The organism is Soehngenia longivitae (assembly GCF_004684055.1).
Taxonomy (GTDB): domain Bacteria; phylum Bacillota; class Clostridia; order Tissierellales; family Tissierellaceae; genus Soehngenia; species Soehngenia longivitae.
On the sequence record NZ_SRIB01000011.1, the window covers coordinates 1 to 57671 of the forward strand.

Here is a 57671-nt window from a genome sequence, read left to right on the forward strand (position 1 = left end):
ATGCGGGAGTGGCTCAGTGGTAGAGCATCGCCTTGCCAAGGCGAGGGTCGCGAGTTCGAATCTCGTCTTCCGCTCCATTTTTTGTTATTAGAAGAATTTTAATTCTTCTTTTTTTTAAATGTACCCTTAGCTCAGTTGGATAGAGTACTTGACTACGAATCAAGGGGTCGGGGGTTCGAATCCCTCAGGGTACACCATTAACAAGGAGTTGTTATAATATGAAAATACAGAATATTGAAATAATTATAAAAATTGGAGATATAACTGATGAAAATGTTGACGTAATTGTCAATGCAGCTAATAATTCATTACTAGGCGGGGGTGGAGTTGACGGAGCTATACATAAAAGAGCTGGGGCATCTGTGCTAGAACAATGTAAAAAACATGGAGGTTGTGCCACTGGTGATGCTAAAATTACAACAGCTGGTAATTTATTATGTAAATATATTATTCATACTGTAGGACCAATATACGGTAGACATGGCGGATTAGAGTCTTTATTATTGTATAATTGCTATATAAATTCATTAAAATTAGCAGATGAATATTCACTAAAAACTATATCTTTTTCGGCAATTTCTACTGGAGTATATGGATACCCGGTTGAAGAAACTTTACCAATAATATACAAAGCAATAAAAGATTTTTCAGCAAAAAATAATAATATTCAAGAAATTAGATTTGTCTTATTTGATAAAGAAAAATACAAATTATATAATTCTTATTTTAATGCTATATTAGATAAAAATTTATAGTTTTATGGTTGACATATTATCTTTTTTATATTATTATTAACACATTGAATAAAAAGAAGGTGTTAATATTTTAGCTGAAACACATAAGGTAATAGCAAATAAAATTTATAATGAAGTTTTTGATGAATACGGCATACAGTTAGATAATAATAAATTATTATGGGGAAGCATAGCTCCTGATTATCTTCCAAAATATAAATTCATAAGACATTACAAAGATGAAAGCATAAATTATGTTGTTAACGAGATTCTGAAGATAATACTATTTACTAAATATGTTGATATATCTATCGTTCCTCAAAGCATTGTAGTGGCATCTTTAAGTAAAAAAATAGGCATAATTTCTCATTATTTATCGGACTATGTTTGTTATCCACATGCTCAAAGATGGACTTTTTCAGATTCGATGATAAAACATATAAAATATGAAAACAATCTTAACGATTTTGCAAAATCATATAAATTTGATCAACCACAAAGTAAGATTTATGTGCCAGATATAGATTTAGATTCTTTAAATTTACATAATACAAAGAAAACAATAAAGAAATTTATTGATCAAGTTGTGGAAGAATATAATAAAACAGCAAGTAAAACAGCAAGTTTTAGCAACGATTTAGATTTTGCTAATTTTATAAATAGAAAAATGATATTCTTTATAATTGACACAATGAGAGAATCGGTTCTCGAAGGGCAAGAGACTTTAGCTTTTCAAATTTAAATAGTTTAAATATTCGATGACGGGAAGAGTAGTATTGAAATTTTAGTTTAAAGAGAGTTAGGAATGGTGAAATCCTGATACTAAAATCAATATGAAGAACGCCCCTAAGATTCTTTTCCGAACTAATGTTAATTACACTAGGTTAAGACGGTTTAGCCCGTTAAAAGCTAGACATATCGAGTTATCTGTATGTTTATGAGGTGAGCTTATGCTAAATAAGGTGGTACCGCGATTTTTTCGTCCTTTGATATTAAAGGACGTTTTTTTTATACTTTTTTAAGGAGTGATTTAAATGTTAATTAATGGATTTACACCAAGGGAACTTCAAATTGCAATTAAGTTGATCAAAGATTATTTTGAAAAAGATTTAGCTGATGTATTAAATTTGACAAGAGTATCTGCACCGCTGTTTGTAAAAACAGATACAGGTCTTAACGACAATTTATCAGGTAAGGAAAAAGCTGTTGAGTTTTCAATGAGAAAATATAATGAAAAGTTAGAGATAGTACAATCTTTAGCTAAATGGAAACGTATGGCTTTAAAATGGTATGGATTTGAGACTTATGAAGGTCTATATACTGACATGAATGCAATTAGACCAGATGAATATGTCGATAAAACTCATTCTATCTACGTAGACCAATGGGATTGGGAAAAAATTATAAGATACGAAGATCGCAATTCAGATTACTTATTTGAGACGGTAAGACTGATATACAAGGTCTTTAAAGATACTGAGACTTATATAAATGAAATATTCCCAAATAATACAAAAATAATTTTACCAGAGGAAATATTTTTTATAGATAGTCAAACATTAGAAGATCTATATCCTAACTATTCACCAAAAGATAGAGAAAATATAATAGCAAAAGAAAAGAAAGCCGTATTTATCCATAAAATAGGGGATAAACTTAAATCTGGTAAGCCACATGATCTTAGATCGCCAGATTATGATGATTGGAATTTGAATGGAGATATTATATTTTACAGTCCAACAATAGGAGAAGCTATAGAATTGTCAAGCATGGGTATTAGAGTTGATAGTGATAGTTTGAAAAGGCAGCTAGCTATTGCAGATTGCACCTACAGAGAAAAGTATGAGTATCATCAGCTCATACTAAAAGGTGAATTACCGTTCACTATTGGGGGAGGAATAGGGCAATCAAGAATTTGTATGTTTTTTTTACAAACTAAGCATATTGGACAAGTACAAGCTTCAGTTTGGCCAGAAAATGAGTTAAAGAAATGTAAAGAAGAAAATATATTTTTACTATAAATGTTAAAAGAATGTAATAAATATAGTTAAAAAGTATCACCTTTATTGTTATTTTTGTAGTATAATAAACTTACTCTATAATCATATGAAGGGTGAGTGCTTTATAATGACATTAAATGAAAAAACTTATGCAAATATTTATGAAGGATTAAAAAGAAATTTCTTATATGAAAATGATTTAAACAGCATTCACATTTTAATAAATTTATACGACATTGAAGACAACATTAGGAATATATATCCAAAATATGTTACCATTCAATATATTAAGAATAATATTTCTAGATTTTTAAAAGGAAGAGAAGGGAATTCTTTAATAGCATCTAATTTAGGTGAACTTATACACGAGGATATAAATAGACTAGAGTTGCTATTGTATTTAGATGGGTATAAGAAAGGGTATGCTGACATAAAAAATGCCAATTTACTCGAAAAAGAGGCGGTTGAAATCTATGATATAAACACTTTATATCATAGGAAATATTTGTTTCAATTTGATTTTAGTAATCAAAATATTAATGATTTTAAAGAAGAATTATTTAAAAACTTAAAAGAAACAGATGATTATTATAAGTATTTAGATGATTTAATTATCTATTATTGCAATAAGATAATTGAAAATAAAATTATGAATTTGAATAATTATTTAGACAGTCAACTTACAATAAAATGTAATACTAAATCTCTGGTGATTAATGATAATCCAGACCTTTTATCTGACAATGATTTGAAATCAATTTACCAAGAAGTCGTATCCATAATCATAAAAAATTCTAATCGTCTATTTAAAGATGCTTATTGGAATGGTTTAAACGACAGAGTCTTGAAACGCTATAAATGAAAAATAAAGGAGGATTTATATGTACGTTCGAAATCATATGATTAAATTAAAGGATTTAGTTAGCTTAAATCCGGAAGAGAATGTTAAAGATGCTCTTAAGAAAATTAATAGCAAAGATTTCTTATCATTGCCAGTAATAAGTGAGAACAAGATTTTAGGTATACTTATGAAAGAAGCAATTTACAGGAAATATTTTGAAGAAGATTTTACTAGTAAGGAAGACTTCCTGACAAATTGTAAGGTTAAGGACATTTACAATAAAGATTTAAAAATTATTAATGAAAGTGAGCCCATAGAGGAAGCTTCATATTTGCTAAATAATAGAAGAACTCCATTTTTAGCAGTTATAGATGATAAAGGTAATTTTGTAGGAATCTTAACTCATGCTGCCATTTTTAAAGCTTTCTCTGAAATATTTGGATTAGAAATTGGTCAAAGGCTTGTAATTCATATGTTTGATATCCCTGGTCAACTTGCTAGATTAACTGATATCTTAAAAAAAGAGAATATCAATATAATGAATTTGACATTATTAGATACTAAAGTCATGGGAATTATAAAAGTTGTGTTGAGAGTTGATACAGCTAATATTGAAGAATTAGTTTTAAAATTAGAAAAAGAAGGATTCAAAATTGGAGAATTTGGCGAATAATGTGCCCCTCAAATTATGAGGGGTTTTTTCTTAGTAATTTATATCAAATTATGATAAAATAGATGATAGATTATATTTTAAGGAGCATTATATGATAATTATTGGTATAGATCCAGGGATTGCAACTGTTGGATATGGTATAATAGAATGCATTACGAATAAATGTAGAGCTATTGATTATGGTCCTATATTAACACCTGCGAATTTATCAATGCCTTATAGGTTGGATATGATATTTGAAGAATTAAATAAAATAATTAAGTATTATAAACCTCATGATATGGCTTTGGAAGAACTATTTTTTAACAAAAATGTAAAAACTGCAATTACTGTGGGGCATGCTAGAGGAGTAGAAATATTAAGTGCAGTTAGAAATGGTTTAGACATATACGAATACACACCATTGCAAATAAAACAAGCTGTGGTAGGATATGGTAGGGCAGATAAAAAACAAGTACAATACATGGTCAAAACTTTACTCAACCTAGGAGATATTCCTAAGCCAGATGATGTTGCAGATGCTCTAGCAGTCGCAATATGTCACAGCAGCAGCTTAAAGTTCAAAGATCTATTTTTGATGAAATGAAGAGGTGAAAGCATTTGCTTGAATACATAAAAGGGAAAATAATACATTTAGGAGATGAATATGTTATTATTGAGAATAACGGGATTGGTTATAGAATAATGACATCAATGAATACAATATCAAATATAAACCCAGAGGCTACAGATATACTTTTATATACGCATATTATTATGCGAGAAGAAGATATTTTATTATATGGATTTGATTCAGTTGATGAAATGAACACTTTTAAATTATTAATAACAGTTTCCAAAGTTGGACCCAAATTAGCTTGTGCAATACTGTCTTGTCTTAATACTTCTAGACTTAAAATGGCAATTTTATCAAATGATATAGCATTGCTATGCAAATGTTCTGGAGTAGGCAAAAAAACTGCAGAAAGAATTATATTAGAACTTAAAGATAAAATCGATGAAAATTCTATAAATTATGGTGATATAAAACTTAATAATATAAATTCAGTTTTAGAAGAAGTAACAGAAGCATGTATATCCTTGGGCTATAACAGATACGAAATAAGAAATGCTTTGGAACAATTAGACTTAGAAAATTTAGAAATTGAAGAAATAATAAAGCTTGTTTTAAGAAAGCTAGCTAATTAGGTGATAATATGGATGAAAATATAAACAGAATAATTGCACGTAACAGTTTATTTGAAGACTTTGATTCTGATATTACATTAAGACCAAAATGGCTCAATGAATATATAGGACAAGACAAAGTTAAAAATAAACTAGACATATTCATACAAGCGGCTAAAGGCAGGAATGAAGCCTTAGATCATGTTCTCCTTGTGGGTCCACCTGGATTAGGAAAAACTACATTAGCAAATATTATCGCAAATGAAATGGGTGTAAACATAAGGGTTACCTCGGGGCCAGCGATAGAAAGAGCAGGCGATTTAGCGAGTATTCTAACAAATCTATCAGATGATGATGTATTATTCATTGATGAAATACATAGAATAAATCGTACGGTAGAAGAAATCCTATATCCTGCTATGGAGGATTATGCACTTGATATAATCATTGGTAAAGGTCCATCGGCAAGATCTGTAAGATTGGATTTATCAAGATTTACTCTCATAGGAGCTACTACAAGATCAGGGCTACTGACATCTCCGCTAAGAGATAGGTTTGGAGTTCTGCTAAATTTAGAATTATATGATATCAATAGCTTGACTGACATAATTAATAGATCAGCTAAAATCCTAAATATAGAGATAGAAATAGAAGGAGCATTAGAAATTGCTAGACGTTCTAGAGGGACTCCTAGAATTGCCAATAGATTATTGAAGAGAGTAAGAGATTATGCTCAGGTGGTAGAAAATGGTATTATAACGCTTGAGGTTGCAAAAAAAGGTTTAGACTTATTAGAGATAGATGAGCTTGGTTTAGACAATGTAGATCGTAAAATATTACTTTCTATAATTCACAATTTTGATGGAGGACCTGTTGGCATTGACACTTTATCTGCAGCAACAGGAGAAGAAAAAGTTACAATTGAAGATGTATATGAACCATATTTAATTCAAATTGGTTTTATCAATAGGACACCTAGAGGACGAGTGGCAAGTAAAAAAGCTTACGAACATTTTAATATTAGTTATAAATAATTAAGGTGGTTGAAATGAGATTAAAATTTAATAAGTTAATTACAATCTGCATCTTTATGATTATTTTTTTTCTGAATTCTGAAACTTTAGCAGAAAATGTACAATATATTGACGTAAAAATTGGAAATAACGTTTCTATGAGTAGTAAAATAGGCATTAGTTCAACTAGTGGCTTTATAATAAGAAATACGATTAATGATTATTCAACAAATGAAACCGCGATTTATATATCATTAAGTTCACCTGAATTTTATACAATTCTAGACGAGAATGGTAATAAGATAGCAGAGATTAATTATGCCGATAATTACGAAATTGTACCAATGTTTGAAAATAATGATTATGTCAATTTAAACGGAAAATATTATAGAGGGAGTATAAAGCTAATAAAAAACAACAACAATTGTTATATAATAAATCACGTATCTTTAGAGGAATACCTGTATGGAGTTGTTCCAAAAGAAATTCCATCATCTGCTCCATTAGAAGCATTAAAGGCTCAGGCTATTGTTTCTAGAAGCTATTCTTTAAGTAACTTAAATAAACATATTAAAGATGGTTACAACTTATGCGATTCTACTCATTGCCAAGTATATGGTGGATATAGTGCAGAGAAAGATAGTACAAATACAGCAGTAGATGAGACTAAAGGTATGATTTTAGAATATAACGACAGAGCCGTTGACGCTGTATTTCATTCTTCATCAGGGGGACACACTGAAAGTAGTGAAAATGTATGGGGTACTAAGATACCATATTTAGTGGCGGTTAAAGATCCATTTTCATTAAACGCCCCTAACAGCAATTGGAACATAACATTTACTAACTCTGTTATTGTGAATAATTTAAGGAATAACAACATAGAAATTCAAGACCTGATAGATATAGAAGTTTTAGATAGAACAGAATCAGGTCGAGCAAAAACCATAAAAGTAGTAGCTTCAGATAAGACAGTATTACTTAGTGGCGATAAATTTAGATCGATCATGGGCAATTCTAATTTTAAGAGTACATTGTTTTCTATTGAGAAAAATTATGATACTGATAGAGTCGTAAAATCAACTTTATCGAAAAACGGTATAGAAGAAATAGATTTTACATCAAATACTATAATGATAATGACGAATAATGGAATAAAAAATCTTGACAAATCTTCAATTGACGTATTAAATAGCTTAGGCCAAACTAATATAAAAATAGATACTCATGTCTCATCTTTTTCTTTTGTTGGTAAAGGGTATGGGCATGGAGTAGGAATGAGCCAATACGGAGCTATTGAAATGGCAAAAGAAGGATACAATTACGAGCAAATATTACAATATTATTATAAAAATATTAAGATTACGCAATAGATTGGAGACCGGATAAATTGAAAACAGAAGATTTTAATTATAAATTACCTAAAGAATTAATAGCTCAAGTTCCTTTAGAAAATAGGACTAGTTCTAGGTTGATGATAGTTAATAGAGAAACAGAGGAAATAAGCAACAATAAATTTACTGATATTGTGGATGAATTGAATTCTGGTGATTGCTTAGTATTAAATGATACTAAAGTTATGCCTGCTCGATTATTTGGCCACAGACCTAGCAGAGAAGAAAAAATCGAAGTGTTACTATTAAAACGTATATCTGAGAACATATGGGAATGTTTGGTAAAACCAGGTAAAAAAATGAGAGAAGATACCTTAATAGAATTTGGTGATATTTTAAAAGCAAAAGTCTTGCATATAACCGAGGGAGGAATTCGAGTAATTGAGTTTTTTTACAGCGGAGTTTTTGAGGAAGTACTAGATGAGCTTGGTGAAATGCCACTTCCTCCATATATAACACAAAAGTTAGAAGAAAAAGAAAGGTATCAAACCGTATACTCTAAAAATTTAGGGTCAGCTGCAGCGCCAACTGCAGGATTACATTTTGACAATGTAATACTAAATGAGATTGAGAATAAGGGTGTAAATATAGCATACTTAACTCTTCATGTAGGACTTGGAACTTTTAGACCCGTTAAAGTTGAAAGAATAGAAGAACATAAAATGCATTCCGAGTATTATGAGATCAATGAAGATTGTGCTAATAAAATAAATGAATCTAAAGCAAAAGGTGGTAAGATTGTATCAGTGGGGACGACTTCTTTAAGGACATTGGAAACAGTTGCAGATGAAAATGGAATTGTTAAAGCACAATCAGGATGGACTGATATATTTATTTATCCTGGTTATAGATTTAAGATTGTTGATGAATTGATTACCAATTTTCATTTGCCTGAATCCACATTATTAATGTTAATTTGTGCATTTGCAAATAAAGATTTAATCATGAAAGCATATAAGATAGCAATAGAAGAGAAATATAGATTTTTTAGTTTTGGCGATGCAATGCTTATCAAATAGGAGGAGAAAATGGCTATAAGGTTTGAACTACTAAAAGAATCTAATGAATGCATGGCTAGGCTTGGTAAAATAGAAACACCTCATGGGACTATTGAAACTCCAATATTTATGCCAGTAGGAACTAGAGCAACTGTAAAAGCAATGACACCAGATGAATTAAAATATTTAGGTGCACAGATAATATTATCTAACACATATCACTTGTATTTAAAACCAGGTCATGATTTAATTGAAAAAGCAGGAGGTTTGCATAAATTCATGAATTGGGATAGACCAATTTTAACTGATAGTGGTGGGTTTCAAGTTTTTAGTTTGACAGATCTGAGGAAAATTCATGAAGAAGGAGTAGAATTCAGATCTCATATAGATGGGTCAAAGCATTTTATAAGTCCTGAGATATCAATAGATATACAAAATTCATTAGGTTCTGACATAATGATGTGCTTTGATGAATGTGTGGCATATCCTTCTGAATATGAATATACTAAAGAATCCATGGAGAGAACAACCAGATGGGCTGCACGTTGTAGAGATCATCATCATAAATGGGATACACAGGGTCTTTTTGGGATAGTCCAAGGAGGATTTTTTAAAGATTTAAGGAAAGAAAGCGCAAAAAGTCTAGTCGATATGGATTTTAGTGGATATGCTGTGGGAGGATTAAGTGTTGGAGAGCCTAAAGATTTAATGTGCGATATCCTTGAATACACAACTCCATTTTTGCCTAAAGACAAACCAAGGTATCTAATGGGTGTAGGAAGTCCTGATTTTCTTTTTGAAGCTGTAGAAAGAGGAATTGATATGGCAGATTGTGTATTACCTACTAGAATTGCCAGAAATGGAACTGCTATGACTAGTAACGGAAAAGTCATTATTAAAAATGCTAAATATGCAGATGATTTCAATCCATTAGATTCAGAATGTGATTGCTATACATGTAAAAATTATTCCAGAGCATATATAAGACATCTTTTCAATGTGAATGAGATATTGGGCTTAAGGTTGACTACAATCCACAATTTATATTTTCTCTTAAAATTAATGGAAAATATAAGGCAATCCATAAGAGAAGACAATTTTTATAAATATAAAGAATCATTTTATAAAAAATATGGTTATATTAAAGAATAGTAGAGCTTTTTGGAGTTTTATTGTATAATATATATTAAAAGGAGTGATAAAGTGGAAGCATTGCAAGCATTGATATTACCAATAGCGTTTTTGGCAATTTTTTATTTTTTAGCTATTAGACCTCAAAAGAAAAAAGAAAAACAAGTAAAAGAGATGAGAGATAGCTTAAAAATAGGTGATGAGATCATAACTATTGGAGGTTTATATGGAAAAGTAGTTAAAGTAAAAGATGACTATGTAACATTAGAAGTAGGACCTTCAAAGGCGAAAATGGATTTCGCAAAATGGGCAGTAGGATCCGTTGTAAAATCAAGAGTTGCAAATGATTCTTCTTCTAAACAAGCTGAACTTAAAGACGAAGAAGATAATTAAACAAAACAAGAAAAACAATGAAAAAGAAAACTTCCACAGAAGTTTTCTTTTTCAAGGATTTCTCTTTAAGTGAGTAATAAAATATGATATAATCATTTTACTTAAAATACTGGAGGAGGAAATTTAAATGCAATACATAAAGACATTAACTAATAAAAAATTAAAGGACAGTTTAGCATATGGTGGTTGTGGGGAATGCCAAACTTCTTGTCAATCTGCATGCAAAACATCATGTACTGTTGGAAATCAAAAATGCGAAAATAAGAAGGTAAATAAAAAGTAGTGGTTTTCCACTACTTTTTATTTACTAAAAGAGGTGTTAGAATGAGTAAAGGTAATATTCATAAATTTTATTTAAATGAAAAATATATTGTAGTAGATGTAAATAGTGGGGCTGTTCATGTAGTAGAACAGATTGTTTATGATATACTCGATTATTATTTGGATTACGAAATTAACGAAATTATTGACAAACTAAATAATAAATATTCAAGAGAAATGATATTAGATGCATATGAGGAAATAAAATCATTAGAAGAGGAAGAATTAATTTATTCAAGTGACTTTGACACAAACTTTGAATATAACAAAGATAATGTTATTAAGGCAATGTGCTTACATGTTGCTCACGACTGCAATTTAAAATGTAGATATTGTTTTGCTTCACAAGGTAATTTTAAAGGGCAAAGAAAACTCATGGATTTAGAAACCGGTATGAAAGCATTAGATTTTTTAGTTGAAAATTCTGGGAATAGAAGAAATTTAGAAGTAGATTTTTTTGGCGGAGAGCCCTTAATGAACTTTGAAGTTGTGAAAGATTTAGTAATGTATGGGAGAAAATTAGAAAAAAACAAAAACAAACATTTCAGATTTACAATAACAACAAATGCATTGTTGCTTAATGATGAGAATATGAATTTTATTAATGAGAACATGGATAATGTAGTACTTAGCTTAGATGGAAGAAAAGCTGTTAATGATTATATGCGAATGACATTAAATGATGGAGGAAGCTACGATATAATTGTACCTAAAATTAAAGAAATGATAGGGCGAAGGAAAGATAAAGACTACTATGTGAGAGGCACATTTACATCTAAAAACCTTGATTTTTCACAAGATTTTTTAGAATACTATAACAATGGATTTAAGAATATATCAATTGAGCCAGTTGTAACAGACCCTAATGAAGATTATGCAATAAGAGAAGAGCATATTGAAACTATTCTAAAAGAATATGAAGAACTTTCTAAAAAATATATTGAGTTAAAAAAGAAAGATCCTGAATTTTTATTCTTTCATTTTATGATTGACTTAAATCAAGGGCCATGTGCTGTTAAAAAAGCAGTAGGATGTGGTGCGGGAAGTGAGTATATAGCAGTAACTCCAGAAGGCGATATTTATCCTTGCCATCAATTTGTTGGAGAAGAAGAATTTAAGATGGGTACTTTAGAAACGGGTATTATTAATAAAGACTTGCGAGAAAAATTTAAAAGAGCAAATGTAAATACTAAGGATAAATGCAAAACATGTTGGGCAAAATACTATTGCAGTGGTGGATGTCATGCTAATGCGTATTATTCAAATAATGATATTTTAGAACCTCACGAATTAAGTTGTAGGATGGAAAAGAAAAGACTAGAATGCGCACTGTCAATTTTAGCTAACGAGTAGGTGTGGAGGGGAAAATGAAAAAGAGCCTTATCATCTTAATATTCATCGTATTATTTATCATTTTACTCTCATTTATTGCAGTGTTTGGAGTTGAATTAGGGAATTTTTCTATAAATAATGTGAAGGATTCTTTAGATTTAGGATTAGATTTAAACGGTGGTATATATGTAGTACTTGAAGCTAAAACTGATAAAAAAGGTGAAGAACTTAATAAACTAATGGAGCAAACAAAGTCAATAATAATGCAAAGAGTAGATGGACTTGGTGTATCTGAACCGAACATTGTTATTGAAGGTAATAATCGTATAAGAATAGAACTAGCAGGAATAAAAGATCCTCAGCAAGCCATAGATTTAATAGGGAAAACAGCCCAACTTGAATTTTTAAATCCAAATAAAATGGTTGTATTGACTGGCAAAAATATAGTTGACGCAAAAGTAGTTTATAAGAAAGATCAATTAGAGGGAGACAAACCTGTAGTATCTATAGAGATGGATAAAGAAGGGGCAGAGATATTTTATGAATTAACTAAGCAATTATCTGCTTTATCTACTCAAATTGACAAAACAGTTTATATAGTTCTCGATGGAAATGTAATATCTGCTCCTACAGTTGCTGAACCTATTGAGAATGGGAAGCCAATTATCGATGGGGATTTTACATTTGAAGAGGCAAATAATTTGGCAACTTTAATTAGAGCTGGTGCACTCCCAGTGCCAATGGAGGAACTTCAAACTTCTATAATAGGACCTTCACTTGGGCTTGAAGCTTTTGATAAAAGCATTTTTGCAGCAGGTATAGCAATGCTAATAATTTTTTTATTCATGGTAATAATATATAGGCTACCTGGGATTGTAGCATCTCTAGGATTAGTATTATATACACTTATTGTTTTGTATTTTATGGTCTTCATTCATGCTAAACTAACTTTACCAGGGATTGCTGGGCTTGTTTTATCAATAGGCATGGCAGTAGATGCGAATGTTATTATTTTTGAGAGAATAAAAGAAGAAATTAAATCTGGAAAGACAATAAGAGTAGCAGTTAATTTAGGGTTTAACCGTGCTTTAAGGTCGATTTTAGATTCAAATATGACAACTTTAATTGCAGGAATTATACTATATGTTTTTGGGATAGGACCTATCAAGGGGTTTGGTGTTACATTGACTATAGGTATTATTGCATCAATGCTAACTGCAGTTATATTTACTAAATACGTATTAAAACTTATTGTAGATATTACAGGCAATAATAATTCTTGGTTATATGGCGTGAAAGAGGTGTAATTAGCATGGATGTATTAAAATATAAAAAAATAACATATTCAATATCAATTGCAATAATACTTACCGGTATTGTGCTATTTTTCATAAGAGGCTTTAATCTAGGTATAGATTTTACAGGGGGTACTATAATCACCCTCAATTTAAGTGGATATACTTCAATTGAGGAAGTAAAAGAAATCACTAATAAATATGATGAAAATGCATCAATAATTCACGAAGGAGAAAATAAAGAAACGGTTATAATTAAGAGCAACAAAGATTTAAGTAATAAAGACATTAATTCTTTGATAGATGATTTTAGGAACCAATATGGATTGAGCGATAATAGTTATCAAACAGAAAAATTCGGTCCTAGCATGGGAAGTGAAATATTTAAAAGAGCTATTATTTCAATAATAATAGCCTTGGCATGTATGCTTATTTATATATCTATTAGATTTCAGCTTAATTTTGGTGTTGCAGCAATTGTAACTTTAATACATGATTGTTTAATTATGACTTCACTCTATTTAATTCTATACATTCCAGTAACTAGTGCATTTATCGCTGCAATTTTAACAATATTAGGTTATTCAATTAATGACACAATAGTAGTATTTGATAGAATAAGAGAAGAACTCCACATGAATAAAAAAACAAAATTAAATTTACTAATAAACAATAGCATAAAAATGACCCTCAGAAGAACTTTATATACAACAATGACAACTTTAATTGCAGTATTTTGCCTTTATATTTTTGGAGTAGATGACATTAAAGAGTTAGCTTTACCACTGATTTTTGGTATGATAGCAGGAACATATTCAACTTTATTTATAGCAAGTCCAATATGGTATAAGATGGAAATGAAATCGAAATCTAATTAATAAGGAGGGATAACATGCAAAAAAGTTTAATAATTACATTAATTTTATCAATCATAGTAATAATTTTTGCAATAAACAATAACGCAATAGTAACTATTGATTTGATATTTACGCAGATTGAGATATCTGAAGCAATAGTAATATTTGTTTGTGTATTATTAGGTGCAGCGATTGCTTCTATTTTTAGTTGGATTAGAGAAATGAAATTAAAAAAGAATATTAAACAACTGAATTTAAAAATAGATGAATTGAATAAAAACATAATTAATCTTGAGAAAGTTGTTGGAGAAAAAGAAGAGCAAATAAAATTACTTTATTCTAAAGACGAGAATTAATTTTGACTTTCATGATTGGTTTTTATACGGAAAAATGCTAGAATTTAGATAATATTATCTAAATTCTTTTTTTGGAGTGGAAATAATGGAAAAGTGGTATATAAGGAACAAAAAAGGAAATATTGAGAAGATATCTAATGAATTCAAGATATCAAAAATTCTAGCTAAACTTTTAATAAATCGCGATATAACTGATAACGATAATATTTACAAATTTTTATATCCCAAAATAGAGTCACAATATGATGGAGAATTGATGAATGACTTCAGCACGGCTATAAATTTGATTAAATCAAAAATATCCCAAAGGAAAAAAATAAGAATTATCGGGGACTATGATGTTGATGGGATTACTTCTGTGTATATTTTATATGATTGCTTAAAAAAAATTGGTGCAGATATTGATTATTATATTCCTCATAGAATAAATGATGGATATGGGATAAATAAGACCATTGTACTTGAAGCTAAAGCACAAGGTATCGATACAATAATTACATGTGATAATGGAATTTCTCAACTTGAACCATTAGAGATTGCTAAAAATATGGGAATGACTTATATAATTACAGATCATCACGATATCGCAATTGACAATAACAATATAGACAACCCAATATTTAAACTAGCTGATGCAGTAATCAATCCTCATAAATACTCGTGTAAATACCCAAATAAAAATATTTGTGGCGCTGGTATCGCTTATAAAATAGCAAGAAATTTACAAAAAACTTATAGTATAGCAAATTATAATACCAATTATTTGGAATTTGTAGCACTCGCAACTGTTTGTGACGTTGTTGATCTTAGAGATGAAAATAGAATTTTTGTTGTTGAGGGATTAAATAAAATAAAGACTACAGAAAATGTGGGATTAAAAACTTTATTGAGGAAAACTGGACTTATGGATAAAAACATAACCACCTACCATATCGGATTTATTATTGGTCCAATACTGAACGCATCAGGTAGACTTGAGAGTGCATTATTAGCTCTTGAGTTATTTGTAACTAATGAAATTGATAGAATAGATGAAATATCTGATAAATTAATTGTATTAAATCAAGAAAGAAAAGATATGACTGAAATAGGGGTTAATAGTGTTATAAAGATAATTGAAGAAAATTTCCTTAATGACAATGTACTAGTAGTTTATGAACCAACTATACATGAAAGTATTGCAGGCATCATAGCAGGAAGAGTTAAAGAAAAGTATAATAAGCCCACTATAGTTCTCACTAAATCAAAAAATAATATAAAGGGGTCTGCTCGATCGATAGATGAATATCATATGTATAATGAATTATATAAATGTAAAGAAATTCTTTTAAATTTTGGTGGCCATCCAATGGCCGCTGGACTTTCACTAGAGAAATCTAATATAGATAATCTAAGACATAAACTTAACAACTTATCTAAGTTAACCAAAGAAAATATTGCCAATAAAATTTACATTGATATGCCATTACCGTTGAGTAGTGTTGATGAAAAGCTAATCCAGGAGATAAATATATTAAATCCATTTGGTACAGGTAATCCAAAGCCTCTTTTTGGTGCTAAAAACATTAATATACTAAAACTCAATGTTTTAGGTAAAAATGATAATGTATTAAAATTTGTCGTTGAACATAAGGGTAAAATATATAATAATATTATTCTGTTTCAGAGCTTAAATGAATTTTCAAATTCACTTAAATTATTTTATGGTGATAATAATTTGGAAGAATTATTGTTAGGAAAAGAAAATAGTAGTAAAATAGATATAATATACTATCCTGAATTAAATGTATATAATGGAATAACACAGGTACAGTTTATTATTAAAAATTATAGATTTATTTGAAACCTATGAAAAGGTGATATTATGTTAGAAAATTTGTTATTAAAAATTGAACAATACAATCCACAAGCTGATTTAGAGCTAATTATAAGAGTATATAATTTTGCTGAAGCAGCTCATCAAGGTCAAGTAAGAAATTCTGGAGAGAAGTATTTTATTCATCCATTTCAGGTAGCAATGATACTGGCAGATTTGAATATGGATACTGCAACTATTGCGGCAGGACTCTTACATGATGTTATAGAAGATACAGAATACACTTATGAGGACATAAAAAAGGAGTTTGGGGAAGAAATTGCAGATTTAGTTGAAGGAGTAACAAAATTAAAAAAACTTGAATATAAAACAAAACAAGAAAATCAAGCTGAAAATTTAAGAAAAATGGTCATAGCTATGGCTAAAGATATTAGAGTAATTATCATAAAATTAGCCGATAGACTTCACAACATGCGGACTTTAGAATATATGACTGAAAAAAAGAAAAAAGAAAAAGCTCTTGAAACACTTGAAATTTACGCCCCAATAGCTCATAGATTAGGTATGTCTAAATTAAAGTGGGAATTAGAAGACCTTTCATTGAGATATCTTGATCCAGATAATTATTATGATCTTGTTGATAAAGTATCCAAAAAAAGGAGAGAAAGAGAAGCTTATATTGAAGAAGTAATTAAAGTTTTGTATGAAAAACTAGGTGAGGTAAATATAAAATGTGAGATAAATGGTCGTCCAAAGAATTTTTATAGTATTTATAAGAAAATGATGTATCAAGGAAAAGCATTTGAAGAAATATACGACTTAACGGCTATAAGAATATTAGTTGATACAGTAAAAGATTGTTATGGTGCATTAGGAGTAGTTCATACGCTATGGAAACCATTACCAGGCAGATTTAAGGATTATATTGCAATGCCAAAGCCTAATATGTACCAATCACTTCATACAACTGTAATAGGATATAAAGGTGAAATATTTGAAGTTCAAATAAGAACTTACGAAATGCATAAAACTGCAGAATATGGGATTGCAGCTCATTGGAAATACAAAGAAGGCTATAGTAAAAGCACAAATTTTGATGAGAAATTGACATGGTTAAGACAACTATTAGAATGGCAAACAGATTTGAGTGATCCAAAAGACTTCATGGATACTTTAAAAATTGATTTTTTTACTGACGAAGTATTTGTATTTACCCCTAAAGGTGACGTAATAAATCTGCCCGAAGGGTCAACTCCCATTGATTTTGCTTATAGGGTTCATACAGACGTTGGGAACAAGTGTGTAGGCGCAAAAGTTGATAATAGAATAGTACCGCTTAACTATAAGTTGCAAAATGGAAATATTGTTGAAATAATTACAAGCCCTAATAGTGCTGGGCCAAGTAGAGATTGGCTAAATATAGTTAAAAGTACGCAGGCTAAAAATAAAATAAAGCAATATTTCAAGTATAAAGAAAGAGACGCCAATATAGAAAAAGGTAAAGATATTTTAGAAAAAGAAATTAAAAGGCTTGGATATAAACCGCAAGATGTATTGAAAGAAGATTGGCTGAAAACTGTTGCTAATAAGATGAGCATAGTTTCAGTTGAAGATCTTTATGCATCTATTGGATATGGAAACATTTCCGTAAATCAAGTTATCAATAAATTAAAAGATCAGCATGGTGATATTTTTAAACCTAATGAAGCAGATTTGATTGAACAAAAAATACAGAAATCTGAAAATAAATCAAGGAAAAAATCTAATCAAGGTGTGAGACTTGAAGGAGTAGATAATATAAAAATCAAATTTGCAAAATGCTGTAATCCATTGCCTGGTGATGATATAATAGGATTTATTACCAAAGGGAGAGGGGTATCTATTCATAGAACTGATTGCCCAAATTTGAAATCAATAATGAGCGAAAGAGAACGGCTAATAAATGTATATTGGGATACAGAAAAGTCGACATCTTATCAAGCGGAAATCAAAGTAAAAGCTCAGGATAGAGAAGGATTATTAGCAGACATAACATCTAAGTTAAATGAATTAGATGCAGGCTTATTATCTTTAAATGCAAAAAAGGCAAAAGACAAGACAGTTGCTATAAGAATTGTGCTTGAAATAAAAAACAAAGATGAATTGAATGAATTGATTAAAAAACTTAAGAGAATCAAAAATATTCAAGAAGTGTATAGAGTAACTGCATAGGAGGTTTAATTTTGAGAGCAGTAGTACAAAAAGTTAAAGATGCGAACGTTATTGTCGATAATTTAGTAGTAGGAGAAATAAATTATGGTATATTAACATATATTGCGATCACTCATGATGATTCTAATAAAGACATAGATTATATGATTGATAAAATTACAGGATTGAGAATATTTGATGATAATGATGGAAAAATGAATTTATCTGTAGAAGATGTTTCTGGAGAAATTCTAGTTGTCTCACAATTTACTTTATATGGAGATGTGAGAAAAGGGAAAAGACCTAGTTTTATTCAGTCCGCTCCTTTTGATTTTGGAAAAACAATGTATGATGAATTTATTAAAAAACTCAAGCAAAAAAGTATCAATGTTCAAACTGGCATTTATGGAGCAGATATGATAGTAGAATATAAGAACATAGGTCCAGTAACAATTTTAATAGATAGTAAGAAATTATTTTAAGAGGTGGTTAAATGGATGTAATAGCATTACAAACTGGAATATACGGAGTCAACACATATATTGTCTATGATGACAATAGCAAAGAATGTTTAATAGTAGATCCAAGTGGAGACAGTGATATTATCATTAGCAAAATTAACACTATGAAGTTACTACCTAAATATATAGTTTTAACACACGCACATGGTGATCATATTGGTGTAGTAAAAGAACTAAAAGAAAAATTAAATATAACTGTTTTAGTGCATAAAGATGATTACGAAATGTTAATGGATCCAGCCTTGAATTTATCTAAATCTATGTCTTATGGTCCAATCTCTATAAAAGCTGATGAAGTATTAAAAGATAATGATTGTTTATTTCTAGGTGATGAATATTTGAGAGTCATTCACACTCCAGGACATACTAGAGGTGGAATATGTTTGTTTTTTGACAATTGCTTAATTTCAGGAGATACTTTATTTAAAGGTTCCATTGGAAGAACAGATTTATATGGAGGAAGTTTTAATGATATAATAGACAGTTTAATCAATAAAATATCAATTTTGCCTGATGATACAGTTGTTTTACCAGGTCATGGACCGTCTACGACTATTAAAGAAGAAAAATTAACAAATCCATATATTAAAAAATATTTAATTAAATAAGAAACAGGAGAAAAAATGATAAGTATTTTTTGTAATGATAATGATATTAATTATATAGATTTATATGAATTAGTTAAATCATTTTACCCTTTTGAAGAAATACAGTGTATCAATAGTGTAAATAAAATAGATGACGATAACTATTTGATTGAAATCAGGTTGAATGATAACTACTGTATTGTGAATGCTTATATAAATTATCAACTAAAAGAAAAAGTTTGTATGGATTTTAAAAACACACTCATATATAGAGATGTTAAAACTACTAAAAAAATAACAGTAAAAAAAGCATTGTATAGATTGCTAAACAAATTAACTCAAATTGATTTACCATGGGGTATATTAACAGGTATAAAGCCAGTAAAAATTCCATCATCTTTACTAAAATCTGGGCTAAGCAAAGAGTCTATCGAAGACATTTTAGTTAATCAATACTATTTATCTAACTCAAAAGCCAAAATGGCACTTGAAATAGCTTTTTCACAACATAATATTATTAAAAACATAAAAGATAATAATTATAGTCTCTACATCAATATTCCATTTTGTCCTTCAAGATGCAGTTATTGCTCTTTTCCTTCTTTGCCGATTGTTAAATACAAAAATATAGTTGATGATTATACAGATAAATTAATAGAAGAGATTAAAGCAGTGACTAATTTTATGAGTGGCTTTGAAATAAATACAATATACATTGGAGGAGGCACACCAACAAGTCTTCCAGTAGAATTAATCGAAAAAATTTTATTTAATATAAAAGTGATATATCCAAATGTAAAAGAACTAACTGTAGAAGCTGGAAGACCAGATACAATCGATTTTGAGAAATTATCAATAATGAATAAGTACGGAGTAGACAGAATTAGCATTAATCCCCAAACAATGAATGATAGCACTTTAAAAGTTATTGGGAGAAAACACTCATCAGAAGATATTATTAAATCTTATAAAATGGCTAAGGAAGTAGGTATAAAAACTGTAAATATGGATTTAATAATTGGATTACCTGGAGAATGCCTTGAAGATGTAAAAGCCACTTTGAAAAAGATAGAGCCTTTAGAACCTGATAACCTTACAGTTCATACTTTAGCTTATAAAAAAGGGTCTGTGTTAACTAATAATGGTGAATACAAATTATCAACTTCAAATATGATCGAAGATATGCAAAATGAATGTATAAAATTTGCATATTCTAATTCATTAGCACCGTATTATTTGTATAGACAAAAAAATATGGTTGGAAATCTCGAAAACATAGGGTTCTCAAGAGAGGATAACCCATGTATTTATAATATATCTATGATGGAGGAGAAAGAAACAATAATCGGTTGTGGGATGGGTGCAACATCCAAAATTTATAATAAAAATAACGACAGTTTTAAGAGAATCGCAAATCCGAAAGATATCACTCTTTATTTTGAGAGATTTTATGAATCTATATCTAATAAAATAGAGACATTAAAATTAAATAATTAATATTTTCGGTTATAGTTGACAGCGCTTCAAAGATAAATTATAATAATTTTAATTAAATATTATTCGTAGAATAGGAATAGTAATTTGAATAAGGTTTCAGAGAGCCGATGGTAGATGAAAATCGGTACCTACATCTTATGAAGACACCTATGAGAAAGTAGTCGACTACTCGCATATTGCGTTATTAGTTTAAGTGAGGTAACCTAATTAGGGTGGCACCGCGAGAAAATCTCTCGTCCCTGAATATTCAGAGATGAGAGTTTTTATTTTGTAAAGGGGGATAATTATGGAATCTATGGGTAATTTGAGAAGAACAGTGATGTGTGGCAAATTATCTTCATCAAATATAGATGAAGAAGTAACTTTGATGGGTTGGGTTCAAAGAGAAAGAAATCTAGGTGGTATACACTTTGTAGATTTAAGAGATATAACCGGTATAGTTCAGATTGTATTTGATGAATTTGCACCAGCCGAATTAATAGAAAAAGCTGATTTACTACGTCCAGAATTTGTAATAGCTGTTAAAGGAAAAGTCAGGAGAAGAGAATCAGTTAATCCGAATATTCCTACAGGTGAAATCGAAGTGTTAGCTAAAGATTTGAGAATTCTTGATACAGCATCAACTCCACCAATTTATATAAAGGACGAAGATAATGTTAGTGAAACGATGAGATTAAAATACAGATATCTTGATTTGAGAAAACCTTTTATGCAAAACAATTTGATATTGAGAGCTAAATTAGCAAAAGTAGTCCGAGATTTTTTACATGAAAACAATTTTATTGAGATTGAGACTCCTATGCTAACTAAGCCAACACCTGAGGGGGCAAGGGATTATCTAGTTCCAAGTAGAGTAAATCCTGGTAAATTTTATGCACTTCCTCAATCTCCACAACTCATGAAACAACTACTCATGGTTTCTGGATTTGACAGATATTATCAAATAGTTAGATGTTTTAGAGATGAAGATTTAAGAGCGAACAGGCAACCCGAATTTACTCAAATAGACATGGAAATGAGTTTTGTTGATATTGATGATGTTATAGAAATAAATGAATTGTTGTTAAAAAGAATTTTTAAAGAATTTAAAAATATAGACATTGAACTACCTATTAAGAGGATGACATACAAAGAATCCATGGAAAGATTTGGAGTTGATAAACCTGATTTGAGATTTGGATTTGAAATTGTAGATATTACAGAAAAAGTGATAGATAGCAACTTTAAAGTATTTTCAGACACAATAAAGAATGGAGGGAAGGTAAAAGGTATCAATGTAAATGGTTATTCAGATAAATTTACTAGAAAAGATATCCAAAATTTAGAAGAATTTTGCAAAACTTATAATGCTAAAGGTTTAGCTTGGATAAAAGTCACTGAAGAGGGAGTTACTTCACCAATTTCAAAATTCTTCACTAGCGAAGAATTGAATGAGATATTAATGAGCTTTAATGCTAAAACGGGGGATTTAATATTAATAGTTGCTGATAAAGAATCAATAGTATATGATAGTCTTGGGAACTTAAGGAATGAAGTTGCTAAGAAACTAAATATAATAAATGAAAATGATTACGTTCTAGTGTGGATAGTAGAATTTCCTTTATTTGAGTACAGCGAAGAAGAAAAACGATATGTTGCAAAACACCATCCATTTACTCATCCTATGGATGAGGATATAAATTTGCTAGAAACTGAGCCGCAGAAGGTTCGTGCAAAGGCATATGATATAGTAATAAATGGTGATGAAATAGGTGGAGGGAGCATACGAATAAATAATTCTGAGTTACAAAAGCGAATGTTTAGAGCATTAGGATTTACTGAAGAAGAAGCATATGATAAATTTGGATTTTTAATAGATGCATTTAAATATGGTACACCACCACATGGAGGTATAGCATATGGTTTTGATAGATTAACTATGCTTCTGACTAATAGTGAAAATATAAGGGATGTAATTGCATTTCCTAAAACTCAATCAGCTACTTGTCTTCTTACTAATGCTCCTTCAACAGTATCAAATGAACAATTAGAAGAAGTGCACATAAAAGTTGATGTCAAAAATGAGTAGTCCATTTGAAAGAACAATTAGCTTGATAGGAGATTTTAATTATAAGAAAATTCAAGACAGCAGTGTGATTGTATTTGGGATTGGAGGTGTTGGTTCTTATTCAGCAGAATCTTTGGTCAGAGCAGGATTAGGAAGCATAACACTTGTTGATTATGATATAATAGATATAACAAATATAAATAGACAAGTACATGCCACTACTAAAACCATTGGGTTACCAAAAGTGAAGGTTATGAAAGACAGACTATTAGAAATAAATCCTAATTTAAATATTAGAATTTATGAAGAGAAGGTTAGTCTTGATAATATTGATATTTTCCAAATAGACAAATATAATTACATCATTGATGCAATAGACATGGTATCCTCTAAAATATGTTTAATAGAAAAAGCTAAAATGCTTGGTGTAAATATAATTAGTTCTATGGGTGCTGGTAATAAACTAGATCCTACTAGATTTAGAGTTGACGATATTTTCAATACTAAAGTGTGCCCATTAGCAAAAATAATTAGGCATGAACTCAAAAAGAGAAATATTGATAACTTAAAAGTCGTTTATTCTGATGAGATACCATTAAAAGTAAATCTTGGTGATAATGATAAAAGAAAAGCAATACCTGGGAGTATATCTTATGTTCCACCGGTAGTAGGCATGATTATAACAGCTGAAGTAATAAAGGATATAATAAATAGCTAATTCTTATATAGGAGGTAATTAGATGGAAGAAATAGCTGTAGTAACTAAAAAACTAGATAATGGAATGATAGAATTAGAAATTCAGAGGAATGCCGCATGTGGTGATTGTAAAGCATGTGCGAATTCGTCAGAATCAAAAAAACATATTATTGTAGTAAAGAATACTATCAATGCACAACCTGGGGATGAGGTATTGTTAAACACTGAAAGTAAAAATATATTAAAATACACATTGATTGTATATGCAATACCTTTTGCTTTCCTCATAATAGGAATGATTTTGGGTTATTATTTTTCGTCAACATATAATTTGTATGATGCTGATGTATTTAGTTTTACGTTGGGAATGTTCTTTTTAGCTTTCTCTTATGTGATATTAAGACTTATAGATAACAAATACTTTAAGAATAATGACAACATATTAAAAATAAGTAAAAAATTTTAGGGGGTAGTCCTTTGTCTGATAAAGATGCAGTAATTCTTCGTTTAAGAAAAGTAGAAGGACAAATTAAGGGAATTCAAAAAATGGTCGAAGAGGGCAAATACTGTGGAGATATACTAATTCAAATATCAGCTGCAAGAAGTGCTTTAAATAATGTAAGCGGTATAATACTTGAAAATTATTTAAAAAATTGTATGAGTCAAGGGCAATCAACTTCACCTGAGGAAATTGAAAAATTAATCGATGTTATGCTCAAATTTACAAAGCAAAATTGATTTTAAACCATATGGCTAATAAATATAATTTTGTGAAAGGAGAATAAAATGAATTTAGAAAGTTTAAAAAAAACTGATCCAGAAGTTATGAGTATTATCGAGGAGGAAATTGAAAGGCAAAACAAACATATTGAGTTGATTGCTTCTGAAAATTTTGTGTCCAAAGCTGTACTAGAAGCGATGGGAAGCCAATTGACGAATAAATATGCAGAAGGTTATCCAAGTAAGAGATATTATGGTGGATGCGAGGTTGTTGACAAAGTAGAAGAATTAGCTATAGAAAGAATGAAAAAACTATTTAATGCCGAGCATGCTAATGTTCAACCACATTCTGGTTCTAATGCAAATTTAGGTGTGTATTTCGCTCTATTGAAACCTGGTGATAAAGTATTAGGTATGAATTTATCACAAGGTGGACATTTAACGCATGGAAGTCCTGTAAACATATCAGGTGCTTATTTTAACTTTGCTGCTTATGGAGTAGACAAAGAGACAGAAAGAATTAATTACGAGGAAGTAAGAGAAATAGCCCAAAAAGAAAAACCAAAATTAATTGTTGCTGGAGCCAGTGCATATCCTAGAGAAATTGATTTTAAAAAATTTAAAGAAATTGCCGATGAAGTAGGAGCATATTTAATGGTTGACATGGCTCATATAGCAGGATTAGTTGCAGCAGAGTTACATCAAAGCCCAGTTCCATATGCTGACTTTGTTACTACAACAACACATAAAACTTTGAGAGGGCCAAGAGCAGGAGCTATTTTGTGTAAAGCTGAATATGCAAAATTAATCGATAAAGCTATTTTCCCTGGTATTCAAGGAGGACCGCTAATGCATGTGATAGCTGCTAAAGCTGTTGCGTTTGGAGAAGCTCTTCAAGATAGTTTTAAAGACTACCAGGCTCAGGTGGTTAAAAATGCCAAAGCATTAGCACAAGGACTTATTGAAAAGAACTATAGATTAGTTTCTGGTGGTACTGACAACCATTTGATTTTAATTGATGTTAGAAATAAAAATTTAAATGGCAAAACAGCAGAAAAAATGCTAAATGATATCGGTATTGCAACAAATAAAAATACTATACCGTTTGATCCTGAAAGCCCATTTATAACTAGCGGAATTAGGATTGGCACAGCTGCAATGACAACTAGAGGAATGAAGGAATCAGAAATGTTTGAGATTGCAGAATTGATTAGCGACACACTTGAGAATAAATCTGATTTAGATAGTATCAAAAAAAGAGTTTATGAACTCTGCGATAAATTCCCATTGTATAAATAAAAATTGCCTACATTTTATGTAGGCTTACATATTTAAATAAACTATGAGTGGTGTATATGGAAATAATTAATAATAAACTTAATAATATAATAATTGAAGTGAAAACAGGTAGTTTAGCCGATGAGTTGGGTATAGAACCTGGAGATTTATTGAAAAAAATCAATAAAAAACCTATAAAGGACATCATCGATTATAAATATTTAATATCAGATGAAAATATCACATTAGAGATAATAAAGCAAAACGGAGATATATGGGAATTTGAAGTTGAAAAAGATTTTAGTGAAGATCTTGGAATAGTTTTTAGCAATTCATTGATTGATAAAGCTAAGTCATGTCAGAACAAATGTATTTTCTGCTTTATAGATCAACTTCCTTTAAACCTTAGAGAAACTCTATATTTTAAAGATGATGATTCGAGATTATCATTCTTGCAAGGTAACTACATAACCTTGACAAATATGAATGAAGATGAAATCGATAGGATCATAAGATATCGTTTAAGTCCTATAAATATATCTGTTCATACAACGAATCCTGACTTAAGAGTAAAAATGCTTAAGAACAAACGAGCAGGAGATATAATGAACATACTAAAAAAATTATCAGATGCTAAAATAGAGTTAAACTGTCAGATAGTATTAGTACCTGGCATCAATGATGCTACAGAACTGGAAAGAACTCTCAATGATTTAGGAAAACTCTATCCTAGTGTGAATTCAATTGCATGTGTTCCAGTGGGGCTGACTAAATACAGAGACCATCTAGAAAAAATAAGTCCATATGATTACCAAAGTGCACGAGATGTATTAGATATCATAAATAAATATCAAAGCATTTTTGAAGATAAATATGGAACAAGATTAGTTTTTGCTTCAGACGAATTCTACTGTTTGTCTGGGGTTGATTTGCCAAGCTATGAATCATATGAGGATTTTCCACAATATGAGAATGGAGTTGGCATGCTTAGATCTTTTTTAACTGAAGTAATTGAAAACATCAATGAATTGGATTTCATAAATTATCCGGAGGTTAAACATGTAGCAATAGCCACTGGAGTTTCTGCATATCCTTATATAAAATCAATTTCTGAGATGATATTAAAAAAAATTGATAACCTAGAAATAGAAGTTGTTAGAATTATCAATGAATTTTTTGGGGAAAATATTACAGTGTCTGGGCTCATAACAGGAAAAGATTTAATTAATAATTTGTTAAAAAAAGAATATGAAAATATTGATTGTTTATTAATTCCAGAAAACATGCTACGAAAGAACGATGATATTTTTTTAGATGATTATAGAATTAACGATGTAAAAAATATTCTCGGGTTTGATGTAGTACCAATAGAAATTACTGGAAGAAAATTGATAGATTTTTTTAGAAAGGAGTGTTCGAATGAGTAGACCTGTAGTATGTATTGTAGGAAGACCAAATGTTGGTAAATCAACATTGTTTAATAAATTAGCTGGCCGGAGAATTTCAATAACTGAAGATACCCCAGGTATAACACGAGATAGGATTTATGCAGAAGGAGAATGGTTAAATAATTACTATACAATTATTGATACTGGCGGATTAGATCCGAGAAGTGACGATATTTTTATGAGCAATATAAGAAAGCAGGTACAAGTTGCGATAGATACTGCAGATATAATACTATTTGTAGTGGATGGATTAGAAGGCATTACACAAACAGATATAGAAATAGCCAATCTACTTAGAAAATCTGGCAAACCTATATTATTAGTTGTTAATAAAATCGATACTAAAAAAGAACTAATTCATTTCTATGATTTTTTCGAATTGGGGTTTGAAAACATAAATTATATATCTGCAGAGGCTTCATTAGGAATAGGCGATTTACTAGATGAAATTATTAAGAATTTTCCTAAAGACAGTGATCCAATAACATATAAGGACGCGATAAGAGTTGCTTTCATTGGGCGTCCAAATTCCGGGAAATCGTCTCTGGTAAATTATATACTTGGTGAAGAAAGAAATATAGTTACAGATATTCCTGGAACAACTCGCGACGCAATCGACTCTTATTTTGAATATAAGGACGATAAATTCATATTAGTAGACACTGCGGGGCTGAGGAAGAAAAAATATATAGATGAAAAAATAGAAAGATATTCTGTTATCAGGACTTTGACAACGATTGATAGGTCAGATGTGTGTGTGTTAGTTATTGACGGAACGATTGGAATCACTGAGCAAGATTCAAAAATTGCTGGATATGCACACGATAATGGAAAAGCTATGATCATAGCAGTTAACAAATGGGACATAGTTCAAAAAGATGATAAAAGTTACAAAGAATATGAAAAGTCGATAAGAGAAACGCTTGGTTTTATCCAATATGCACCTATATTATTCATTTCTGCAAAAACCGGAAAACGAGTTGATAAATTGTTAGATACAATCAATTTAGTTTATTTAAATTATATTAAAAGGATCAGTACTGGCAAATTAAATGATATTATTAATGAAGCGGTTTTGATGAATCAACCACCAAGTGACAAAGGTAAGAGGGGAAAGATTTACTATGCTACACAAGTATCAGTAAAGCCACCTAGATTTGTTATTTTTGTGAATTACAAAGAACTAATACATTTTTCATATGCAAGATATTTAGAAAATCAAATTAGGCTAAATTGTGATTTTACGGGAACTCCTATAATATTAGAATTTAGAGAGAAGGGCAAAGAAAAATGAAATTGTTAATAATAAGTATAATAGCCTATTTACTAGGGAGTTTTTCTTCAGCATATGTAGTTGGAAAATTGTATAAAAATATAGACATAAGAGAACATGGTAGTGGAAATGCTGGTGCTACAAATGCTATGCGGGTTTTAGGAAAGCCTGCTGGAATTGTAACATTTGTTCTAGATGCTCTCAAAAGCATAGTAAGTGTCGTAATTGGATTACAATTATATGGATATTATGGGGGATTAGTAGCAGCAATTTTTACTGTAATAGGACATAATTGGCCTTTATTCTTTGGGTTTAAAGGAGGAAAAGGAATAGTAGCTACTATAACAACAATGGCTATACTTCAATTTAAATTAACATTAATAAGTGTAATAATCGGCTTGATAGTAGGGGTTATTACAAAATATGTTTCACTCCTATCTATAACGTTTCTCATATCATTAATAGTTATTACATTTACAGGGTTAATTTCTGTAGATATATACACAAAATTGACAATATTATTTTTAAGTTTAATGGGTATTTATAGACATAGGAGTAATATAAAAAGATTGATTAATGGTAAGGAAAACAAATTCGGAGGTAAATCTAGTGAACGATAGTATTTCAATTTTAGGTGGCGGTAGTTGGGGATGTGCATTAGCTAGTATGCTTTCTAAAGAAGGCAAAGATGTGACTTTGTGGGTTAGATCTCATTCTCAATATGAAGAAATGGTTAAAGAAAAAACCAATAAAAAATATTTACCAGGAATTATAATACCTGATTCATTAAAAGTAACTAATGATTTAGAAGAAGCTGTAGTAAACCGTGATATTATCACTTTGGCGGTACCTACAAATAACATTCGAGAACTACTTACTACTTTGAAACCAATAATAAACAAGAATCAAATACTTGTAAATTTAGCAAAAGGAATTGAAGAGAACACAGATCTAAGAATTTCAGATATTTGCAATCAAATATTGCCAGATAATAAATATTGTGCTATTTCAGGCCCTTCTCATGCAGAAGAAGTAGTAATAAATATTCCTACAGCAGTAGTTTGTGCATCTGTAGATAATAAAGTAGCTGAATATGTTCAAGATATTTTCACAACTTCTTCTTTTAGAATTTATACTAATCAAGATCTTATAGGGGTTGAATTAGGGGGTGCATTAAAGAACATAATTGCATTAGGCGCAGGTATTTCAGACGGAGTTGGATTTGGAGACAATACTAAAGCTGCACTTATGACTAGAGGACTTTATGAAATTGCTAAATTAGGTGCTGCTATGGGTGCTAATCCTGATACTTTTTCAGGCTTAGCTGGTGTTGGCGACTTAATTGTCACCTGTACAAGTATGCATAGTAGAAATAGAAAAGCAGGAATTTTAATTGGCCAAGGTTACTCTTTAACAGATGCTACAAATAAAGTAGGTATGGTTGTGGAAGGTGTAAAAACAACTAAAGCAGCATATCATTTATCTCAAAAACTAAATATTGAAATGCCAATAACAAATGAAATATATAGTATTTTGTACCTCGGAGCAGATGTCAAGATTTCAGCTACTAGATTAATGGGAAGAGAAATGAAATATGAAAGAGATATTTTAGATTTTTATAAAGGCTAAAAACAAAGACATGAGAATACTAGTTAATCTCATGTCTTTGTTTTTAGCAAATTTGGTCGGAGTGAGAGGATTTGAACCTCCGGCCCCAAGTCCCCCAGACTTGTGCGCTACCAGACTGCGCCACACCCCGATAAGCTGTATTATAGCTAATAAATTTGATTTTGTAAAGAGTTTAAACTTTAAAAAATATGTGATATACTAATTTTATAATTTACAAGGGGGATGAAGGATGTTTGATTTTTTTATTAGCCTAATTATAATGGCAGAGGTAGCAAGTTTATTTGGGTATGTGTTAGTTGTACTAAAAGAAAAATATTATCTTAAAAAAAACATCATATTGATAGATAATAAATATATTTCAAATGATGAAATAGAAGATACGGACTTATATGAATTTGTACTAGATGGGACTAAACTAACAGCTGGTGATGAAATAACTATTCAAACCAAGACAAATGAAAAATACAAAGGTGTTGTTATTGGAGCGATCGCTAAAGAACATTCAATAAAGATAATTACCTACACCAATGAAATAATAAAATTAAGAATAGATACTATCAGAGAATTCAAAATATTAGGCAAATACGGTAAATTTTTTAACTAGGTGTAATAATGAAAGAAAATAAAAGAAAAATAATTCTTTTTCTATCAATATTGATTACAATATTTTTTATTATTTTAGCTATTCCAATTTTATCTTTTTCGAAGGTTAACTCATCAAAGCCGGAAAAGATATTGTATGAAAAGAAATATAGCTTTAATAGTGTTATAATTAGAGATGAAGTTATACAATTTGATAATGGAGAAATATCTAATTTAGAAAAAAACGTACCAGAAAACAAGATAGTTCCAAAAGGATCATATATTGGTAAAGTTGTCACAACTAATGGACAAAATCATGAAATATATTCAAATTGTTCTGGTTTTGTATCATATCATATTGATGGTATTGAGAATATTAATATTGATGTTATAAAAAGAATGGATGATAAAGACTTTGATTATCTATTTAATGAAGAAACATATGAAAACAGCCAAGGGATAAAAATAATTGATTCATATATTTGGCATTTAATTGTTGACGTGGATGATAATATTTATGATACTTATATGGAAAATGATAATATAAGAATACAAATTGATAACGGTGTTAACAACTATATAGATACATCTTTAATTGCTAAGCTAGAAACAGAGAATCATAGTATTTTAGTTTTAAAATCTGATAATTTTATACATGAGTTTCTGAACCAGAGGAAATTAGATATAAACATAATAGCAATACAAGAAGAAGCTTATAAGATCCCAAATACTGCACTTACTCAAAAAGATGGCGTAATTGGTGTTTTCGTAAAGGAATATTATGGAGTTGTAGGTTTTAGACCTGTAGAGATTATTGATACTGATGATAATTTTATATATGTAAATTTAGGAGATAAAAATGGCAATATTGTAATAAATGAAGAAAACAAAAAAACAATTGATGAACACTCAGAAATTATTCTTGATCCACAAAGTGTAGTATATGGTAGTATAATTAAATAAGAGGTGATAATTATTAGTATTAGAGATAATATTTTAAAAATTAAAGAAAATATTGATAATACGTGTTTAAAGACTGGTAGAAAAAATGATGTTAAAATTGTTGCTGTTACTAAATATGTTTCTATTGATAAAATCCTTGAGTCTCTTAAGTATGGCATCGATGATATTGGAGAAAACAAAGTACAGGAATTTTTAAAAAAAGTAGATCATATTCAACCTAAACCAAATTACCATTTTATTGGGCATCTTCAGACTAACAAGGTAAAGTATATTTATGATAAAGTGGATCTTATTCAATCACTAGATCGAATTGATTTAGCGGATGAACTAGAAAAAAGAGCAAATTTAGCTGATATTAGAGTAAATTCACTTATACAGATTAATATATCAAGAGAATCTACTAAATTTGGGATAAAAGAAAATGAAGTTTTTCAATTTATCGAAGCTTTACAGAATCATAAACACTTATACGTACAAGGACTTATGACTATAGGCTCAAACACTGAAGATAAGGCAAAAATAAGGTCTGATTTTAGAAAAATGTACAATTTAAGTGAAAGGATTAAATCTAAGCACTATGATAGAGTAAGCATGGATATTTTATCAATGGGTATGACTGATGATTATATGATAGCTATTGAAGAAGGCTCAAACATGGTGAGGATAGGCACAGGAATTTTTGGTGAAAGAGAAAAAATGGGGGGTTAGAAATGTCAGGTTTCATGGATAAGTTTAAGTACTTTATTGGTATTGATGAATACGAGGAAGAGGAAATAAAGGAATTAGAGGAAGAAAAGTTTGATGTGACACCAGTGAATAAAACTAAGAGAAATACAAAATTGGTTAGCATTAATCAAAATACAAATTTGAAAATTGTAGTACATGAACCTCTTAGTTATGAAGAAGCACCAAGTATAATAGATGATTTAAAAATGAGAAAAGCTGTTGTTGTTAATTTTGAACAATTAGATATAAATTTGAAACGACAAATTTTTGATTTTATTAACGGTGGACTTTACGCTATAGAAGGGAAAATTCAGAAGGTGACAAAGGATATTTTCATATTGGCACCCATAAATGTAGAGATAGATGGGATAAAAGATGAACTAAAAAATAGAGGGATATTCCCTTGGTAAAATCAGGAGATATGTATGTATATTATTTTACAATCAATAGGTAAATTATTAAATATAATAGAAATTTTAATTCTTATTAGAGTATTTTTAAATATTTTTAACATCAGTGGTGAAAACAAATTTATGAGGATTTTATATGATTTAACAGAGCCAATTATTTATCCGGCGAGGTATTTACTTAATATTTTGGGATTAAATCGAGGGATGCTTGATTTTTCACCTTGGATAGCAATACTCATTATAAGGTTATTTTATCAACTTTTAGTTGGAGTATTATTATAAATGAAAAATAAGGAAAGCTTTATTTCACTTACTAATGATAAGGAACTACAATTAAAAATAAAGAACTTGATAGACAAAGCAGAAATAACTAGAAAGAGGCATATTGTGACTCGTTCTAATTTTTTGGATCCATTTGAACAAAAATCTGCGCACTCATTTCTAAAAGCATATTTTAACGAAATTTCTTGCGAATTTTATGGAGGAAATGATAATAGCGAGAGAAAAATATTGGTTATGTCGCCTAAATGGAAAGCTAATAATATGGAAGAATATATCAAATCTCTTATAATATATGGGCTTTTTGACAATATCTCACATAGAGATGTTTTAGGGAGCATCATGGCTTTGGGCATAAAAAGAGAAACCATAGGAGATATAATCATTTATCCTGATAGAATCATAATTATAGTTTTAAGTGAAATAGCTGACTATATAATATATAATTTGGTTAAAATAAAGAATATAAAAATAAAACATATAGAAATAAGTGATTTAAATAGCTTAGAATTACAAGAAAGTAGTTATGATATTTTAAATAAAACAGTTAATTCAATGAGAGTAGATGGATTTATTAGTGCAGTTTGCAATATTACAAGAGAAGACAGCCAGAATTTATGTAAACGTGGATTAGTAAAGATAAATTGGGAGATTGCTGTCAAACCGCATCGGTTAATAAAAGAAAATGACTTAATATCAGTGAAAGGATATGGAAGATTTGCTTTAATGAATATAAATGGAACAACAAAGAGTGGGAGATTTCATATAATTGTTAAAAAATACAAGTAATGGAGTGATGAAATGTTAACACCATTAGATATACAAAATAAAACTTTTAAAAAGTCATTATTTGGATATAATAAGAAAGCAGTAAGCACATTTTTATCTGAAATAATTGAGGATTATGAGAAAATATATAGAGAAAATATTGAATATAAGGATAAAATAAGTATGTTATCTGAACAGATAAGGCAGTTTAATTCAATGGAGGAAACTTTAAAATCGACTCTTTTAATAGCTCAAAAAACAGCTGAAGAAGTGACTCTAAATGCGAGAAGAAAAGCTGATATTATTATAGAAGAAGCTGAATTTGAAAAAAATTCGATTATACAAAAAGCGCATGAAGATGTAAAAATAATAAAAGAAGAATACGAATATATACAAAAAGAAATTTACATATTTAAAACAAGACTTGAATCATTTTTAGAAGCACAAAAATTGTCACTTAATGAATTTTATAATGATATAAATAATAGTAATTCACATTATGAGGACGATAACAGCAATGGAAAAAATGAATATAATACAGAAAACGAAGAAAAATCCGATAAAATAGGATTGTTCTCAGGACAAAGTGAGACCAATAGTCAATAAATGGGGGAGAAATATTGACATATTTAATGATAATTACAATAATTTTATTAGATCAAATTACTAAATATCTAGCAGTAAAAAATATAGTTATTAATGGAAATTATAAGTTATTTAATGGTTTGCTAGAGCTTAAATATGTGAAGAATTACGGCGCGGCTTTTGGAATATTGCAAGAAAAAAGAGTGATATTCATCATCATAACCATCATTGTAATATGTGTATTTATGATATATTTAATTCGTTACAGTTCAGAAATTCATTTGCTAAACAAGATAGCCATTAGTATGTTAATTGGTGGAGCAATAGGTAATTTTATTGATAGAATAAGGCTTGGTTATGTTATAGATTTTATTCAAGTTGATATAATTAAATCAATAAATTTTCCAGTTTTTAATATTGCTGATATATTTATTGTAATCGGAACAATATTACTGATGGTAATTACGATATTTCCACAAAGATTTTCTTCTATTGGAGATAATATATGAATTCTAATAAGATAGAATTTATTGTTGGAGAAGATGATGGATATAGATTAGATTATTATTTATCTCTTGAAATGAATGAACTTTCTAGAAGCTATGCACAAAAATTAATAAAAGATAAAGTTGTTACTGTAAATGGTCGTTATAAAAAACAAAGCTATATAGTTAATGAAGGTGATATTATTGAATTAGTTCTTCCTGATAAAGAAGAACTAAAATTAGAGAAAGAAAATATACCTTTAGATATTATATTTGAAGATAATGATATAGTTGTAATAAATAAGCCTCAAGGTTTAGTAGTTCATCCTGCGCCAGGTAATTACACTGGCACATTAGTCAATGCATTGTTGTATCATATTGATAACCTATCAACTATAAATGGAATTATAAGGCCTGGTATTATTCACAGAATTGATAAAGATACTTCTGGGTTATTGATCATAGCCAAAAATGATTATTCTCATAAGGTATTATCCAATGATTTAAAAAACCACAAGATCAATAGAGAATATATCGCATTATGTCATGGAAGATTAACACAAACCAATGGTACAATAGATATGCCAATTGGTAGAGATCCTAGAAATCGTAAAAAGATGGCAGTAACTCAAGTGAATAGCAAGAACGCAATTACACATTTTACTGTTTTAAAGAACTTTGATAATTACAGTTTGCTAAAACTTAAGTTAGAAACTGGCCGTACTCATCAAATTAGGGTACATCTAAGTCATATAAATCATCCAATAGTAGGGGATCCACTTTATTCCAAAATTTCAAATGAATTTGGCATAAATAAACAGATGTTACATGCATTTAAAATTAAATTTAATCATCCAAGAAGTAAAGAGATGATGACATTTTATGCACCTTTTCCAAATGAATTTAAGAATATAATAAAAAAAATAGTCAAGAGGGAATATAATGACAATAAAAGCAAAAATAATGGATGAGTTGTCTATTAAAAGAGCTATTACCAGAATATCAAATGAAATAATTGAAAGAAATAAAGGAATTGAAGATATTATTTTAGTTGGAATAAAGACTAGAGGAATTCCTTTAGCAAATAGAATAAGTGAGAAAATTAAGGAAATAGAAGGGGAAAAACCACAAGTTTATACACTGGACATACAATTTTACAGAGATGATTTGGTTAAACTAGATAGTAATCCCTATGTATCTAAAGAGATAAATTATGATATAGACGACAAAATCGTCGTTTTAGTAGATGATGTAATCTATACAGGTAGAACAGTCAGAGCAGCATTGGATGCACTAATGGACATAGGAAGACCAAGAAAAGTTCAACTTGCTGTTTTAGTAGATAGAGGTCATAGAGAGTTACCAATTAGGCCTGATTTTGTTGGTAAAAATGTTCCCACATCATCTAATGAAATTGTTTCAGTTAAATTGTCAGAAATTGATGATTGCGATGAAGTTATAATACTAGAAAGATAGATTTCTCAATCTATCTTTCTTAATCTAGTGGAATCAAATGTGTTTAAGTCTATCACTACAGTCTTAAAATTATCATAATTAACAAAACCATACTTGGTATCTTTAGGTTTTTTTACAAATACTTTCTTAGTATAATCAACATCAACTTTAGTTTCAAAATTGTTTTTACTAAACAAAGCTGCTAAATATGCTGCTTCATAAATAGTTGATTCAGGGATTTCAGAATTTTTAGATTTTAGAATAACGTGGCTACCAGGGATATTTTTTGCATGAAACCATAAATCATCTTTCTTAGCAAATTTAGTAGTTAAGTATTCATTTTGAAGATTATTTTTACCCACATAAATATCAAAACCATCACTTGATAAGTAATGTAGAGGTTTAGTCTTTTTGCGAGTGTCCATTTTTTTCTTTCCTGATGGTTTTTTTATATAACCATGCTCAATTAACTCGGATCGTATTTCATCTAATTCATAAAAGTCATTTACTAAATCCAAACTCACCAAGACACTTTCTAAATAGAATATTTCATTTTTCGTCTCCTCAATTTGTTTTTTTAGTATTGATGAAGCTGCTTTAAGTTTTGCATATTTTTTATAGTATTTTTGTGCATTTGCGGCAGGTGATAATGTAACATCTAATGGAATCTCTAACAGGTTTTGTTCTGGATCGTAAAAATTACTTAATTCAATGCTTGAAGCACCTTTTGGAATAGCGTGAATATTCGCTTGAAGTAGATCTGCATATATTTTATACTTTTCTCTTTCAGCACTCTCAATTAGTTCTTCATTTATTTTTGATAATTTATGTTGTGACTTTTCAATCCGATTTTCAATAATTTTACGAATATATGATGACTTTTGTTTTATTCTGTCATCTTTATCAATTTTATAATATATAAAATCAAGTAGATTAGACATGCTTTCAAAATATTTGTTATTAGAAACATCAAATTGTCTTAATGGGAAAGCATAAAAATAGTTGATCTTTCCATTATTATCAATATTGGCAGTAGGTGTAAATTCATTGTCATTAACTTTTTTAATAACATCTTCAAAAGCACTATAAATTGTAATTATTTCTGAATTACTCAAGCTTAACAATGTTCTGTCTATAATTATATTAGCAAGTGTACAAATTTCTTTTGATATAAGTGGACTTAAACCTAGGAAATTTTGGTATAGAAATTTATCTATCCTCATGTTTTTGTTATTCGAATTTATTAATTCCTTGAATATGTTGATATTTATTTCTCTAGGATCAAGTTTATTATTAGTAGGTGGGAAAACATATATAAGACCAGGCAAAACTTCTCTGACTCTTGACATATCACTATTAACACGCTTAATAGAGTCTATAATTTTATTTGAACTCTTATCTAACAATATAATATTGCTATACTTTCCCATTATCTCAACAACAATTTGCTTATAGTTTTGATAGCCTAGTTCATCTTTCCCACTTACAGTTATAATTATTACTCTATCTAATAGATGCTGTTCAATAGATGATATCCTTAGACCTTGCAAATTCTTTCTCAATAGCATACAATAAGCTGGAGCGTTGACAGGATTTTCATACGCATTATTAGTTATATATAATCTAGGATAAGTACTGCTAGCAGAAATCAGCAATTTATAATTGACACCATTATTATAAATTTGGATTATTATTTCATCTTTTTCAGGTTGATAAATCTTATCTATTCTTCCATCTTTTAATAGTGTATTTAATTCACTAACAACTGCTTTTGTTACAATTCCATCATAGGACATTGATAAATCACCATCTCTTTCTTATACAATAATACCAGATTAAAAAAGAAAGTAAAAGTTTATTAAAATATTAAAATATCTTAACAAACTATATAATAATTAATTAAAAAGAAATATAATGATATAAAAATGAGGTGATAAATTGATACGTAGCATGACTGGTTATGGGAAAAGTATATTTGAGGATTCTAATTTAAAAGTTCAATGCGAAATAAAGTCTGTCAACCACCGATACTTAGATATAAGCATTAAATTACCTAAGTATTTATTAGCACATGAAGATTTTATAAAAAAGATTACGAAGCAATATATAAATAGAGGGAAGGTAGACATATATTTCTCTTTTGATTTTTTAGATTCTTCTGTTATTAAAATTGTACCTGAAATTAATGTTGCTAAGTCTTATTTAGATGCATTTAACGAAATTAAGAGCAAATTAAATATTTCAGGAGAACTTTTTATTTCTGATTTTATTGCATTTTCAGATATTATTAAACATCAAGAACAGCAATTAGATGAAACTATTATATTAAACTCTATAAAAGTTACACTTGAAGGGGCACTTAATGATTATAATTCAATGAGATTAAAAGAAGGCAATCAATTAAAAAATGATTTTTTATTAAAAATTAAAAATATAGAAGATATAATTAGTACTATAGAAGAGATTTCATTTACTCTGGTAAAAGATTACAAAGAAAAATTAGAGCAAAGGATAAGCTCAATATTAGAAAATGTTCCAATTGATGTGGATAGATTAGCTATGGAAATAGCAGTATATGCTGACAAGTCTAGTATAGACGAAGAATTGATTAGATTGAAAAGTCATCTTATTCAGTTTAAACATATTATCGAACTTGAGGATTCAGTCGGAAGAAAATTAGATTTTTTGATTCAAGAGATAAATAGGGAATGTAATACAATAGGAAGTAAATCTACTAATTTATACATCACAAATAAAGTCGTCGAATTAAAAACAGAATTAGAGAAAATCAGAGAACAAGTTCAGAATATAGAGTGAGGAGTTGTTATATTATGTTTACTAATATTGGATTTGGGAATATGGTAGCTACAGGTAGAATTATTGTGGTTTTAAGTCCAGAATCTGCTCCAATAAAAAGAATGATACAAGAGGCAAAAGAATCTAATACACTTATTGATGCTACATATGGGAGAAGAACTAGAGCGGTATTAATTATGGACAGTGGACATGTGTTGTTATCTCCTTTACAACCAGAAACTTTAGCGCATAGATTGCAAAACAATGAATACCATGATCAAACAAAAGAGGGTGAGAGATATGAGTAAAGGATTTTTATTAGTATTATCTGGTCCTTCTGGAAGCGGTAAAGGAACAGTTGGTAAAGCTCTAATGGAGAAAAGAAGCGATATTATGTTTTCGGTTTCTGTCACAACGAGGAAACCACGTGCTGGCGAAGAAAATGGTAAAAACTACTATTTTGTTTCAGAAAAAGTATTTGAAGAAATGGTAAAAGATAATAAATTTTTAGAGTATGCATTAGTTCACAATAATTATTATGGAACTCCAAAAGATTTCGTTTATGAACAAATCGAAAAAGGAGAAATAGTTCTTTTGGAAATAGATGTACAAGGAGCGTTACAAATTAAAAGGAATTGTAAAGATGCTGTATTTATTTTTTTATTGCCACCAACTATGGATGAACTGAAAAATAGAATCGTAAAGAGAGGAACTGAAAGCGAAGAAGATATTAATACACGTTTTGAGAATGCATTCAAAGAACTAGATTTTGTTGGAGAATATGATTTCTTTGTTGTAAATGATAAAATAGAAAAAGCAGTTGAAGACATCGAAGCGATAATTCATGCTGAAAAACTGAGAGTAAAAAGACAAAAAGATATAAAACAAAAAATCATAAGTTTAGGAGGCATAATACATGAATAGAAATTTAGATGATTTTTTAAATAGTTGTGATAATAAATATGTTTTAGCCACTGTTGCAGCTAAACGAGCAAGACAAATAATTGATGGATCAAAACCTAGAGTAAATTCTGAATCTAATAAGCCGGTATGTATAGCACTTGAGGAAATTACAGCTGGGAAAGTTAAATATGAAATTCCAACCCAATATACAAGTAAGTAGGTGATAATTATGCTTGATAACAAAAACATAATCGTAGGTGTAACAGGTGGAATTGCAATATATAAAACCTTAGACTTAATTAGCAAACTAAAGAAAGAGAATGCAAATATTGAAGTCATAGTGACAAAAGCGGCTACTGAGTTTATTACACCGTTAACATTTCAAACAATGTCACAAAATAAAGTTCATTTTGATATGTTTGGTTTAGTAAATGAAATGGAAATTGAACACATTTCATTGGCAAAAAAAGCTGATGTTATACTAGTAGCACCGGCAACTGCAAATACTTTAGGTAAGATAGCAAATGGGATAGCTGATAATCTGTTAACTACAGTGATAATGGCTACCAATAAAAAAGTTGTTTTTGCGCCAGCTATGAATACACAAATGTATAAGAATCCTATTGTACAAAATAATATTATTAAATTAAAGGAATTAGGATATGAATTTATAAACCCTGGAGAAGGAAGACTAGCTTGTGGAGATGAAGGTACAGGTAAAATGGCTGAACCTATTCAAATAATCGAATATCTTAAAAACTTGTTCACTGAAAAAGACTTGATTGGTAAAAAAATCATTGTGACAGCCGGTCCAACACAGGAAGCCATTGATCCTGTTCGCTATATTACAAATAGGTCTAGTGGGAAAATGGGATATGCGATAGCAAAAGAAGCGAGTAGAAGAGGTGCTGATGTCATTCTGATAGCAGGACCAACAGATTTAGAGGTTCCAGATGGAGTAAAATTTGAAAGAATAATCACTACTCAAGAAATGTTAGAGAAGATAAACCTATATTTTGACGATGCTGACGTGCTAGTAAAAGCTGCGGCTCCTTCAGACTATAAGCCTACACATTTTTCAGATAAAAAAATTAAAAAGGAAACCGGGATAGATAAATTAGAAATAGATTTTGAGAAAAATCCAGATATAGCTGCTTATTTTGGGGCTAGAAAAAAGAATAACCAATTAATAGTAGGATTTGCCGCTGAAACAGATGACTTATATGAAAATGCAACAAAAAAAATACAATCGAAAAACCTTGACTTCATAGTTGCAAATGACGTTACAATGGAAGGTGCAGGGTTCGAAGTTGACACTAACATTGTTTCAATAATATATAAAGATGGAACTATAGAGAATTTACCAATCATGGAAAAAAGTGAATTGGCAAAGATTATTATTGACAAAATAAAGAATATATTAGAATAAAGCTAGTTAACTAGCTTTATTCTAATATAAAGGAAGTGTGATAAGTTGACACTATTAGATGTTGTCCTGTTTAGTAAAACTAAATCCTTGGACAGAACTTTTACATATAAAGTAGATAATGAAATGGCTAATAAAATTTCTATTGGATCGAGAGTATTAGTCCCATTTGGAAAATCAAATACACCAACTATTGGAGTAATTATTAATATAAATTCCAAATATCTTGATTTAGAAATATTAGATAGTGTAAAAAAAATATATTTAGTTATTGATGATACTTCTTTAATTACAAAAAATCAAATTGAACTAGCAATGTGGATAAAAAATGAGTATCTTTCTACATATATAGATGCTTTATCATTATTTTTACCTCCATCCGATATAAAAAGTATAAAATTGTATTATAGTATCAATAAAAAATTAAATTATATCCCTTCAAAAGATGATATTGAAATTATTAGAGCGTTCAAATCAAGTGATATTATTGAAGCAAGCAAATTATATAAATCATTTGGGAAAAAAGTTCAAAAGCAATTGGATAAACTAACTGATGACTTAGCATTAGAATTAAAATTTATAGTTTATAAAAATAAAAATGAAAAATTTGTGAAATTTTATTCTAAATCAAAAGATTATACTGTTGAAGAGGGGCTGAAGTTGTTATCCAAGAATGCTAACAAGCAAAGAGATATTTGGTCAAGTGAGTGGAAAAAGCAAGAAATGTCACTAAATGAGTTAATAACTAAATTTAATACTTCAAGTAATGCCGTAAATAAACTTGTTGAAAAAAAATTGTTGATTGAGAGTAATAAAATTTTGTCAAATAAAACTATAAAATCAGATATCACATCTTACAATAAACATGTATTAAACGAGGAACAAAAAAATGCTTATGATAGGATTATCAAAAGTGACAATAATTTTTTTCTACTTCACGGTATCACAGGAAGTGGTAAAACTGAGGTGTATTTGCAATTAGTTGAACAAATGGTAAAATTAAATAAGGGTTCTATTATATTAGTCCCTGAAATATCACTAACACCTCAAACTATCGAGAGATTTGTTGGCAGATTTGGTGATAGAGTTGCGGTATTGCATAGCAAACTTACTGCATCACAAAGACTTGATCAATGGAACAAGATTAAAAAAAATGAGTTAGATATAGTCATTGGAGCAAGATCGGCAATTTTTGCACCTATAAATAATCTAGGAATGATAATAATTGATGAAGAACATGAAAATAGTTATAAATCAACAATCGATCCTAAATATAATACTATTGATGTAGCTAAAAAAAGATGCCTGCTAGAAGGAAGTAAGTTAGTTCTTGGATCAGCTACTCCTTCGATTGAAAGCTATCATAATGCTAAAAATTCAGCATATGAACTATTAGAAATAAAAAATCGGATAGAATATGCTTCATTACCGGAAATTAAGGTTGTAGATATGAGGGAAGAGTTAAACACAGGGAATATGTCAATATTCAGCAGATCATTATACGAAGGAATTATATCAGCTTTGAAAAGAAAAGAACAAGTAATATTATTTCTTAATAAAAGAGGTTATTCAAGTTTTGTTTCTTGCAGAAATTGTGGTTATGTTATAAAATGTGATAGTTGTGACGTAAGCATGACAGTCCATAAACAAAAAAACAAACTAGTATGTCATTATTGTGGAAAAACTAAAAAGCATCCAAGCATATGTCCAAATTGTGGTAGTGATAAGTTCAAACAGTTTGGCATTGGAACAGAAAAATTAGAAGAGCTAACAAAAAAAGTTTTTCCTTATGCAAGGGTGAAAAGAGCTGACAGTGACACTGTAAATCAGCGAGATGATTATCAAAATATTTATAAAGCAATGAAATCTAATGATATAGACATACTAATAGGTACCCAAATGATATCAAAAGGATTTGATTTTCCTAATGTTTCACTCGTAGGTGTAGTTGCAGCTGATAGTACGATATTTTTACCAGATTATAGGTCAGCTGAAAGGTCTTTTCAGCTGATAACACAAGTATCAGGAAGAGCTGGCAGAGGTAGAGTTAGAGGCAATGTAATAGTTCAAACTTATAATCCTGATCATTACAGTATTAAATATGCAAAAGAATACGACTATGAAAATTTTTATAATTTGGAAATAAAATTGCGTAAAGAATTTCAATATCCTCCATTTGTAGATATTATCTTAATAACAATTTATGGGCCAAGCCTGAATGAAGTAAAATCTGAAATGGAAGAATATTATGATGAATTTATTTTTATTTTAAAAAATAAACAAAAAAATATATCAATGATAGGGAAACCTCATATTGCACCAATAGAAAAAATTAACAATAATTACAGATATCAATTAATTATTAAATTTGACCATTCGGAAAAAGATGAGTTATTAAAATACGTAGAGTGGGTATTTATAATAAATAGAAACAAAAAAGGATACAAATGCAACAAAATTAGCATTGACATAGATCCAGTAAGTACTTTATAGGAGGAAAAAGTTAAAAATGGCTATTAGAAATATAAGAATAGAGGGGGACCCTATTCTTCGCAAAAAATCCAAAGAAATTAAAATGATTGATGAAAAAATTATACAATTAGCTCAAGATATGATAGAGACAATGAGGAGTGCAAAAGGTCTTGGATTAGCAGCACCACAAGTAGGGATATTAAAAAGAATTATTGTTTTGGAAGAAGAGGACAATCCAACAATTGCAATTAATCCTAAGATAATTCACTCTGAAGGGGAAATAACAGATATAGAAGGATGTTTATCTATACCTGGTTATTCAGGTTATGTAAAAAGAGCTGAAAAAATTGTAGTAGAATACATTGATGAGAATAATAATAATATAAAAAGAGAAGTTTCTGGATATCTAGCAAGGGCATTTATGCATGAAATCGACCATCTTGATGGTATCTTATATATAGACAAAGCAGAAAAAATCTATAAAGATACAGAAGATGAGGTAGGTGTATAAATTTGAAAATTGTTTTTATGGGCACATCGGAATTTGCAGTTAAGCCACTAAAAAAACTTAAAGAAGCTGGCCATGATATTTTACTAGTCATTACTCAACCAGACAAGCGTAAGGGTAGAGGAAAGGTTTTTCATTCTTCGCCTGTAAAAAAAGTGGCTAGTGAACTAGGGTTAGTTGTTTATCAGCCAACAAATATTAATAGCGATGAATCGGTTAAAACAATAGCTGAATTAAAACCTGATTTTTTAGTGGTTATAGCTTATGGACAAATTTTAAAAAATGAATTATTAGGGATAGCAAAATATGAAAATATTAACATACATGCGTCTCTATTGCCTAAATATAGAGGAGCAGCCCCTATTAATTGGGCAATTGCAAATGGAGAAACAGTTACTGGGGTAACATCAATGAAAATAACAAAAGGACTTGATTCAGGCCCGATTTTATTACAACGAGAATTGCCTATCTTAGAAAGTGATGATTCTATATCATTATCAGATAAGCTTTCTGAAATGGGTGCAGAAATATTAATTGAAACTATAAACTTAATATTAACCGGTAAAGCTGTATATATTGAACAAGATAATTCTCTTTCATCATATGCCCCAATATTAACTAAAGAAATTGGCAAAATTGATTGGGGTTGGGATATAATTAGAATAAAAAATCATGTACGGGCTTTTAAACCTTGGCCTGGATCATATTTTTATTATGATGATCAGATCGTTAAAGTGAATAGTATTGATGCAATAGAAACAAATCATGATCTCATTGTAGGAACTATATATAAAATTGATAATGATGGTATATGGGTTGCTGCAAAAAATGGGTTTATTATTATAAAAGAGCTTCAATTTCCAGGAAAAAAAATGATGCTAACAAGCGAATATCTTAAAGGTAATCGCATAGAAATTGGTAAAATTGTGTAAATATGAAAGGATGATAAATATGTTTTCTTATACAGGATATTACAGTTCATGGTTTATATTTGTATTACCTGCAATTCTGTTTGCTACTTATGCACAAATGAAAATAAGTTCTTCATATAAGAAGTATTCTAAAATACCTAGTAAATCTGGGCTTACTGGTGCACAAGTCGCAAGATACATTCTCGATAAAAATGGACTAAATGAAGTCAGAATAGAACAAGTAAGAGGGGTGCTTACAGATCATTACGATCCGCGTGCTAGAGTATTGAGATTATCTCCAGAGGTATATTCGGGATCGAGTATAGCATCTGTTAGTGTTGCATCTCATGAGGTAGGACATGCAATACAGCACCAAGATGGTTATTTTCCTCTCATCCTAAGAAATACTATTGCTCCAATTGCTATGTTTGGATCTAATTTAGTATGGATTTTTATAATATTAGGATTTATCTTTAGCCCGTTTTTTATAAATTTAGGGATTGCGTTATTTATAGCTGCTGTTCTGTTCCAAATAGTAACATTACCTGTTGAATTTAATGCAAGCAGAAGAGCATTACAACAGCTCGAAAATGGTATCATTTCAAGAGATCAAATAGATCAGGCTGAGAGCATGTTAAAGGCAGCAGCATTAACATATGTAGCAGCAACTTTGGTAGCAATATCCGAGTTACTTAGATTGCTAGCTATTACTAATAGGCGTAGATAAATAATTATTAAGGATTGAGATATGACAAACACTAGAGAAATCATATTAAATATATTAAACGAATCTTTTGATAATTTTAATTTTCAAAAAAATACAATTGAGAATTATTTAATTAATATTGAAAACCAAAATGATAATAGATTAATAAAGGAAACAGTATATGGAATAGTTAAAAACTTAACATTAATAGACGATATAATTGATAGTTACTCAAAAATAAAAATTAAAAAATTGCATAAAATAGTTTTAAATTGTTTAAGAATAGGTGTTTATCAAATAATTTATCTTGATAGAGTGCCAAGTTATGCAATAATAAATGACTGTGTGAATTTAGTAAAAAAGTACACTCATGTAGGGAACGCAAAATTTGTAAATGCGATACTTAGAAATATAAATTCCGACAAAGAAAATATAAAAGAGAGTTATTCTAAATTAAATTTAAATTACAACACATTGGCGTTACTCTACTCTTTTCCAGAATATATCGTAAAGAAGTGGGCCGATGATTATGGTATTGAGTTTACTCAATATTTACTAGATAGTCTAAATTCTAAACCTAAACTAAATATTAGGGCAAATACGCTTAAAACAACACGGGACAACCTAAAAGGTTTACTAATGAAGAGGGGTTATGATTTAGAGGAAACCAAGTATTCATCTGTTGGATTAGTAGTTCATAATCCTGATAATTTATTCAAGACACTTGAATTTATTAACGGCTATTTTACAGTACAGGATGAAAGTAGTATGCTCGTAACTGAGATTGCTGGTCCTAAGGAAAAAACATTGATTTTAGACATGTGTGCTGCTCCTGGCGGGAAATCCACTCATATTGCCGAGTATCTAAGAGATAATGCTACAATCATAGCTAGGGATAAGAGTAGTAATAAAGTTCAGCTGATAAAACAGAATATTGAAAGATTAAATTTAAAATCAATAAGAACAGAGATTTTTGATGCGACAAAATTAGATAATGAATTGATAAATAAGGTTGATTATTGTTTTGTTGACGCACCTTGTTCTGGTTTGGGTTTAATAAGGCGAAAACCTGATATAAAATGGAATAGGACTATAGAAAATATAAAGGAACTAATTGAACTTCAATCGGAAATATTAGATGTGGCTTCGAAATATGTTAAAATTGATGGTGAATTGATCTACAGTACTTGTACAATAAATGATGATGAAAACATCGCACAGATAAAAAACTTCTTAATAAATCATCCAAATTATATTTTGGTCGAGTTTGATAATAGATTTTATGAATTATTCAATACAGCCAAAGATGGATATGTTCAATTATTTCCAAATGTTCATGGTACAGATGGATTTTTTATAGCAAAGTTAAAAAGAGTGGTTTAATACAAGCATTTACTGGAAAGGGATTAAATTGAAAAAAGAATTGAATGGAATATCTTACAATGATTTAGAAAAAGAAATAATTTCACTTGGAATTGAAAAGTATCGAACAAAACAAATATTTGATTTTGTTCACAACAAGAAAATTGATAATTTCAATGAAATAACAAATATACCAAAAAAATTGAGAGAAGTATTAGATGAAAATTATATCTTAAATAAAATAAAAATATATGATGTATTTAAATCTGGCGAAGATGATACTATAAAATTTCTATTTTTATTAAACGATGGGAATATTATAGAAAGTGTAATAATGAAGTATAAATATGGCTATTCTCAGTGCATATCAACTCAGGTTGGATGCAAAATGGGATGTGAGTTTTGTGCATCAACAAAAGAAGGATTTATAAGGAATCTTACTGCAGCGGAAATATTAGATCAAGTATATTGTGCTGAAGATTATATAGATATTAAAGTAAAAAACATAGTTTTAATGGGAAGCGGAGAGCCCTTAGATAATTATTCCAATGTACTTGATTTTATAAAGCTAATAAGCGATAAAAATGGACATAATACGAGCTTGAGACATATTACTTTATCTACTTGTGGAGTTGCAGATAAAATTATAGAATTGGCAAATGAAAATCTTCCAATAACTTTATCATTATCCTTACATTCTCCATTTGATGATAGAAGACAGTTGATAATGCCAATTGCGAAAAAATACAAGATAAAAAATATTATGGAAGCAGTAAGATATTATTATAAAAAGACAAATAGAAGAATTACTTTTGAATATACATTGATTGATGGGTTTAACAATAGACTAGAAGATGCAAATGAGCTTAAATCATTAATAAAAGATTTAGATGTTCATATCAATCTCATAACACTAAATCCGATAAAAGAGTTTAATTATGGTAATAATGCAAACCCAGAAATTGAAAAGTTTTACAATATCTTAATAAAGAAAGGATTAAAAGTGACTATACGCAGAGAGATGGGCTCTGATATAAGTGCTTCTTGTGGGCAACTAAAGAGAAGCGTAATCACTAGAAAAGAGGAGTGATTTGTTTGAAAGTTGGATTCTCAACAGATACTGGAAATGTAAGGTTAATAAATCAAGATAGTTTATTTGTCTCAAACTTCCACGATTCGTTTCCTTTGTTTATTGTAGCTGATGGAATGGGTGGACATAATGCTGGTGAAGTTGCGAGTAAGCTAGCAGTTAAGAAAGTTGAAGAAATATTTAAAGAAAAGTATACTACTTTTAGTAAAATAGAAGATGTGGAAGAAACTATTAAAAATTCTGTCATGGAAGCAAATAATTATATTTGCGAGCAATCAAGATTAGATTCGAATTTATTTGGCATGGGAACTACTTTGACATTGGGATTTTTATTTAAAAATATTTTTATAATAGGACATGTTGGAGACAGCAGAGCTTATATAATTCACAATAGTTCAATCAAGCAGCTTACTGAAGATCATTCTTTAGTAAGGAAATTAGTTTCAGAAGGAAGAATCACAGAAACAGAAGCTGAAAATCATCCTCAAAAAAATATAATTACTAGAGCAGTTGGCACAGACAATAACATAGAAGTTGATATAATAGAAATTCAAGTTTCAACTGGTGATATAATTTTTATTTGCAGTGACGGACTGACAAATATGGTGAAAAAAGACAAATTATTCGAGATTTTTACAAATACTGAAGATATTCAAATTGCTTGTGATGAATGTGTTAGATTAGCAAAAGCAAATGGTGGATACGACAATATAACTGTGATTGGTATAAGATTTTAGTGAGGTGAAAAGATGATAGGTAAAATGTTAGGCAATAGATATGAAATTTTAGAACAAATAGGCATTGGTGGAATGTCTGTTGTTTATAAAGCGAAATGCCATTTGCTAGATAGGTATGTAGCCATAAAGGTTTTAAAAGAAGATTTGACAAATGATGAAGAATTTATAAAAAAATTTCGCAAAGAATCACAGGCTGCAGCCAGTTTATCTCATCCAAATATTGTAAATATATACGATGTTGGATATGATAAAATTGACGGTAAAGATATTCATTATATTGTTATGGAATATATAAATGGCAAAACTTTAAAAGAGGTAATCACAGAAAAGGGGAAACTTAGTGAACTTGAAGCATTAGATTATTCAACCCAAATAGCTGAAGCTCTTAAACATGCACATAAGAATCATATTATTCATAGAGATATAAAACCTCACAACATAATGATAACTGAAGATAATATTGTTAAAGTAACTGATTTTGGAATAGCAAGAGCAGTAACTTCATCTACTATCACAACAACATCTAACGTTTTAGGCTCAGTACATTACTTTTCACCAGAACAAGCACGTGGTGGATATACTGATGAAAAATCGGATATTTATTCTCTGGGTATTGTCATGTATGAAATGTTGACAGGGAAAGTTCCCTTTAATGGAGAAACGCCTATTGGAGTTGCTTTAAAACATGTTCAAGACGAAATTATACCACCTATTTTAGAGAACCCAAATATATCTCCTTCTTTCAATAAGATAATATTAAAATGTGTTCAAAAAAGGCAAAGCGATAGATACCAAAATGTAGATGAACTATTGGTAGACTTGAAGAACATATACGTAAATAAAAATGGAGTAAGTAGTGATATAACTACTGATGAAACTCTTGATATGACAAGATTAATACCTCCAGTTAGTGATAAAATATTAAACAATGAGAATAAGAACAAAAAGAACAATATCAACAGAAATACCAAGGGGGAAACTCACACAAAGAAAAAAACAACGGTTGTGGCAATTATTTCAGCCTTTATATTAACTTCATTATTATTTGTAGGATATCTACAACTAAGAAATAGTTTCAGTAATGATGATTACATTGTTACTCCAAAATTAATTGGCATTTCAGAGGAAGAAGCAAGAAAAAAAGCTGAAGATATGGGGTTTGAGCTAGATATAGTTGATAGAGTTCAAAGTAGTGATTTTGAGGAAGGTATCATTATTTCTCAAAATGTAGAAGAAGGAGTTAAAATAAAACCTGGTTATCCAATTGGAGTAGTCATTAGTTTAGGTTCTGAAAATGTTGAAGTTCCAAATCTCGTTAACAAGTCAATAACAGAAGCGGAAAGGCTATTAAAAGAGGCTGGTCTTAAACTAGGGAATAATATTGATTACGAATTTCATGATTCTATTCCAATTGATTATGTGATTTCACAAAGCATAGAACCATATACTGCTATAGCACCAAACACAAGGGTTGATTTAGTTATAAGTAAAGGGCCTGAGGTAGAAGAAGCAATAATGATACAACTAGTTGGAGAAAATGTAAATAAAGCGATATCAGAAATTAAAAATCTAGGGCTAGCAATAGGTGATATTAAATATGAATCAAGTGACAACTACGCAGCCAATATAGTGATGGAACAATCTGAGGAGCCTGGATCTACTTTAAAACCAGGTACGAAAATAAATTTGAAAGTAAGTTCTGGGCCAGCTTCCACTCCACCATCTGATCCAAATGTACCAGGAGGAGAAGAAACGCCTGGAGCTGAAGAATTCTCTATTAATTTAACAGTTACTCCTTTTGCAGATAAAGATGAAACTGAGATAACAATAATTAGAAAACAAGACGGTGATACATCTACTGTTTATACTAAAAAACATAAATCAACAGATGGAACATTTGATATACCAGTAACAGGTAAAAAAGGTGCTGTTTTTGAAGTATATTATGATGGTATATTTCAATATAGCAAGAGTATTGAGGGCTAATATGACAGATGGGATTATTATAAAGGGTATTGGTGGTTTTTATTATGTTGACATAGGTCATAATATTGTTGAATGTAGGGCAAGAGGTTTATTTAGAGAACAAAATATTGAACCACTAGTTGGAGATAGAGTTTTAATTAGATTTAACAAAGAAGACAATAGAGGATATATTGAAGAAATATATCCTCGAGATACTGTTCTAACAAGGCCACCTATTTCAAATGTAACTCAATTAATCATAGTTATGAGTATAGCGAATCCTAAAATTAATTTATGGTTTTTAGATAGGTTAATTGTAATAGGGCATGATGCAAATTTAAACGTAATTATTTGTATAAATAAATCAGATATTGACAATGAAATGGCAGATAAAATTACTTATATGTACAGAAACATAGGATATAAAACTATTAAGACTAGTACAAAAACAAGAGAAGGTATTGATAAGTTAAATAGTTTATTGCAAAATCAAATCAGTGTATTCTCAGGTCCATCTGGAGTTGGAAAAACATCCTTACTAAATGCTATTAATCCAGCATTAAATTTAAAAACAGGAGAAATTAGCAAGAAATTATCAAGAGGCAAGCATACAACAAGGCATGTAGAATTATTTAAATTGCAAGAAAACACTTTTATATCTGATACTCCTGGATTTAGTAGTCTTGACATAAATCATATCGATGCAAATAAACTTAATACCTACTTCATAGACATATATAAAAGTTCGCAGAAATGTAAATATAGTGATTGCTTGCATATTAATGAACCTGATTGCTTTGTAATAAATCAAGTCAAAAATAATGAAATATATAAATCAAGATACGATAATTATGTGTCTATGTTAAATGAAATTAAAAATCGTAGGAGGTTTTAATGTGACAAAAATTGCACCTTCAATCTTATCTGCAGATTTTTTAAATTTAAAACAAGAAATTCAAGACATTTCATTAGGTGGAGCTGATCTCATACATTTAGATGTAATGGATGGAAATTATGTGCCTAATATAACTTTTGGTATGCCAATCATTAAGAGTATAAAAAAAATCAGTTCTATACCATTAGATGTTCATTTAATGATCGATAAACCAGAAAGATATATAGACGATTTTATAGACGCTGGTGCAGATATATTAACTATACACGCAGAAGCAACGACTCATTTGCATAGAACAATTCAACTAATTAAGTCAAGAGGTATAAAAGCTGGCGTTTCTTTAAATCCAGCTACTCCTCTCGATGTACTAGAATATATTATGGACGAATTAGATCTGATATTATTAATGTCTGTCAATCCCGGGTTTGGAGGTCAAAGTTTTATAAAAGCAGTAGAAAGGAAGATACAAACTTTAAAAAATCGAATTAGTGCAGATTATTCTAATGTTTTAATTGAAGTAGATGGTGGTATAAAACTTGACAATGCAAAACATATTGCAGATTTAGGAGCTGATATATTAGTAATTGGTTCAGATATATTTTCGTATAATGATGTAAGAGCTCGTACAGAACAATTTAAAATTCTGGTAAGTGAATAATATATATTGTTAATTTATCACTAATATGATATATTAAAATTAATTGAATAGGCTTTAACACTAGGGGGGCATTAGCTGAGAGAGGATTTTATCCCGACCCTTATAACCTGAACTAGGTAATACTAGCGTAGGAAAGTGTGTATAGAAATATACTCATTGAAAATCTCTCAATGAGTTTTTTTTATAAAAAAGGAGGAATAAAAATGAAAAGGAAAACAAATGTATTGATGCTTGCTGAAGGAGGCATGATGATTGCATTATCAATTTTACTAGGATACATCGAAATATATCAAATGCCAAATGGGGGAAGTGTATCTGCAGGGAAAATGATACCAATAATTATTTATTCATTAAGATGGGGAGTATTACCTGGGATTTCTGTTGGAGCAATTTATGGAATATTGGATTTTATTTTGAAACCTTTTTTCTTTCATCCAATTCAGCTACTCTTAGATTACCCGATAGCATTTGGAATCTTAGGGATTGCAGGGTTTGCAAAAATAAGATCAGATCAAAAAAATGGATATTTCCCTATGATATTATGGACTACTTTAGCTGTATTAGGTAGGTTGATTTCCCATGTTATATCAGGAGTAGTTTTTTTCTCAGAATACGCAGGGAGTCAAAATCCAATTGTTTATTCGTTTATATACAATGCAACATATTTAGTCCCTGAATTGATTATTTCTTTAATAGTATTGATTATTATTTGGAAACCATTAAAAAATTATATTGTAAACAACAGGCAAAGATAGGTGAAAAAATGAAAGCTCTAATAGTATCAGGTGGTAATGAATTAAATGAAGACAAATTAACATCTCTTTATGAGCAAAATGATATTATAATAGCAGCAGATTCAGGAGTAGAGCAATTACTCAAAATAAATAAATTACCTGATTATTTAGTAGGGGATCTAGATTCGATAAGTGAAAAATCAATATTATATTTAAAATCAAAAGGAGTTAATACTATTGTATATCCAAAAGAAAAGAATAAATCAGATACAGAAATAGCAATTGAATTAATATTATCTAAAAAACCTGAAAATATTACATTAGTGAGTGCAACTGGGTCAAGATTAGATCACTCCCTTGCTAATATATTTCTTTTAAAAAAATTATCAGATTTAAATATAGACACCCAAATCATAGATAATAATAATATAATCAAACTTATTAGACCAGAACAAATAGTTTTAAAAGATGAGTCTTTTGATTATATATCAATAATCCCTATTTGCCTAGAAGGAATTGTTATAACTTTAAATGGTTTTCATTATAATCTTATAAGAGAACATATCGAGTTTGGTTCAAGTCATGGTGTTAGCAATGAACTAGATAAAGATGAAGGGCATATTATAAAACACAGCGGAGAAGGTTTATTGATCCTTTCTAAAGACTAAATAAAAAAGCTTACCGTTTTTTCTAAAAACTGTAAGCTTTTTTAAAAATTGCTACTATATTGCTCTTTGAACATTTCCTGATCTTAAACATCTCGTGCAAACATTTAATCTCTTTGTCGTGCCATCAACTACTACTTTTACTTTTCTAACATTTGGAGACCATGTCCTTGAGCTCTTCTTATTGGAGAAAGTAACTTTATTTCCAAACGATTTAGTTTTACCACATATTTCACATCTTTTACTCATGAAAACACCTCCCAAAACAATATATCAATAATATCTCTACTGCAACAACTTGTATTGTACCATAATAATCGTATTAATTGCAAGTAAATAATGAATGTTTGGTTTTTTAGTTGAATATTTATTTATATTATTGTAGAATGTTAAAGATAAGATATTTAGGGAGGTAGTATTTTGCCATTTATAATAAAAAATGAAATTGGCTCTATTTTTATTGAGGATACTGTAATTCAAGAAATAGTAGGCATGGCGGTTATCGAAAGCTATGGAGTTGTAGATAAAGCTTCCAAAGACTCTTTTGAAGAGATATTTAGTTATTTTGGATTTGACCCGTCCTATAAGGGTATAAAAATTACAATAAATAATAATAATGTTGATGTTGACATATATCTTATTCTAGAATATGGAATAAAAATACCTGCTGTATGTCAAAATATAATTGAAAGAGTAAAATATAATCTGAAATTTTATACTGACATTAGTATTGATGATGTCAATATATTTGTCCAAGGTATCAGAACTGAAATGGATCTTTAATATTAGGAGGGACACAAGTTGATAAATATTTTTATAGATGGTTGGAAACTTAAAGCAATCTTAGAAACTAGTTATAACTATCTCGATAAAAACAAAGAAATTGTTAATGCTCTAAATGTATTTCCTGTACCAGATGGTGATACAGGCACAAATATGAGTTTGACTATGAGATCAGCAATAAATAATGTAGAAAAGGTTATTGAAAATGATGCCTCTAAAGTGATACAGGCTGCAAGCCAAGGCTCTTTAATGGGTGCAAGAGGGAATTCAGGTGTTATTTTATCCCAATTGTTTAGAGGATTTAGCATTGGAGTTAATGATAAAAAAGAAATAGATGCACAAACAATCGCTTTAGCAATGAAGAAAGCTTCAGAGACTGCTTATAAAGCTGTTATGAAGCCTACTGAAGGAACTATTTTGACTATAGCCAGAGAATGTGGAGAATATGCAATGGAGATTTGTGAGAGCGTAAACGACATTAATGAACTGATAGAATTAGTTATTGTTCATGGAAATAAAGTTTTAGAAAAAACTCCTGATATGTTGCCAGTATTGAAACAAGCAAATGTAGTGGATGCTGGGGGAAAAGGTTTATTGATGCTTATGGAAGGTGCCTTAGAATTTTTATTAGGAGATGTAACTACAATAGTAGAGAAATCAATGTCATCACCAACGGTACAAAATATTTCTTTAAAGCGCCAAAGAATTGACACTGATGATATTAAATTTGGGTACTGCACAGAATTTATTATTGTTACAAATCATCAAGACATTGATGGCTTTAGAGATAAACTATCATTTTACGGCGATTCATTGCTAGTTGTTGGTGCTGATGGGATTATAAAAGTTCATATACACACTAATAATCCAGGAGAAGTTCTTGAAAAAGCATTGCAATTAGGAGAACTTAGAGATATAAAAATAGATAATATGCGATATCAACATGAAGAAATTCTATTAAAAGATGAATTGAGAAAAATAGAAGTTGATAGAGGTGAACCAGAAAAAAAATACTACGTTATTTCAGTATCTACCGGTGAAGGATTAAATGAATTATTCAAAAGCTTAAATGTTGACTATATAATAACTGGTGGGCAAACCATGAATCCTAGCATTGAAGATATTCTAAGGGCTATAGAGAAATCAAATGCAAAGAACATAATCATATTACCAAATAATAGTAATATATTGTTAGCTGCTGAACAAGCTAAGAATGTTAGTAATAGAAATGTTTATATAGTTCCATCAAAGAATATTGCGCAAGGGATATCTGCAATGGTAGCATTTGATCCTGATAAAGAGTTAAATGAGAATATAAATAATATGAACAGTGCTATTTCAAAGGTAATATCAGCCCAGGTAACTTACTCAGTGAGAGATACTCAATTAAATGGTAAAATAATTAAAAAAGGAAATATAATTGGAGTTACTGATAAAGACATATTAGTAGTAGGAGAAGACATAAATGAAGTGTCTGAAAAATTGATAGAAAAATTAATAAATGATGATATTTCTGTATTGACAATTATTTATGGAGAAGATGTCGATAAGAATAGAGCAGAGGACTTAATTAAACGCTTAGAAACTAAGTTTGATGAATTAGAAATAGATCTAGTTGAAGGGAATCAACCAATATATTATTATATATTTTCGCTAGAATAATTAAAAAACCCTACCTATAGGTAGGGTTTATTTGGAGTGGTAAACTATATGAATAATCTTAAGAAAAATGTTAGATACGTTACAAACGTTGGACCAAAGCGTGCTGAAAAATTAAATAAGTTAAATATATATTCAGTAGAAGATCTGATCTTTTTCTTTCCGAGAACATATGAAGATAGAACTATTATAAAATCGATTGATGAGTTTGACAATAATGAAACAGTGAATTGCATAGTTACTATAAAATCAAATCCAACAATTTCCCACTTAAGAAATAATTTAAAATTATTAAAAGTAATAGCTACTAACGGTGATAATGAGGTATCTCTAGTATGGTTTAATCAAACTTACTTAAAAAATAAAATAAATGTGGGTGAAAAATATTTTTGCAGAGGGAAGATAACTAAAAACAAGTATGAAATACAAATACAAAATCCTGAGATAGAGCCTTTTGCAAATAATAACTCATTCATTTCAATAGTACCAATTTATTCTTTAACAGATGGTCTTAGTAATAAGGAATTAATAAAAATTATAAAAAATTGTTTAGATGAATATTTAATGTATGTTGTAGATATATTGCCGGATGACCTACGAAATAATTATAATTTAATGAATAAACAAGCTGCAATAAAAGCTTTACATTTCCCTAATAACATGGCAGAGTTAGAAAAAGCAAGAAAAACTCTTGCATATGAAGAATTGTTAGTATTGCAATTAACTTTGAGCTCTATAAAAATTAAAGATAAAGAGGAAAATGGGATTAGTTTCTCTAGGAATGATAAATTAAATATTTTTATAAACAATTTACCATTTGAATTGACTAAATCTCAAAAAGATGTAGTAGATGAAATTTTAAATGATATGTCGCAGGGAAAGCAAATGAATCGTTTAGTTCAAGGTGATGTTGGTTCAGGGAAAACAGTTATAAGCGCCA

Annotated in this window: 63 protein-coding genes, 3 tRNA genes, 1 riboswitch and 2 other annotated features (1 of these 69 running past the window's edge); of the genes, 63 read left to right on the forward strand and 3 right to left on the reverse strand. The window is 29.5% G+C overall.

Annotated elements, in window-relative coordinates:
* Window positions 1-2: 2 nt before the first annotated feature.
* The 33 genes from E4100_RS07810 to E4100_RS07970 all read left to right on the forward strand — a co-directional run bounded on the left by E4100_RS07810 (window position 3) and on the right by E4100_RS07970 (window position 30208).
* Window positions 3-77, forward strand: a tRNA-Gly gene (locus E4100_RS07810).
* A 43-nt stretch (window positions 78-120) separates the two neighbouring features.
* Window positions 121-197 (forward strand) — tRNA-Arg (locus tag E4100_RS07815).
* A gap of 21 nt (window positions 198-218) precedes the next feature.
* On the forward strand, window positions 219-755 hold the full coding sequence (locus tag E4100_RS07820; protein WP_135271488.1) for a macro domain-containing protein: 537 nt from the start codon (window positions 219-221) through the stop codon (window positions 753-755).
* Between the two features lie 133 nt (window positions 756-888).
* The gene (locus tag E4100_RS07825; RefSeq protein ID WP_245196381.1) at window positions 889-1476 is read left to right on the forward strand and encodes a zinc dependent phospholipase C family protein; all 588 of its coding nucleotides are present in this window, start codon (window positions 889-891) and stop codon (window positions 1474-1476) included.
* Window positions 1477-1483: 7 nt separating this feature from the next.
* Window positions 1484-1724: a binding site (T-box leader), on the forward strand.
* 44 nt (window positions 1725-1768) lie between these two features.
* Window positions 1769-2755 (forward strand): aspartate--ammonia ligase, encoded by a 987-nt coding sequence (gene asnA / locus E4100_RS07830; protein WP_135271490.1) that lies wholly within the window; start codon window positions 1769-1771, stop codon window positions 2753-2755.
* A gap of 106 nt (window positions 2756-2861) precedes the next feature.
* Window positions 2862-3596: a hypothetical protein gene (locus E4100_RS07835; RefSeq protein WP_135271491.1), complete on the forward strand. Its 735-nt coding sequence runs from the start codon at window positions 2862-2864 to the stop codon at window positions 3594-3596.
* A gap of 19 nt (window positions 3597-3615) precedes the next feature.
* Window positions 3616-4248, forward strand: coding sequence for a CBS domain-containing protein (locus tag E4100_RS07840; protein ID WP_135271492.1), 633 nt, complete (start codon window positions 3616-3618; stop codon window positions 4246-4248).
* Window positions 4249-4339: 91 nt separating this feature from the next.
* Window positions 4340-4834, forward strand: coding sequence for a crossover junction endodeoxyribonuclease RuvC (gene ruvC / locus E4100_RS07845; protein WP_135271493.1), 495 nt, complete (start codon window positions 4340-4342; stop codon window positions 4832-4834).
* Between the two features lie 14 nt (window positions 4835-4848).
* Window positions 4849-5436, forward strand: coding sequence for a Holliday junction branch migration protein RuvA (gene ruvA, locus E4100_RS07850; protein WP_135271494.1), 588 nt, complete (start codon window positions 4849-4851; stop codon window positions 5434-5436).
* A gap of 8 nt (window positions 5437-5444) precedes the next feature.
* Window positions 5445-6449 (forward strand): Holliday junction branch migration DNA helicase RuvB, encoded by a 1005-nt coding sequence (gene ruvB / locus E4100_RS07855; RefSeq protein ID WP_135271495.1) that lies wholly within the window; start codon window positions 5445-5447, stop codon window positions 6447-6449.
* 14 nt (window positions 6450-6463) lie between these two features.
* Window positions 6464-7801 carry a SpoIID/LytB domain-containing protein gene (locus E4100_RS07860; protein WP_135271496.1) on the forward strand — a complete coding sequence of 446 codons (1338 nt, stop codon included), beginning with the start codon at window positions 6464-6466 and terminating at the stop codon, window positions 7799-7801.
* Between the two features lie 17 nt (window positions 7802-7818).
* Entirely contained in the window at window positions 7819-8841 is a 1023-nt protein-coding gene (gene queA / locus E4100_RS07865; protein ID WP_135271497.1) for a tRNA preQ1(34) S-adenosylmethionine ribosyltransferase-isomerase QueA, read from the forward strand.
* 9 nt (window positions 8842-8850) lie between these two features.
* On the forward strand, window positions 8851-9972 hold the full coding sequence (gene tgt / locus E4100_RS07870) for a tRNA guanosine(34) transglycosylase Tgt (protein ID WP_135271498.1): 1122 nt from the start codon (window positions 8851-8853) through the stop codon (window positions 9970-9972).
* Window positions 9973-10023: 51 nt separating this feature from the next.
* A complete protein-coding gene (yajC, locus tag E4100_RS07875) occupies window positions 10024-10344 on the forward strand; it encodes a preprotein translocase subunit YajC (protein WP_135271499.1) in 321 nt (106 codons plus the stop codon).
* Between the two features lie 127 nt (window positions 10345-10471).
* On the forward strand, window positions 10472-10627 hold the full coding sequence (scfA, locus tag E4100_RS07880; RefSeq protein ID WP_135271500.1) for a six-cysteine ranthipeptide SCIFF: 156 nt from the start codon (window positions 10472-10474) through the stop codon (window positions 10625-10627).
* A gap of 41 nt (window positions 10628-10668) precedes the next feature.
* A complete protein-coding gene (scfB, locus tag E4100_RS07885) occupies window positions 10669-12018 on the forward strand; it encodes a thioether cross-link-forming SCIFF peptide maturase (RefSeq protein WP_135271501.1) in 1350 nt (449 codons plus the stop codon).
* A gap of 14 nt (window positions 12019-12032) precedes the next feature.
* Window positions 12033-13304 carry a protein translocase subunit SecD gene (secD, locus tag E4100_RS07890; protein ID WP_135271502.1) on the forward strand — a complete coding sequence of 424 codons (1272 nt, stop codon included), beginning with the start codon at window positions 12033-12035 and terminating at the stop codon, window positions 13302-13304.
* Window positions 13305-13309: 5 nt separating this feature from the next.
* Window positions 13310-14170 (forward strand): protein translocase subunit SecF, encoded by an 861-nt coding sequence (gene secF / locus E4100_RS07895; RefSeq protein ID WP_135271503.1) that lies wholly within the window; start codon window positions 13310-13312, stop codon window positions 14168-14170.
* 14 nt (window positions 14171-14184) lie between these two features.
* Window positions 14185-14505: a LapA family protein gene (locus tag E4100_RS07900; RefSeq protein WP_135271504.1), complete on the forward strand. Its 321-nt coding sequence runs from the start codon at window positions 14185-14187 to the stop codon at window positions 14503-14505.
* Window positions 14506-14590: 85 nt separating this feature from the next.
* Window positions 14591-16348: a single-stranded-DNA-specific exonuclease RecJ gene (gene recJ / locus E4100_RS07905; RefSeq protein WP_135271505.1), complete on the forward strand. Its 1758-nt coding sequence runs from the start codon at window positions 14591-14593 to the stop codon at window positions 16346-16348.
* Window positions 16349-16369: 21 nt separating this feature from the next.
* Entirely contained in the window at window positions 16370-18532 is a 2163-nt protein-coding gene (locus E4100_RS07910; protein ID WP_209315318.1) for a RelA/SpoT family protein, read from the forward strand.
* 11 nt (window positions 18533-18543) lie between these two features.
* Entirely contained in the window at window positions 18544-18993 is a 450-nt protein-coding gene (gene dtd, locus E4100_RS07915; RefSeq protein WP_135271507.1) for a D-aminoacyl-tRNA deacylase, read from the forward strand.
* Between the two features lie 11 nt (window positions 18994-19004).
* A complete protein-coding gene (locus E4100_RS07920) occupies window positions 19005-19640 on the forward strand; it encodes an MBL fold metallo-hydrolase (RefSeq protein WP_135271508.1) in 636 nt (211 codons plus the stop codon).
* Window positions 19641-19655: 15 nt separating this feature from the next.
* On the forward strand, window positions 19656-21116 hold the full coding sequence (gene hemZ / locus E4100_RS07925; RefSeq protein ID WP_135271509.1) for a coproporphyrinogen dehydrogenase HemZ: 1461 nt from the start codon (window positions 19656-19658) through the stop codon (window positions 21114-21116).
* Between the two features lie 57 nt (window positions 21117-21173).
* Window positions 21174-21360, forward strand: a binding site (T-box leader).
* Between the two features lie 39 nt (window positions 21361-21399).
* Complete coding sequence (aspS, locus tag E4100_RS07930) at window positions 21400-23184, forward strand: aspartate--tRNA ligase (RefSeq protein WP_135271510.1); 1785 nt, start codon at window positions 21400-21402, stop codon at window positions 23182-23184.
* Window positions 23177-23881, forward strand: a complete 705-nt coding sequence (locus E4100_RS07935) for a tRNA threonylcarbamoyladenosine dehydratase (RefSeq protein ID WP_135271511.1) — start codon at window positions 23177-23179, stop codon at window positions 23879-23881. Before aspS ends, E4100_RS07935 begins: the two co-directional genes overlap by 8 nt.
* A 22-nt stretch (window positions 23882-23903) precedes the next feature.
* A complete protein-coding gene (locus tag E4100_RS07940; RefSeq protein ID WP_135271512.1) occupies window positions 23904-24326 on the forward strand; it encodes a SoxR reducing system RseC family protein in 423 nt (140 codons plus the stop codon).
* 11 nt (window positions 24327-24337) lie between these two features.
* Entirely contained in the window at window positions 24338-24598 is a 261-nt protein-coding gene (locus tag E4100_RS07945; protein ID WP_135271513.1) for a metal-sensitive transcriptional regulator, read from the forward strand.
* 48 nt (window positions 24599-24646) lie between these two features.
* The gene (locus E4100_RS07950) at window positions 24647-25879 is read left to right on the forward strand and encodes a serine hydroxymethyltransferase (RefSeq protein ID WP_135271514.1); all 1233 of its coding nucleotides are present in this window, start codon (window positions 24647-24649) and stop codon (window positions 25877-25879) included.
* 56 nt (window positions 25880-25935) lie between these two features.
* Window positions 25936-27285 carry a DUF512 domain-containing protein gene (locus E4100_RS07955; RefSeq protein ID WP_135271515.1) on the forward strand — a complete coding sequence of 450 codons (1350 nt, stop codon included), beginning with the start codon at window positions 25936-25938 and terminating at the stop codon, window positions 27283-27285.
* On the forward strand, window positions 27278-28600 hold the full coding sequence (gene der, locus E4100_RS07960) for a ribosome biogenesis GTPase Der (protein WP_135271516.1): 1323 nt from the start codon (window positions 27278-27280) through the stop codon (window positions 28598-28600). The genes E4100_RS07955 and der overlap by 8 nt, the downstream gene beginning before the upstream one ends.
* Entirely contained in the window at window positions 28597-29199 is a 603-nt protein-coding gene (plsY, locus tag E4100_RS07965; protein ID WP_135271517.1) for a glycerol-3-phosphate 1-O-acyltransferase PlsY, read from the forward strand. The genes der and plsY overlap by 4 nt, the downstream gene beginning before the upstream one ends.
* Window positions 29189-30208 carry an NAD(P)H-dependent glycerol-3-phosphate dehydrogenase gene (locus E4100_RS07970; RefSeq protein WP_282097116.1) on the forward strand — a complete coding sequence of 340 codons (1020 nt, stop codon included), beginning with the start codon at window positions 29189-29191 and terminating at the stop codon, window positions 30206-30208. The genes plsY and E4100_RS07970 overlap by 11 nt, the downstream gene beginning before the upstream one ends.
* 53 nt (window positions 30209-30261) lie before the next feature.
* On the opposite strand, the gene E4100_RS07975 is transcribed toward E4100_RS07970, so the two are convergent.
* Window positions 30262-30338, reverse strand: a tRNA-Pro gene (locus E4100_RS07975).
* Between the two features lie 99 nt (window positions 30339-30437).
* Between E4100_RS07975 and E4100_RS07980 the strand changes: the two genes are divergently transcribed.
* Genes E4100_RS07980 through pyrR form a run of 10 tightly spaced genes read left to right on the forward strand, consistent with a single transcriptional unit; the run spans window position 30438 to window position 36482 of the window.
* On the forward strand, window positions 30438-30812 hold the full coding sequence (locus E4100_RS07980) for a hypothetical protein (protein ID WP_135271519.1): 375 nt from the start codon (window positions 30438-30440) through the stop codon (window positions 30810-30812).
* An 8-nt stretch (window positions 30813-30820) separates the two neighbouring features.
* Window positions 30821-31753, forward strand: coding sequence for a biotin/lipoyl attachment domain-containing protein (locus tag E4100_RS07985; RefSeq protein ID WP_135271520.1), 933 nt, complete (start codon window positions 30821-30823; stop codon window positions 31751-31753).
* Window positions 31754-31756: 3 nt separating this feature from the next.
* Complete coding sequence (locus tag E4100_RS07990; RefSeq protein WP_245196379.1) at window positions 31757-32461, forward strand: YggS family pyridoxal phosphate-dependent enzyme; 705 nt, start codon at window positions 31757-31759, stop codon at window positions 32459-32461.
* Window positions 32462-32463: 2 nt separating this feature from the next.
* Window positions 32464-32889 (forward strand): cell division protein SepF, encoded by a 426-nt coding sequence (locus E4100_RS07995; RefSeq protein WP_135271521.1) that lies wholly within the window; start codon window positions 32464-32466, stop codon window positions 32887-32889.
* A 15-nt stretch (window positions 32890-32904) separates the two neighbouring features.
* Window positions 32905-33171, forward strand: a complete 267-nt coding sequence (locus E4100_RS08000; protein WP_135271522.1) for a YggT family protein — start codon at window positions 32905-32907, stop codon at window positions 33169-33171.
* The gene (locus E4100_RS08005; protein WP_135271523.1) at window positions 33172-33957 is read left to right on the forward strand and encodes a YlmH/Sll1252 family protein; all 786 of its coding nucleotides are present in this window, start codon (window positions 33172-33174) and stop codon (window positions 33955-33957) included.
* 12 nt (window positions 33958-33969) lie between these two features.
* On the forward strand, window positions 33970-34542 hold the full coding sequence (locus tag E4100_RS08010) for a DivIVA domain-containing protein (protein WP_135271524.1): 573 nt from the start codon (window positions 33970-33972) through the stop codon (window positions 34540-34542).
* 14 nt (window positions 34543-34556) lie between these two features.
* Window positions 34557-35030 (forward strand): signal peptidase II, encoded by a 474-nt coding sequence (gene lspA, locus E4100_RS08015; protein ID WP_135271525.1) that lies wholly within the window; start codon window positions 34557-34559, stop codon window positions 35028-35030.
* Window positions 35027-35977, forward strand: a complete 951-nt coding sequence (locus tag E4100_RS08020) for an RluA family pseudouridine synthase (protein ID WP_135271526.1) — start codon at window positions 35027-35029, stop codon at window positions 35975-35977. Before lspA ends, E4100_RS08020 begins: the two co-directional genes overlap by 4 nt.
* The gene (pyrR, locus tag E4100_RS08025; RefSeq protein ID WP_135271527.1) at window positions 35949-36482 is read left to right on the forward strand and encodes a bifunctional pyr operon transcriptional regulator/uracil phosphoribosyltransferase PyrR; all 534 of its coding nucleotides are present in this window, start codon (window positions 35949-35951) and stop codon (window positions 36480-36482) included. Before E4100_RS08020 ends, pyrR begins: the two co-directional genes overlap by 29 nt.
* A 5-nt stretch (window positions 36483-36487) precedes the next feature.
* Here pyrR and E4100_RS08030 read toward each other — a convergent pair whose 3' ends face one another.
* Window positions 36488-38257 (reverse strand): Rqc2 family fibronectin-binding protein, encoded by a 1770-nt coding sequence (locus tag E4100_RS08030; RefSeq protein WP_135271528.1) that lies wholly within the window; start codon window positions 38255-38257, stop codon window positions 36488-36490.
* Window positions 38258-38399: 142 nt separating this feature from the next.
* Here E4100_RS08030 and E4100_RS08035 point away from each other — a divergent pair, with 142 nt between their 5' ends.
* From E4100_RS08035 to E4100_RS08115, 17 genes are all read left to right on the forward strand, one after another.
* A complete protein-coding gene (locus E4100_RS08035) occupies window positions 38400-39278 on the forward strand; it encodes a YicC/YloC family endoribonuclease (protein ID WP_135271529.1) in 879 nt (292 codons plus the stop codon).
* A gap of 14 nt (window positions 39279-39292) precedes the next feature.
* The gene (locus tag E4100_RS08040) at window positions 39293-39565 is read left to right on the forward strand and encodes a DUF370 domain-containing protein (RefSeq protein WP_135271530.1); all 273 of its coding nucleotides are present in this window, start codon (window positions 39293-39295) and stop codon (window positions 39563-39565) included.
* Window positions 39558-40181 carry a guanylate kinase gene (gmk, locus tag E4100_RS08045; RefSeq protein WP_135271531.1) on the forward strand — a complete coding sequence of 208 codons (624 nt, stop codon included), beginning with the start codon at window positions 39558-39560 and terminating at the stop codon, window positions 40179-40181. Before E4100_RS08040 ends, gmk begins: the two co-directional genes overlap by 8 nt.
* The gene (gene rpoZ, locus E4100_RS08050; protein ID WP_135271532.1) at window positions 40174-40380 is read left to right on the forward strand and encodes a DNA-directed RNA polymerase subunit omega; all 207 of its coding nucleotides are present in this window, start codon (window positions 40174-40176) and stop codon (window positions 40378-40380) included. The genes gmk and rpoZ overlap by 8 nt, the downstream gene beginning before the upstream one ends.
* A gap of 9 nt (window positions 40381-40389) precedes the next feature.
* Window positions 40390-41589, forward strand: a complete 1200-nt coding sequence (gene coaBC, locus E4100_RS08055; RefSeq protein WP_135271533.1) for a bifunctional phosphopantothenoylcysteine decarboxylase/phosphopantothenate--cysteine ligase CoaBC — start codon at window positions 40390-40392, stop codon at window positions 41587-41589.
* A gap of 45 nt (window positions 41590-41634) precedes the next feature.
* Window positions 41635-44079, forward strand: coding sequence for a primosomal protein N' (gene priA, locus E4100_RS08060; RefSeq protein ID WP_135271534.1), 2445 nt, complete (start codon window positions 41635-41637; stop codon window positions 44077-44079).
* 16 nt (window positions 44080-44095) lie between these two features.
* Window positions 44096-44569 carry a peptide deformylase gene (gene def, locus E4100_RS08065; protein ID WP_135271535.1) on the forward strand — a complete coding sequence of 158 codons (474 nt, stop codon included), beginning with the start codon at window positions 44096-44098 and terminating at the stop codon, window positions 44567-44569.
* A gap of 2 nt (window positions 44570-44571) precedes the next feature.
* Window positions 44572-45498: a methionyl-tRNA formyltransferase gene (gene fmt / locus E4100_RS08070; protein WP_209315319.1), complete on the forward strand. Its 927-nt coding sequence runs from the start codon at window positions 44572-44574 to the stop codon at window positions 45496-45498.
* A 19-nt stretch (window positions 45499-45517) separates the two neighbouring features.
* On the forward strand, window positions 45518-46204 hold the full coding sequence (locus tag E4100_RS08075) for a zinc metallopeptidase (RefSeq protein ID WP_209315320.1): 687 nt from the start codon (window positions 45518-45520) through the stop codon (window positions 46202-46204).
* A 21-nt stretch (window positions 46205-46225) separates the two neighbouring features.
* Window positions 46226-47566, forward strand: a complete 1341-nt coding sequence (gene rsmB, locus E4100_RS08080) for a 16S rRNA (cytosine(967)-C(5))-methyltransferase RsmB (RefSeq protein WP_135271536.1) — start codon at window positions 46226-46228, stop codon at window positions 47564-47566.
* Between the two features lie 28 nt (window positions 47567-47594).
* Window positions 47595-48635, forward strand: a complete 1041-nt coding sequence (rlmN, locus tag E4100_RS08085) for a dual-specificity RNA methyltransferase RlmN (RefSeq protein ID WP_135271537.1) — start codon at window positions 47595-47597, stop codon at window positions 48633-48635.
* A 5-nt stretch (window positions 48636-48640) separates the two neighbouring features.
* Entirely contained in the window at window positions 48641-49372 is a 732-nt protein-coding gene (locus E4100_RS08090; RefSeq protein WP_135271538.1) for a Stp1/IreP family PP2C-type Ser/Thr phosphatase, read from the forward strand.
* 12 nt (window positions 49373-49384) lie between these two features.
* A complete protein-coding gene (pknB, locus tag E4100_RS08095) occupies window positions 49385-51358 on the forward strand; it encodes a Stk1 family PASTA domain-containing Ser/Thr kinase (protein WP_135271539.1) in 1974 nt (657 codons plus the stop codon).
* 1 nt (window position 51359) lies between these two features.
* On the forward strand, window positions 51360-52232 hold the full coding sequence (rsgA, locus tag E4100_RS08100) for a ribosome small subunit-dependent GTPase A (protein ID WP_135271540.1): 873 nt from the start codon (window positions 51360-51362) through the stop codon (window positions 52230-52232).
* A 1-nt stretch (window position 52233) separates the two neighbouring features.
* Window positions 52234-52890, forward strand: coding sequence for a ribulose-phosphate 3-epimerase (gene rpe, locus E4100_RS08105; protein WP_135271541.1), 657 nt, complete (start codon window positions 52234-52236; stop codon window positions 52888-52890).
* Between the two features lie 52 nt (window positions 52891-52942).
* A riboswitch (TPP riboswitch) is annotated at window positions 52943-53041 on the forward strand.
* A 52-nt stretch (window positions 53042-53093) separates the two neighbouring features.
* Window positions 53094-53645: an energy-coupled thiamine transporter ThiT gene (gene thiT, locus E4100_RS08110; protein ID WP_135271542.1), complete on the forward strand. Its 552-nt coding sequence runs from the start codon at window positions 53094-53096 to the stop codon at window positions 53643-53645.
* Between the two features lie 8 nt (window positions 53646-53653).
* The gene (locus tag E4100_RS08115) at window positions 53654-54292 is read left to right on the forward strand and encodes a thiamine diphosphokinase (RefSeq protein WP_135271543.1); all 639 of its coding nucleotides are present in this window, start codon (window positions 53654-53656) and stop codon (window positions 54290-54292) included.
* 54 nt (window positions 54293-54346) lie between these two features.
* Here E4100_RS08115 and rpmB read toward each other — a convergent pair whose 3' ends face one another.
* A complete protein-coding gene (gene rpmB / locus E4100_RS08120; RefSeq protein ID WP_135271544.1) occupies window positions 54347-54538 on the reverse strand; it encodes a 50S ribosomal protein L28 in 192 nt (63 codons plus the stop codon).
* A gap of 171 nt (window positions 54539-54709) precedes the next feature.
* Between rpmB and E4100_RS08125 the strand changes: the two genes are divergently transcribed.
* The 3 genes in view from E4100_RS08125 to recG are tightly spaced (at most 48 nt apart) and all read left to right on the forward strand, a layout consistent with a single transcriptional unit that may run on beyond the window.
* A complete protein-coding gene (locus E4100_RS08125) occupies window positions 54710-55072 on the forward strand; it encodes an Asp23/Gls24 family envelope stress response protein (protein WP_135271545.1) in 363 nt (120 codons plus the stop codon).
* 18 nt (window positions 55073-55090) lie between these two features.
* On the forward strand, window positions 55091-56734 hold the full coding sequence (locus E4100_RS08130; RefSeq protein WP_345702331.1) for a DAK2 domain-containing protein: 1644 nt from the start codon (window positions 55091-55093) through the stop codon (window positions 56732-56734).
* A 48-nt stretch (window positions 56735-56782) separates the two neighbouring features.
* Window positions 56783-57671: the beginning of an ATP-dependent DNA helicase RecG gene (gene recG, locus E4100_RS08135; RefSeq protein ID WP_135271546.1), read on the forward strand. It continues 1169 nt past the right edge of the window; 889 of the gene's 2058 nt are visible here — the first part of the coding sequence; the start codon lies at window positions 56783-56785; its stop codon lies off the right edge, out of view.

Excerpts from the sequence above, each read along its gene's own strand:
- E4100_RS07820 (WP_135271488.1), top strand. The coding sequence starts at position 219 with ATGAAAATACAGAATATTGAAATAATTATAAAAATTGGAGATATAACT.
- asnA (WP_135271490.1), top strand. The coding sequence starts at position 1,769 with ATGTTAATTAATGGATTTACACCAAGGGAACTTCAAATTGCAATTAAG.
- E4100_RS07835 (WP_135271491.1), top strand. The coding sequence starts at position 2,862 with ATGACATTAAATGAAAAAACTTATGCAAATATTTATGAAGGATTAAAA.
- E4100_RS07840 (WP_135271492.1), top strand. The coding sequence starts at position 3,616 with ATGTACGTTCGAAATCATATGATTAAATTAAAGGATTTAGTTAGCTTA.
- ruvC (WP_135271493.1), top strand. The coding sequence starts at position 4,340 with ATGATAATTATTGGTATAGATCCAGGGATTGCAACTGTTGGATATGGT.
- ruvB (WP_135271495.1), top strand. The coding sequence starts at position 5,445 with ATGGATGAAAATATAAACAGAATAATTGCACGTAACAGTTTATTTGAA.
- E4100_RS07860 (WP_135271496.1), top strand. The coding sequence starts at position 6,464 with ATGAGATTAAAATTTAATAAGTTAATTACAATCTGCATCTTTATGATT.
- tgt (WP_135271498.1), top strand. The coding sequence starts at position 8,851 with ATGGCTATAAGGTTTGAACTACTAAAAGAATCTAATGAATGCATGGCT.
- scfA (WP_135271500.1), top strand. The coding sequence starts at position 10,472 with ATGCAATACATAAAGACATTAACTAATAAAAAATTAAAGGACAGTTTA.
- scfB (WP_135271501.1), top strand. The coding sequence starts at position 10,669 with ATGAGTAAAGGTAATATTCATAAATTTTATTTAAATGAAAAATATATT.
- secD (WP_135271502.1), top strand. The coding sequence starts at position 12,033 with ATGAAAAAGAGCCTTATCATCTTAATATTCATCGTATTATTTATCATT.
- secF (WP_135271503.1), top strand. The coding sequence starts at position 13,310 with ATGGATGTATTAAAATATAAAAAAATAACATATTCAATATCAATTGCA.
- E4100_RS07900 (WP_135271504.1), top strand. The coding sequence starts at position 14,185 with ATGCAAAAAAGTTTAATAATTACATTAATTTTATCAATCATAGTAATA.
- recJ (WP_135271505.1), top strand. The coding sequence starts at position 14,591 with ATGGAAAAGTGGTATATAAGGAACAAAAAAGGAAATATTGAGAAGATA.
- E4100_RS07910 (WP_209315318.1), top strand. The coding sequence starts at position 16,370 with ATGTTAGAAAATTTGTTATTAAAAATTGAACAATACAATCCACAAGCT.
- E4100_RS07920 (WP_135271508.1), top strand. The coding sequence starts at position 19,005 with ATGGATGTAATAGCATTACAAACTGGAATATACGGAGTCAACACATAT.
- hemZ (WP_135271509.1), top strand. The coding sequence starts at position 19,656 with ATGATAAGTATTTTTTGTAATGATAATGATATTAATTATATAGATTTA.
- E4100_RS07935 (WP_135271511.1), top strand. The coding sequence starts at position 23,177 with ATGAGTAGTCCATTTGAAAGAACAATTAGCTTGATAGGAGATTTTAAT.
- E4100_RS07940 (WP_135271512.1), top strand. The coding sequence starts at position 23,904 with ATGGAAGAAATAGCTGTAGTAACTAAAAAACTAGATAATGGAATGATA.
- E4100_RS07950 (WP_135271514.1), top strand. The coding sequence starts at position 24,647 with ATGAATTTAGAAAGTTTAAAAAAAACTGATCCAGAAGTTATGAGTATT.
- E4100_RS07955 (WP_135271515.1), top strand. The coding sequence starts at position 25,936 with ATGGAAATAATTAATAATAAACTTAATAATATAATAATTGAAGTGAAA.
- der (WP_135271516.1), top strand. The coding sequence starts at position 27,278 with ATGAGTAGACCTGTAGTATGTATTGTAGGAAGACCAAATGTTGGTAAA.
- plsY (WP_135271517.1), top strand. The coding sequence starts at position 28,597 with ATGAAATTGTTAATAATAAGTATAATAGCCTATTTACTAGGGAGTTTT.
- E4100_RS07980 (WP_135271519.1), top strand. The coding sequence starts at position 30,438 with ATGTTTGATTTTTTTATTAGCCTAATTATAATGGCAGAGGTAGCAAGT.
- E4100_RS07985 (WP_135271520.1), top strand. The coding sequence starts at position 30,821 with ATGAAAGAAAATAAAAGAAAAATAATTCTTTTTCTATCAATATTGATT.
- E4100_RS07995 (WP_135271521.1), top strand. The coding sequence starts at position 32,464 with ATGTCAGGTTTCATGGATAAGTTTAAGTACTTTATTGGTATTGATGAA.
- E4100_RS08000 (WP_135271522.1), top strand. The coding sequence starts at position 32,905 with ATGTATATTATTTTACAATCAATAGGTAAATTATTAAATATAATAGAA.
- E4100_RS08005 (WP_135271523.1), top strand. The coding sequence starts at position 33,172 with ATGAAAAATAAGGAAAGCTTTATTTCACTTACTAATGATAAGGAACTA.
- E4100_RS08010 (WP_135271524.1), top strand. The coding sequence starts at position 33,970 with ATGTTAACACCATTAGATATACAAAATAAAACTTTTAAAAAGTCATTA.
- E4100_RS08020 (WP_135271526.1), top strand. The coding sequence starts at position 35,027 with ATGAATTCTAATAAGATAGAATTTATTGTTGGAGAAGATGATGGATAT.
- pyrR (WP_135271527.1), top strand. The coding sequence starts at position 35,949 with ATGACAATAAAAGCAAAAATAATGGATGAGTTGTCTATTAAAAGAGCT.
- E4100_RS08030 (WP_135271528.1), bottom strand. The coding sequence starts at position 38,257 with ATGTCCTATGATGGAATTGTAACAAAAGCAGTTGTTAGTGAATTAAAT.
- E4100_RS08040 (WP_135271530.1), top strand. The coding sequence starts at position 39,293 with ATGTTTACTAATATTGGATTTGGGAATATGGTAGCTACAGGTAGAATT.
- gmk (WP_135271531.1), top strand. The coding sequence starts at position 39,558 with ATGAGTAAAGGATTTTTATTAGTATTATCTGGTCCTTCTGGAAGCGGT.
- rpoZ (WP_135271532.1), top strand. The coding sequence starts at position 40,174 with ATGAATAGAAATTTAGATGATTTTTTAAATAGTTGTGATAATAAATAT.
- coaBC (WP_135271533.1), top strand. The coding sequence starts at position 40,390 with ATGCTTGATAACAAAAACATAATCGTAGGTGTAACAGGTGGAATTGCA.
- def (WP_135271535.1), top strand. The coding sequence starts at position 44,096 with ATGGCTATTAGAAATATAAGAATAGAGGGGGACCCTATTCTTCGCAAA.
- E4100_RS08075 (WP_209315320.1), top strand. The coding sequence starts at position 45,518 with ATGTTTTCTTATACAGGATATTACAGTTCATGGTTTATATTTGTATTA.
- rsmB (WP_135271536.1), top strand. The coding sequence starts at position 46,226 with ATGACAAACACTAGAGAAATCATATTAAATATATTAAACGAATCTTTT.
- pknB (WP_135271539.1), top strand. The coding sequence starts at position 49,385 with ATGATAGGTAAAATGTTAGGCAATAGATATGAAATTTTAGAACAAATA.
- rsgA (WP_135271540.1), top strand. The coding sequence starts at position 51,360 with ATGACAGATGGGATTATTATAAAGGGTATTGGTGGTTTTTATTATGTT.
- thiT (WP_135271542.1), top strand. The coding sequence starts at position 53,094 with ATGAAAAGGAAAACAAATGTATTGATGCTTGCTGAAGGAGGCATGATG.
- E4100_RS08115 (WP_135271543.1), top strand. The coding sequence starts at position 53,654 with ATGAAAGCTCTAATAGTATCAGGTGGTAATGAATTAAATGAAGACAAA.
- rpmB (WP_135271544.1), bottom strand. The coding sequence starts at position 54,538 with ATGAGTAAAAGATGTGAAATATGTGGTAAAACTAAATCGTTTGGAAAT.